The organism is Ruegeria sp. CDSA246 (assembly GCF_059611225.1).
The window spans coordinates 1-57,671 of sequence record NZ_JBXWPD010000004.1; the positions used below are offsets into that span (position 1 = coordinate 1).

The 57,671-nt window shown below is 57.4% G+C and carries 50 protein-coding genes and 1 tRNA gene (1 of these 51 running past the window's edge); 31 read left to right on the forward strand and 20 right to left on the reverse strand.

Annotated elements, in window-relative coordinates:
• On the reverse strand, positions 1-1,046 hold a 1,046-nt coding region (locus tag AC2FI9_RS05925; protein ID WP_496766546.1), incomplete at its 3' end, for a ParB N-terminal domain-containing protein.
• 474 nt (positions 1,047-1,520) lie between these two features.
• Here AC2FI9_RS05925 and AC2FI9_RS05930 point away from each other — a divergent pair.
• Genes AC2FI9_RS05930 through AC2FI9_RS05940 form a run of 3 tightly spaced genes read left to right on the forward strand, consistent with a single transcriptional unit; the run spans position 1,521 to position 3,840 of the window.
• Positions 1,521-1,751: a DUF3489 domain-containing protein gene (locus tag AC2FI9_RS05930; protein ID WP_496677439.1), complete on the forward strand. Its 231-nt coding sequence runs from the start codon at positions 1,521-1,523 to the stop codon at positions 1,749-1,751.
• Complete coding sequence (locus AC2FI9_RS05935) at positions 1,748-2,164, forward strand: DUF2924 domain-containing protein (RefSeq protein ID WP_271950132.1); 417 nt, start codon at positions 1,748-1,750, stop codon at positions 2,162-2,164. The genes AC2FI9_RS05930 and AC2FI9_RS05935 overlap by 4 nt, the downstream gene beginning before the upstream one ends.
• Complete coding sequence (locus AC2FI9_RS05940) at positions 2,116-3,840, forward strand: recombinase family protein (protein WP_496710016.1); 1,725 nt, start codon at positions 2,116-2,118, stop codon at positions 3,838-3,840. Before AC2FI9_RS05935 ends, AC2FI9_RS05940 begins: the two co-directional genes overlap by 49 nt.
• A 374-nt stretch (positions 3,841-4,214) precedes the next feature.
• Here the strand turns inward: AC2FI9_RS05940 and AC2FI9_RS05945 are convergent.
• The 9 genes from AC2FI9_RS05945 to pyrH form a co-directional block, all read right to left on the reverse strand.
• A tRNA-Ser gene (locus tag AC2FI9_RS05945) sits at positions 4,215-4,304 on the reverse strand.
• Between the two features lie 90 nt (positions 4,305-4,394).
• Complete coding sequence (locus AC2FI9_RS05950; protein WP_496766552.1) at positions 4,395-6,824, reverse strand: DUF3772 domain-containing protein; 2,430 nt, start codon at positions 6,822-6,824, stop codon at positions 4,395-4,397.
• Positions 6,824-7,858, reverse strand: coding sequence for a cysteine synthase A (locus AC2FI9_RS05955; RefSeq protein ID WP_496766554.1), 1,035 nt, complete (start codon positions 7,856-7,858; stop codon positions 6,824-6,826). Before AC2FI9_RS05955 ends, AC2FI9_RS05950 begins: the two co-directional genes overlap by 1 nt.
• Positions 7,859-7,927: 69 nt before the next feature.
• On the reverse strand, positions 7,928-9,043 hold the full coding sequence (locus AC2FI9_RS05960; protein ID WP_496766556.1) for an NUDIX domain-containing protein: 1,116 nt from the start codon (positions 9,041-9,043) through the stop codon (positions 7,928-7,930).
• A 32-nt stretch (positions 9,044-9,075) separates the two neighbouring features.
• A complete protein-coding gene (locus tag AC2FI9_RS05965) occupies positions 9,076-9,516 on the reverse strand; it encodes a TrgA family protein (RefSeq protein WP_496722483.1) in 441 nt (146 codons plus the stop codon).
• Positions 9,517-9,532: 16 nt separating this feature from the next.
• Positions 9,533-10,741: a class I SAM-dependent methyltransferase gene (locus AC2FI9_RS05970; RefSeq protein WP_496766558.1), complete on the reverse strand. Its 1,209-nt coding sequence runs from the start codon at positions 10,739-10,741 to the stop codon at positions 9,533-9,535.
• Between the two features lie 69 nt (positions 10,742-10,810).
• Entirely contained in the window at positions 10,811-12,235 is a 1,425-nt protein-coding gene (locus AC2FI9_RS05975) for a cryptochrome/photolyase family protein (protein WP_496766559.1), read from the reverse strand.
• Positions 12,236-12,289: 54 nt separating this feature from the next.
• A complete protein-coding gene (locus AC2FI9_RS05980; protein WP_496766560.1) occupies positions 12,290-13,516 on the reverse strand; it encodes an aminotransferase class V-fold PLP-dependent enzyme in 1,227 nt (408 codons plus the stop codon).
• A gap of 251 nt (positions 13,517-13,767) precedes the next feature.
• A complete protein-coding gene (pyrH, locus tag AC2FI9_RS05985; RefSeq protein ID WP_058273777.1) occupies positions 13,768-14,520 on the reverse strand; it encodes a UMP kinase in 753 nt (250 codons plus the stop codon).
• Positions 14,521-14,617: 97 nt separating this feature from the next.
• Between pyrH and miaA the strand changes: the two genes are divergently transcribed.
• The 5 genes from miaA to AC2FI9_RS06010 all read left to right on the forward strand — a co-directional run bounded on the left by miaA (position 14,618) and on the right by AC2FI9_RS06010 (position 22,343).
• Positions 14,618-15,511 carry a tRNA (adenosine(37)-N6)-dimethylallyltransferase MiaA gene (miaA, locus tag AC2FI9_RS05990; RefSeq protein ID WP_496766561.1) on the forward strand — a complete coding sequence of 298 codons (894 nt, stop codon included), beginning with the start codon at positions 14,618-14,620 and terminating at the stop codon, positions 15,509-15,511.
• A gap of 326 nt (positions 15,512-15,837) precedes the next feature.
• Positions 15,838-17,508 carry an ABC transporter substrate-binding protein gene (locus AC2FI9_RS05995; RefSeq protein WP_496766562.1) on the forward strand — a complete coding sequence of 557 codons (1,671 nt, stop codon included), beginning with the start codon at positions 15,838-15,840 and terminating at the stop codon, positions 17,506-17,508.
• A 134-nt stretch (positions 17,509-17,642) separates the two neighbouring features.
• A complete protein-coding gene (locus AC2FI9_RS06000) occupies positions 17,643-18,689 on the forward strand; it encodes an ABC transporter permease (protein ID WP_496704324.1) in 1,047 nt (348 codons plus the stop codon).
• A gap of 12 nt (positions 18,690-18,701) precedes the next feature.
• Entirely contained in the window at positions 18,702-20,165 is a 1,464-nt protein-coding gene (locus AC2FI9_RS06005) for an ABC transporter permease (RefSeq protein ID WP_496766565.1), read from the forward strand.
• Positions 20,166-20,255: 90 nt separating this feature from the next.
• On the forward strand, positions 20,256-22,343 hold the full coding sequence (locus AC2FI9_RS06010; RefSeq protein WP_496766567.1) for a dipeptide ABC transporter ATP-binding protein: 2,088 nt from the start codon (positions 20,256-20,258) through the stop codon (positions 22,341-22,343).
• A gap of 62 nt (positions 22,344-22,405) precedes the next feature.
• Here AC2FI9_RS06010 and AC2FI9_RS06015 read toward each other — a convergent pair whose 3' ends face one another.
• Entirely contained in the window at positions 22,406-22,987 is a 582-nt protein-coding gene (locus AC2FI9_RS06015) for a lytic transglycosylase domain-containing protein (protein ID WP_496766570.1), read from the reverse strand.
• 207 nt (positions 22,988-23,194) lie between these two features.
• On the opposite strand from AC2FI9_RS06015, the gene ssb reads away from it, so the two are divergent.
• Together ssb and AC2FI9_RS06025 are read left to right on the forward strand one after the other, a co-directional pair.
• Positions 23,195-23,695, forward strand: a complete 501-nt coding sequence (gene ssb, locus AC2FI9_RS06020) for a single-stranded DNA-binding protein (protein WP_496766572.1) — start codon at positions 23,195-23,197, stop codon at positions 23,693-23,695.
• Between the two features lie 18 nt (positions 23,696-23,713).
• The gene (locus AC2FI9_RS06025; protein ID WP_496766574.1) at positions 23,714-24,784 is read left to right on the forward strand and encodes a site-2 protease family protein; all 1,071 of its coding nucleotides are present in this window, start codon (positions 23,714-23,716) and stop codon (positions 24,782-24,784) included.
• Here the strand turns inward: AC2FI9_RS06025 and aroB are convergent, their stop codons facing one another.
• Positions 24,785-25,897, reverse strand: a complete 1,113-nt coding sequence (aroB, locus tag AC2FI9_RS06030; protein WP_496766579.1) for a 3-dehydroquinate synthase — start codon at positions 25,895-25,897, stop codon at positions 24,785-24,787. It lies immediately after the preceding gene.
• Complete coding sequence (locus AC2FI9_RS06035; RefSeq protein ID WP_058277741.1) at positions 25,898-26,485, reverse strand: shikimate kinase; 588 nt, start codon at positions 26,483-26,485, stop codon at positions 25,898-25,900. It lies immediately after the preceding gene.
• A gap of 79 nt (positions 26,486-26,564) precedes the next feature.
• On the opposite strand from AC2FI9_RS06035, the gene AC2FI9_RS06040 reads away from it, so the two are divergent.
• The 9 genes from AC2FI9_RS06040 (at position 26,565) to AC2FI9_RS06080 (ending at position 38,232) form a co-directional block, all read left to right on the forward strand.
• Positions 26,565-26,714, forward strand: coding sequence for a hypothetical protein (locus tag AC2FI9_RS06040; protein WP_496766581.1), 150 nt, complete (start codon positions 26,565-26,567; stop codon positions 26,712-26,714).
• Complete coding sequence (locus tag AC2FI9_RS06045) at positions 26,704-28,227, forward strand: hypothetical protein (protein WP_496766583.1); 1,524 nt, start codon at positions 26,704-26,706, stop codon at positions 28,225-28,227. Before AC2FI9_RS06040 ends, AC2FI9_RS06045 begins: the two co-directional genes overlap by 11 nt.
• A gap of 2 nt (positions 28,228-28,229) precedes the next feature.
• Positions 28,230-29,183, forward strand: a complete 954-nt coding sequence (locus tag AC2FI9_RS06050) for a site-specific tyrosine recombinase XerD (protein WP_496766586.1) — start codon at positions 28,230-28,232, stop codon at positions 29,181-29,183.
• A 63-nt stretch (positions 29,184-29,246) separates the two neighbouring features.
• Entirely contained in the window at positions 29,247-30,557 is a 1,311-nt protein-coding gene (locus AC2FI9_RS06055; protein WP_496722447.1) for an HlyC/CorC family transporter, read from the forward strand.
• 203 nt (positions 30,558-30,760) lie between these two features.
• Positions 30,761-33,178: a GcvT family protein gene (locus AC2FI9_RS06060; RefSeq protein ID WP_496766589.1), complete on the forward strand. Its 2,418-nt coding sequence runs from the start codon at positions 30,761-30,763 to the stop codon at positions 33,176-33,178.
• A 31-nt stretch (positions 33,179-33,209) separates the two neighbouring features.
• The gene (locus tag AC2FI9_RS06065; RefSeq protein ID WP_496766593.1) at positions 33,210-33,809 is read left to right on the forward strand and encodes a nucleotidyltransferase family protein; all 600 of its coding nucleotides are present in this window, start codon (positions 33,210-33,212) and stop codon (positions 33,807-33,809) included.
• Between the two features lie 755 nt (positions 33,810-34,564).
• On the forward strand, positions 34,565-36,007 hold the full coding sequence (locus tag AC2FI9_RS06070) for a Do family serine endopeptidase (RefSeq protein ID WP_496766595.1): 1,443 nt from the start codon (positions 34,565-34,567) through the stop codon (positions 36,005-36,007).
• Between the two features lie 181 nt (positions 36,008-36,188).
• Positions 36,189-36,869 carry a response regulator transcription factor gene (locus AC2FI9_RS06075; protein ID WP_496738663.1) on the forward strand — a complete coding sequence of 227 codons (681 nt, stop codon included), beginning with the start codon at positions 36,189-36,191 and terminating at the stop codon, positions 36,867-36,869.
• 49 nt (positions 36,870-36,918) lie between these two features.
• Positions 36,919-38,232, forward strand: a complete 1,314-nt coding sequence (locus tag AC2FI9_RS06080) for a sensor histidine kinase (protein ID WP_496766597.1) — start codon at positions 36,919-36,921, stop codon at positions 38,230-38,232.
• Here the strand turns inward: AC2FI9_RS06080 and AC2FI9_RS06085 are convergent.
• Genes AC2FI9_RS06085 through AC2FI9_RS06095 form a run of 3 tightly spaced genes read right to left on the reverse strand, consistent with a single transcriptional unit; the run spans position 38,229 to position 40,720 of the window.
• On the reverse strand, positions 38,229-38,696 hold the full coding sequence (locus tag AC2FI9_RS06085) for a CYTH domain-containing protein (protein WP_496766600.1): 468 nt from the start codon (positions 38,694-38,696) through the stop codon (positions 38,229-38,231). The genes AC2FI9_RS06080 and AC2FI9_RS06085 overlap by 4 nt on opposite strands.
• Entirely contained in the window at positions 38,693-39,448 is a 756-nt protein-coding gene (locus AC2FI9_RS06090; RefSeq protein ID WP_496766604.1) for a ParA family protein, read from the reverse strand. The genes AC2FI9_RS06085 and AC2FI9_RS06090 overlap by 4 nt, the downstream gene beginning before the upstream one ends.
• 3 nt (positions 39,449-39,451) lie before the next feature.
• Positions 39,452-40,720, reverse strand: coding sequence for a CHAD domain-containing protein (locus AC2FI9_RS06095; RefSeq protein WP_496766606.1), 1,269 nt, complete (start codon positions 40,718-40,720; stop codon positions 39,452-39,454).
• Between the two features lie 408 nt (positions 40,721-41,128).
• Here AC2FI9_RS06095 and AC2FI9_RS06100 point away from each other — a divergent pair, with 408 nt between their 5' ends.
• Positions 41,129-41,476 carry a TfoX/Sxy family protein gene (locus AC2FI9_RS06100; protein WP_282151034.1) on the forward strand — a complete coding sequence of 116 codons (348 nt, stop codon included), beginning with the start codon at positions 41,129-41,131 and terminating at the stop codon, positions 41,474-41,476.
• A gap of 57 nt (positions 41,477-41,533) precedes the next feature.
• Here AC2FI9_RS06100 and ndk read toward each other — a convergent pair whose 3' ends face one another.
• Both ndk and AC2FI9_RS06110 read right to left on the reverse strand, forming a co-directional pair.
• Entirely contained in the window at positions 41,534-41,956 is a 423-nt protein-coding gene (gene ndk, locus AC2FI9_RS06105) for a nucleoside-diphosphate kinase (RefSeq protein WP_496722426.1), read from the reverse strand.
• A gap of 114 nt (positions 41,957-42,070) precedes the next feature.
• On the reverse strand, positions 42,071-43,273 hold the full coding sequence (locus AC2FI9_RS06110) for a multidrug effflux MFS transporter (protein WP_496766611.1): 1,203 nt from the start codon (positions 43,271-43,273) through the stop codon (positions 42,071-42,073).
• A 108-nt stretch (positions 43,274-43,381) separates the two neighbouring features.
• Between AC2FI9_RS06110 and AC2FI9_RS06115 the strand changes: the two genes are divergently transcribed.
• From AC2FI9_RS06115 to AC2FI9_RS06150, 8 genes are all read left to right on the forward strand, one after another.
• Complete coding sequence (locus AC2FI9_RS06115) at positions 43,382-45,232, forward strand: ABC-F family ATP-binding cassette domain-containing protein (protein ID WP_496766615.1); 1,851 nt, start codon at positions 43,382-43,384, stop codon at positions 45,230-45,232.
• The gene (locus AC2FI9_RS06120; protein ID WP_496766617.1) at positions 45,229-45,621 is read left to right on the forward strand and encodes an ACT domain-containing protein; all 393 of its coding nucleotides are present in this window, start codon (positions 45,229-45,231) and stop codon (positions 45,619-45,621) included. The genes AC2FI9_RS06115 and AC2FI9_RS06120 overlap by 4 nt, the downstream gene beginning before the upstream one ends.
• Positions 45,618-46,241 (forward strand): MarC family protein, encoded by a 624-nt coding sequence (locus AC2FI9_RS06125; RefSeq protein ID WP_058273801.1) that lies wholly within the window; start codon positions 45,618-45,620, stop codon positions 46,239-46,241. Before AC2FI9_RS06120 ends, AC2FI9_RS06125 begins: the two co-directional genes overlap by 4 nt.
• Before the next feature lie 39 nt (positions 46,242-46,280).
• Entirely contained in the window at positions 46,281-46,862 is a 582-nt protein-coding gene (locus AC2FI9_RS06130; protein ID WP_058273802.1) for a retropepsin-like aspartic protease family protein, read from the forward strand.
• 60 nt (positions 46,863-46,922) lie between these two features.
• Positions 46,923-47,543: an ImuA family protein gene (locus AC2FI9_RS06135; protein ID WP_496766619.1), complete on the forward strand. Its 621-nt coding sequence runs from the start codon at positions 46,923-46,925 to the stop codon at positions 47,541-47,543.
• Between the two features lie 62 nt (positions 47,544-47,605).
• On the forward strand, positions 47,606-48,820 hold the full coding sequence (locus AC2FI9_RS06140; RefSeq protein ID WP_496722415.1) for an MFS transporter: 1,215 nt from the start codon (positions 47,606-47,608) through the stop codon (positions 48,818-48,820).
• Positions 48,817-49,413, forward strand: coding sequence for a YceI family protein (locus tag AC2FI9_RS06145; RefSeq protein ID WP_496766622.1), 597 nt, complete (start codon positions 48,817-48,819; stop codon positions 49,411-49,413). The genes AC2FI9_RS06140 and AC2FI9_RS06145 overlap by 4 nt, the downstream gene beginning before the upstream one ends.
• A gap of 80 nt (positions 49,414-49,493) precedes the next feature.
• A complete protein-coding gene (locus AC2FI9_RS06150) occupies positions 49,494-50,717 on the forward strand; it encodes an MFS transporter (protein ID WP_496766625.1) in 1,224 nt (407 codons plus the stop codon).
• A 32-nt stretch (positions 50,718-50,749) separates the two neighbouring features.
• Here the strand turns inward: AC2FI9_RS06150 and AC2FI9_RS06155 are convergent, their stop codons facing one another.
• Both AC2FI9_RS06155 and AC2FI9_RS06160 read right to left on the reverse strand, forming a co-directional pair.
• On the reverse strand, positions 50,750-52,420 hold the full coding sequence (locus AC2FI9_RS06155; protein ID WP_496766627.1) for a flotillin family protein: 1,671 nt from the start codon (positions 52,418-52,420) through the stop codon (positions 50,750-50,752).
• Positions 52,421-52,454: 34 nt separating this feature from the next.
• Positions 52,455-53,210: an OB-fold-containig protein gene (locus AC2FI9_RS06160; protein WP_496766629.1), complete on the reverse strand. Its 756-nt coding sequence runs from the start codon at positions 53,208-53,210 to the stop codon at positions 52,455-52,457.
• Between the two features lie 216 nt (positions 53,211-53,426).
• Here AC2FI9_RS06160 and metG point away from each other — a divergent pair, with 216 nt between their 5' ends.
• The 3 genes from metG to AC2FI9_RS06175 all read left to right on the forward strand — a co-directional run.
• Positions 53,427-55,172 (forward strand): methionine--tRNA ligase, encoded by a 1,746-nt coding sequence (metG, locus tag AC2FI9_RS06165; protein WP_496766631.1) that lies wholly within the window; start codon positions 53,427-53,429, stop codon positions 55,170-55,172.
• Positions 55,173-55,448: 276 nt separating this feature from the next.
• Positions 55,449-56,615 (forward strand): efflux RND transporter periplasmic adaptor subunit, encoded by a 1,167-nt coding sequence (locus AC2FI9_RS06170; protein WP_496722403.1) that lies wholly within the window; start codon positions 55,449-55,451, stop codon positions 56,613-56,615.
• Positions 56,616-56,618: 3 nt separating this feature from the next.
• Positions 56,619-57,671 carry the beginning of an efflux RND transporter permease subunit gene (locus tag AC2FI9_RS06175; protein ID WP_496766635.1) on the forward strand. Its footprint extends 2,085 nt past the window's final position, so the window shows 1,053 of its 3,138 coding nt (coding positions 1-1,053); it begins with the start codon at positions 56,619-56,621; its stop codon lies beyond the right edge, outside the window.

The following is a 57,671-nucleotide window of genomic DNA, read 5'->3' on the forward strand; positions in this document are numbered from 1 at the left end:
CAAACATTGGCTCGATTGCGCCCGTGTTTGCCCAGTTCGACATTGTTGATATGCGGCGCACCGGGCTTCTTAAAGATTGCGACCAGCTCGTGTTTGGAACGATAAAGGCTGCCCATCCCTCCGTTGGTCTTATTCCAGACGCAAAGATTGATGAGATCCAAGCCGCCTGCCTTGCCGGCCGCAATCAGTTCTTCAATGTGACGCCAGTCCATGCAGATCATCGCAATGCTTCCGTCCGGCAAGCAGTCAAACAGCCGGGTGACCACGCCTGAAAGAAAGACGCGGAACTCACTGTTAGACATTTCACCCGACGCCATGGCGAACTCGCGATGTTCGCCACTGATGCCACAGCGGACATGCCCATTGACCGGTACGTTGTATGGAGGATCGGTGAAGACCATCTGCGGGCTCTCGCCCTTCAGCAAAGTGTCGTAGCTCTGGGCTTGCAGGGCATCCCCGCAGAAGATGCGATGATCTCCAAGAACCCAAAGATCGCCCGGCTGAGTGATTACGGGTGCCGCAGGGTCCGGGGCCTCTACAGTCTCCGCTTCCGTCTCCGTGGCCTCGCCCGCGCCGTCGATGATGATGTCGATCTCCGGCGTCTCAAACCCAGTGATATCGAGGCTGAAGTCCAGTTCACCATCAAGGCTGAGATCCATCAACTCGGCAAACTCAATCTGGAGGGCCGCTTCGTTCCAGTCGGACAATTCCGCCAGCTTGTTATCCGCAATGCGCAGAACGCGCACTTCTGCTTCTGACAAGTGATCCGCGACAACTGTCGGCACGGACGTCAACCCCAGAGCCTTGGCGGCCTCATAGCGGCCATGACCCGCGATGATTGTGCCCGAACCATCCAACAGGATCGGGGTGACAAAGCCAAACTGGGCCACCGACGCCATAAGCTTGTCGATGTTCTTGGCTGCATGCACGCGGTTGTTGTTGGCGTATGGCTTGATCTGGCTGATCTGAGATTGGACGACTTTGTCCGCCATCCAGATCGGCGTGTTGGACGCCTTGGCGTCGCTCTGTGTTTTTTTGGCAGACATAGCCGCCTCCTTTCGTTTGACGCTCGTTAGCGTCGACAAGAAAGGATCGTGTTGGGAATTCGGAGAGAGCACGAAAGCAACTCTCCGGACCAATCGATCCGGTTCGTTGCCCCTTCGAATGCTCTCGGTCTTATCCGCTTCAAAAAATGCGGGGCCGAATGCTGCCTGGGAGATGTATTCACCTCCCCGTGGGACCTTGTCCCTTGCAGGGCTGGATAGAATCTATGCACGGGCTTTTTCAATTGCAACCCCCAAAACCAAAAGTAACTAAGTCGTAACCAATTAAGATTGTTGACGAATAATCGGGGGTACGGAAGCAGCGCCCTGCAAAACACACCCCTCCAGTAATCGCTGCAGAAAGAGCTGGACTGTTGCTGTGAACCACGCATCACTGGATCCAAGCCCGAGCCATTCGGGCGCTCCTCGGTACCGGGGTTCGGCATTTCGCCAGCCCCAGATCAGAGGAGACAATACATGTCCAAATCCAAACAAAGCAAAATTGACAAGTTGCAAGCTTTGTTGCGTCGCCCGAGCGGCACCAGCCTTGAGGCGCTCTGCAAAGCAACGGGGTGGCAGCCTCATTCGGTCCGAGCGGCTCTAAGCGGTCTGCGGAAAAAAGGCGTCACAATTGAAAGGCGGGCATCCGACAAACCAAATGGACCATCCACGTATCACCTGACGGTGGGAACAGGAAAAGAGTCATGACGAAGACGAGCGATGTCGCCGATCTCGCCGCCATGGGTCGATTGGATCTGGTTACGATTTGGCAGCAACTGTTTGATCAACCCGCACCCGCCATGCTCAGCCAACCCTTCCTGCGCCGTTTTATCGCCTTTGAGATGCAGTCCCGCCGTCATGGCGGGCTACCCCGCCAGGTCAAAGCCACGCTGGAAAAGGGCTCTGATAAGAAACCCCGGCCTAAATGCCCTGCCCTTAAACCCGGCGGGCGCCTGCTGCGCGAGTGGAACGGCGTGACCCATGTGGTCGATGTCACCAAGGATGGTTTTGTCTGGAGCGGTCGGTCTTATCGCTCACTCTCGGCCATCGCTCGGGAGATTACCGGCGCGCATTGGTCGGGGCCGCGCTTCTTCGGGCTCACCGGAAAGGCGGCAAAATGAGGCCGCGCCGCAAAACCCGATGCGCGATCTACACGCGCAAGTCATCGGAAGATGGGCTGGACCAAGACTTCAATTCACTCGATGCCCAGTACGAGGCCTGCGCGGCCTATGTCGCCAGCCAGCGACATGAAGGCTGGACCCTTTTGTCAGACCGCTACGATGACGGTGGCCTGTCGGGCGGCACACTCGAACGCCCTGCCCTTCAACACTTGCTTGAAGAGATCGATGCCGGGCGTATCGACATGGTGGTGGTCTACAAGATCGACCGGCTGACCCGATCGCTCGCCGACTTCTCGAAGCTGGTCGAACGGCTGGAACAGGCGGATTGTTCGTTTGTGTCCGTCACGCAGGCCTTCAACACCTCTTCCTCCATGGGTCGTCTTACTCTGAACGTGCTTCTGTCCTTTGCCCAATTCGAACGCGAGGTCACTGCTGAACGCATCCGTGACAAAATCGCGGCGTCAAAGAAAAAGGGGCTTTGGATGGGCGGCAATCTGCCCCTTGGCTATGATCGCCACCCCGATCCAAAAGCAAGAACGCTGGTGGTGAATGAGGAGGAGGCCAGAACGGTCCGGCATCTCTTCGGTCTCTATGACGAGTTGGGGTGCCTGCGCAAAGTAGAAGAAGAAGCAACGGCAGAAGGGCTGCGGTCAAAACGGGTTATTCGGACAGATGGCAGCGTGAAGGGGGATTGTCCGCTGTCACGCGGCCAGATCTATTACCTGCTGCGCAACCCGGTTTACCTCGGAAAAATCCGCCACAAGGATAAGACTTGGGACGGACAACACCCGGCGATCATCGACCAGGGCGTCTGGGACCGGGTACAGGAGAAAATGCGACAGGCATCGAACCGCTCCCGGGTACGCGGCGGCTCCGATGCGCGCCAACGCTCCAATGACCCCGGCGCCTGGCTCACCGGTTTGATGCAGGACGAAACTGGTGACAGGTTGACGCCAACCCACACCACGCGCAAAGGCCGACGATTGCGCTACTATATCTCCAATCGGTTGATCTCGGGCGGCAAGGATATCTCCGGCTGGCGACTGCCCGGCCCGGCGCTGGAAAACGCTGTCATTGATGTCATCGTCAGACAATTGCAAGACGCTGCAATCACGCATCGAGTTCTGGCGCTGCCGGAAGCCAGATCAGCCGAGGCGGTGCAGACTTCAGTTGCGGATTTAGTGACCCGGCTTCAAGGCCAAGGCGGTCAGTTCGGCGCTGATATTCTGGCCAGCGGCAGAATTGCACGAGGCCAGATCGACCTCGAATTGAACCGCAAAACCCTGGCAAGCGCACTTGGCATCGCCGCGGACCATCTGCACCCGGATCTCGCCCACGTCACCGCATCCTTCGATCTGCGCCGCCGCGGTGTCGAGGTCAAGGTCATCGCCGGAGACACGGTACCCCAACCCGACCCCCACCTCCGTTCCATGCTGATCCGCGCCCATGGCTGGGCCCGTGATCTGAAAGCAGGAGTTCAACTGATGGAAATCGCGCGCCGGGAAAGCGTTCCCGGCGCTTTCATCCGTACCCGTGCTCAGCTCGCCTTTCTCTCACCGAAGATTCAGGCCGCGATTCTCGACGGCACCCAGCCGCCCGAACTCACACTCAAGCGCCTGGTCAGCGTGACCCACCCACTTGATTGGGCCGAACAGGAATGTCTGTTCGACTTTTGACACCTCAAGAACCGGCCTCCCTGATACAGGGTTCGCCCTCCCTGATCCGTCGGAATAATTCCCTGTTCGCTCAAGAAAATTCCCTGTTCCACCTTTTAGGGAATTTGCAACATAAACCTCTGAAAAAATACAATTTTGACATGCATAATGTCTGAAATCGAAGCCATCTCACGAAAATTCCCTGTAAATCGCAGGTTATCAGGGAAACCCAGCCCAAAGCGACCCCGCCAAAATGCGCCACTGAGACTGAGGCCTGAATTGCGCTCTGAGTGTACGGCCTGCTCCGTCTCTGATTGAAAGCGCATGCGCCAACTCGCGGGAATTGCGGCACAATTCAGGATCAGAAAAAACAATTCAAGTGAGACAGGTATGAGTGGCGGAGAGACAGGGATTCGAACCCTGGAGACGGTCTCCCGCCTACACACTTTCCAGGCGTGCGCCTTCGACCACTCGGCCACCTCTCCGTGCCGGCGTTATTTGAACTATCGCCGAGGGATTTGCAAGGCCCCATTGAGGTGAAATTTCACCTGAAATCGAAAGCCTTGCAAAGGCGTTTAAATCTCGTCGCCGTCACCATCAGCCAAATCGCCCTCGGTCATCTCGACGGGATTTGTGGATGGCTCTGCGGACGGTATTTCGTCGGTGTTCTTGCTGGGTTGGGCTTCGCTGCCCTGCAACACCTCGGGGTTACGCAACCAGAGATCGCGCTGTGCAAACGGGATTTCGATCCCCTCTTCGACAAAGCGCTGGTTGATCTCGTGGTTCATGTCGGATTTGACTGAAAGCACCCAGTTCACATCGCGCAGGATGGCCCGGATTTCAAAGTCCAGCGAATCTGCGCCAAACCCCTGGAACACCACACTGGGCGCTGGATTCGCCAGAACCATCGGGTGTGAATTCGCGATTTCGCCCAGAATCTTCTCCACCATTCGGGTATCAGTACCATAGGCGACGCCGACCGGTACAATCACCCGCCCGATCGTATTGCCGCGTGTATAGTTCGTGACAACGCCGCTGATCAGGTCCGAGTTCGGAACGATCACATCCGTGCGGTCAAACGTCTCGATCCGCGTGGACCGGACGGAAATATCACGGACGTACCCCATCATCCCATTCACGTCGATCCAATCCCCTTTCGAGATTGGGCGTTCGACCAAAAGGATAATGCCCGACACAAAATTCGACACGATGGTCTGCAGACCAAAGCCGATCCCGACTGACAACGCACCGGCAACAATAGCCAGCGATGACAGGTTGAAACCGGCAATCGTTATCGCAACCAGCGCGGCCAGGAAAATACCGACATACCCGGTGCCCGAAACAATCGCGTTTTGTCCGCCGGGATCAATACTGGTCTTTGGCAGCAGCGAATTGCGCAGCCCGCTTTGCAGCATCCGGGTAAGGCCATAACCGACGGCAAAAATGACAAGGAAGGTAAAGAAGTTGCTGGGCGCGATCGTTACGCCGCCGATATCGAACCCCTGCAGCAGGCGCGACCAGACCTCTAGCAGGTCGGTTTTACGCGCGCCCCAATAAAGCGCGAGGACTGGCATGGCCAGAATGGCCATTGCAAAGCCGATGAGAACCGAAAACAGCGAATCCTTGGCCTTTTCGCCATGCCCGCCGAGCCATCCGTAAACAGACGTCAGGAAGCGCTGAACTATGACCAGCGCGGCAATCAGAACCAACGAACGCACAGCGGGGAAAACGATTGCCTCAGCCGCATTCGTATACCCCAGCATTGCCAATATCGGGCTGGCGATCCCCAGGAAGAACAAAGCGCGTCGAATGAACTCGACCAGTTGGCTGAACCCAGCAGCGCGGGCCGTTGCAGACGGCTCATCTGCATCGACCGGGACATCAACACTGCGGACGCGACGGACGCGCAGTAGAATCAAAGCTGTTGCGACGATGACCGGAAAGACGACGACAGCGCGCGTCGCATCCGAAATATTTTCGATCTGATCGAACAGGTTCACCAGTTCATGCAGGATCATGAGCCCCGCAAGAAGGTCGAGGTAGACGCGTAACTCAGTGACTTTCTGGCGGGACAGTTTTCTGAACCCCTGCGCCGCTTGCAGCACATAAACCTGTCGACCAATCCAGTCATAAAACAGGATGATCGCCGCCCAATACGGCACGTTCTCCATCAACAACGTTCCGCGCAGCCCCAGAACGCCTGTCATCACGACCGCCTGAACCAGAAGCCAGACACCGAACCAAGGGAGGATAATGCGCAGCAACGAGGTCAGGAACGTCCATACGCCACTTCCCTGCCCCCCCAGGGCTCGCAAACGCGCACCAGCGGCTTCCGACCACCGCTTGCCGTAAAACAACAGCACGCCGGCGACGAAAACCAACGCCAGAATACCCAGGCCACGGGAACGCAAACGTTCATGAACGACGTCAGTTCTCAGGTTCCGCAGCGCTTCGTTGAACAACGCTTGCGCAGCTTCGTTCACATCAACCCAAGCAGGCCGCCAATGGGTGGGGTTCAGGGGCGACGGTCCGCGCTCTAAAAGTTCTTTCGCCTGACGGTCCCGCAATAGTTTGTCTATCTCGGATATAAGGCCATTGGCCCGGCTGAATGCCTCTTCCGAGATGATCTGCGGGACGCGCAAACTGTTCAGCTGCTCGTCTAGGTGCTTTCGTAGTGTGGCAATGTCTTCCGGTTCGATCGCGTCGCCTTCGGGCGCTGCACCAAGAGCCTTGATCTGATTTTCAAGCGTCTGGATACGTTCGGTGTTTGCACCGCGTGCCCGGTTGAAATCGTCCCGGTATTCGTTGATCTCGGCGCGCAGGTTTTCGAGCGACGCGTTCGACGCGCGATCGGCCTCGATCACCGTCTCGGCACGGTCCGCCGTTTTGACCCAGCCCTGATAATATTCGCTTTGACGATCTGTAAGCTGCGCGGCAGCGGGGCCGCACAGCATCGCAATACATACTGCGACAAGGGTCAGAAACAGGCGAACCTGCCGCAGCATCACACGTCCTCAAAAACGCCGGGGATGCTGCGCGGAGCTTCGGTCATCCAGTCCGGGACAGGCAATTCCTTTTCACGCAGGAAGTCCGGGTTGAACAGCTTGGACTGATAGCGGGTGCCATAGTCACACAGGATGGTCACGACGGTGTGGCCCGGACCCAGATCTTTGGCCAGACGTACCGCACCAGCCATGTTAATGGCGGTTGAACCGCCCATGACCAGGCCTTCATCGCGCAGCAGATCAAAGATGTAAGGCAGCGCCTCGTTGTCCGTCATCTGATAAGCAAAGTCAGGTTTGAACCCCTCAAGGTTCTTGGTGATACGCACCTGACCGATGCCTTCGGCGATCGAGCCGCCCTCCATCGCGATTTCGCCGGTGGTGTAATACGAATACAGCCCAGCCCCCATCGGATCGACCAGACCGATCTTGACGCCTTTGGGCTGCAACGCATCGGCCACGCCCGCCAATGTACCGCCCGACCCCACGGCACAGACGAACCCGTCAACTTTGCCATCGGTCTGTTCCCAGATTTCGGGACCGGTCGTTTCCACATGCGCCTGACGGTTCGCCACATTGTCGAACTGGTTGGCCCAGATCGCGCCATTGGGCTCGGTCTGCGCCAGTTCTTCGGCCAGACGACGGGAATAGTGTACGAAATTGTTGGGGTTGCGATACGGTGCGGCCGGAACCTGAACCAGCTGAGCCCCAGCTAGTCGCAGCATGTCCTTTTTTTCTTCGGACTGCGTTTCCGGGATGACAATGACGGTCTTGAACCCCATCGACGCACCAACAAGCGCCAAACCGATCCCGGTGTTACCCGCCGTACCTTCGACAATGGTGCCGCCTGGTTTCAGGTCGCCACGCGCAATGGCATCGCGGATGATGTAAAGCGCCGCACGATCCTTGACCGACTGGCCGGGGTTCATGAATTCGGCCTTGCCGAGAATCTCGCACCCGGTCTCTTCGCTGATGCGACGCAGGCGGATCAGCGGGGTTTTTCCGACTGCGTCGGCAAGGTCTCGTGCAATGCGCATGGCGCCCTCATTTCATTTCGGATCAACGCAGATTTACCTGTGGTGCGCGACGACCACAAGCGGCGAAAATCATCCGCGCAGGCGCTCACGGTGACGTGCAAGCCAATGGGCCACCGCCAAAAGCGGCAAATCCTTGAACCCATGACTGTCAATCCTGTCCATGAATTCACTGAAAGGCAGAATCTGGGTTCGGATATCCTCACCCTCCGTTGCCAACCCACCATCTTCGATAGTCTTGGTCAGATCAGCCAGCCCGACATAAAGGTTTAGATATTCGGTCGATGACCCGCTGGAGGAATACGCGCCGCCCGCATATTCCAACCTGTTCAACGCAATCTGGGCTTCTTCTTCGGCCTCGCGCAGGGCCGCCTGTTCCGGCGTTTCGCCTGGGTCGATCATTCCAGCAACTGGCTCCCACATCCAGGGTTCAGGATCCTCAGCCAGAAAGATCGGTGCCCTGAATTGTTCGACCAACAGCACCGTGTCCCGCACGGGATCATATGGCAGGACGATCACGGCGCTGCCCTGCATCAGGCTGCTGCGGTTCAGCACTTTGCCCATCGAGCCATCGTACTGGCGATGCTGCAACGCGACTTCTTCCATCCCGAAGTAATTGACATATGCCGGTTTACGGTCGTGCACGATGACGTCATTGGCGGTGTCTCGTGCATCGCCTGTCGTACGTTGACGCGCAGCCAGCTTCGCCCATGCACGCGTCCGGATCGACGGAAAGCTGCGCGCAATCTGTCCCGCATCGACCTTGCCGTAATACGCCATAACCTCTTGCGCGGCGAGCATTGTCATCGCGCCCCACTCATCCAACCAACCCTGCAGGGACCAAAGGCTGCCGCGATTCCAAAGCCCCGGCTCCGGATAGAACACAAGGGCTTGCGCGTTTGATCCGTCGGCCAGATCAACTGTCTGCGCCCGCAGGTCGTAGTCAAAGCCACCCTCGTAGAAGACCAAACGGTTCTGATCTTCCTCACTCAATCCCTGGAGCAATAACCCTTTGGCCAGACTGCCTTCCTCAGGAACAATCATGGGAAAGGCCTGATCCTGCACGCTATGGACTGCATGATCTTTCAGAGTGGCTTGGGCAAATTCAAGTTTGGACGCTGGACGTCCCAAGACAAGCTCCAGCAATGGCAAGTGCCGCAGCGTGCCATAAAAGAACAGATCTGACACTGTTGGGTTCTTTCGTACTTTAAGTTGTTAGCTCACCGCCACCGGCGGGCTGCTTCCTCGGTGACCAGCCCAGTGACCAAAGCCCCAATGACCAAAGTCCACAAGATTTCGGGCACCACAAGTTGCTGACCATATTCAACGCCGATTTTAAAGATAGAGATCAGCGCCTCAAACGGGCCGTCATACCGATGGCGCATTGCCAGGCGGAGCATTTCGTTGACACCCTGAACAAAAAGGCCCCAGAACACCAGCGCTGCCATTCCGGTCAAGCCGTTGTTGATTGCGGCAGTCCAGCCCCGGCCGGCACGCTTTCCCATGATCCACCAACCGCAGATCACGCCCAAAGCCATGTTTACGTAAGTAAACATACCGTAGTTTTTACCTTCATCACCGTTTTCGATGACCATACTCGAAACCAAGAACGCCACGATCAAAAGGCATAAACCGGCAACAAGCTTTGAGGCAGTGGGCATTTCTGAAGTCCGTTCCTTAACTCGGTTTCGCTATAGTGATCTGTGTCACATCGCAATTGCCGGTGTCAAAGGCTGCTCCGCAGGCGGTCAAATAATAATTCCACATGCGGCGAAAACGCTCATCAAAGCCCATTTCCGAGATTTCGTCCCACTTGTCGTTGAACGTGTCATACCAGCGGCGCAGGGTCAGATCATAGCTTTTGCCAAATTCTTTCGAATTGACGACCTTCAAACCCGCGTGAGCAACTTGTTCCTTCAATACGGACGGCGCCGGAAGCATGCCGCCCGGGAAAATATATTTCTGAATGAAATCAATACCGTTTCGATATACATCCCATCTATGATCCGCGACGGTGATAATTTGCAACGTCGCTTGCGCCCCGGGTTTTAACCGCTCACGCACAGTGTCGAAATACACTGGCCAGTACTTTTGACCTACTGCTTCGAACATCTCGATCGATGCGATTCCGTCATACTGGCCACGTTCATCCCGGTAATCCTGCAATTTGAATTCTACCAAATCTGAAAGACCAGCATTTTCAATACGCTGCCTCGCAAACTTCAACTGCTCTTGACTGATCGTCAGACCTGTGACCCGCAGGCCACGCTCTTTCGCAGCGTATTCAGCAAAGCCGCCCCAGCCGCAGCCAATCTCAAGAATATGATCTCCGGGTTTTGCGCCCATTTCATCAACCAGACTGGCATATTTTGCGGTCTGCGCCTTTTCCAGACTTTCCTGCCCTGTTTCGAACAGAGCGCTGGAATAGGTCATCGTGTCGTCAAGCCACAATCCATAGAAATCATTGCCCAGATCATAATGGTACGAGATGTTCTTTTTGGCCTGTGTCCGGTTATTGCGGTGCAACCAGAATCGTAGCCGCTCATACATCAGCACGAGGACTTTGCCGGTGAAATCATCATAGACCGTTTCATTGCCCACATGCACCAAGTCCATAAAGGATCGCAGGTCCGGCGTACTCCAGTCACCTTCCAGATATGCGTCGGAAAAACCAAGTTCACCCTCACGGACCAGGCGGGCGAAAACGTCTGGATTGTGGATATCCACACGCGCAACCGGCCCGGGTTTGGTGCCCTCGGTTCGGAAGACACGACCATCCGGCAGTCCGATGTCCAATCGGCCAGACTGCATCCGGCTAACCATTTTGAATACTTGCGCAAAGTATCTGGGCAGGTCTTTCTGCCCCTCGGTGGTCATCAAAGTCATCCGCTCTCCCCTGTGCGGCCGCGCAAACAGGCTAGGCCGAGTTTGTGTTTGTGGCAAGTTTTCAATTCGTTACTGGTTTTTTCGGCCCTCATAGGCCGCCAATGCACGCGCCCGACCGGCTGCCAAAGTGACAACGGGTTGCGGGTATGGGTCCTGTGGACTGAGGTTCCATGACTTCGGAACCGCATCAAAATACGCCAGTGCTGTTGCCGGTGGATTGCTCTGCCCCTCGGCAATCCATTGCCGAACGAAGTCCGATTGCGGATCGAACTTTTCCTGCTGTGTTTGCGGATTGAAGATGCGAAAGAATGGCGAGGCATCGGGCCCCGACCCCGCAACCCATTGCCAGCCCATCGCGTTTGCCGCCGGGTCCCAGTCGACCAGACAATCCGCGAACCAATCCATGCCAATTCTCCAATGGGTCATCAGATGCTTGGTCAGGTAACTCGCTACGATCATCCGTGCCCGATTGTGCATTCGCCCGGTCACATACATCTGCCGTAACCCGGCATCGACTACTGGGATGCCAGTTTTCGCCTGCTTCCAGGCGAGAACTTCGGGCTGGTCCGCATCAGTGTTCCAGGGAAATCTATCCCACTCCGGCTTCCAATTTCCGCTGACCAAGGATGGAGTATGATACATCAGGTGATAAGCAAATTCGCGCCAGACCAATTGGCGCAAATAGGGTTCGCCCCCCTGAACTCCCGTCATCCCGGCCCGCTGAATTGCGTGCCAGACACTGCGTGGGCCTATTTCACCTAACGACAGATACTCGGACAGGTTAGATGTTCCGTCCAAGTCCATACGATCCCGGTGGTCTGAATAGGCGGCGATGCGGTCCAGAAATTGATGCAACGCCTCAAAAGCTGCGGTTTCACCCGGTCGGACATGAGGTGTGACCACGGATGCTCCGCGGCGCATCTGCGTGCCCAGATGCCAATCTTGGAGATTTTCGGAAACAGGCCACGTCGCAGGCGATCTGAGATGGGCCACAGCATCGCTGGGCATCGGAACGTCGCGGCTGCGCACTGAACGCCACATCGGCGTGAACACGCGGAACGGCTGCCCTGTTTTCGTCGCCACGGTCCAAGGCTCGAACAAAAGATGGCCGGCGAAGGATTTAACGGTGACATTCTGGTCGGTCAGCGCTGTCTTGATCTTCGTATCTCTGGCAATAGCGTCAGGGTCATATGCGCGGGTCCAGTAAACGCTGCTTGCACCGGTTTCGACGACAAGCTGCCGCAGAACGGTCAGCGCATCCCCTTGACGCAAGATCAGGCGGCTGCCAGACAGCTCTAGCGTCCGTGCATAAGCCTTAAGGCCCAATTCAAGCCGCCATTTCGGTGCTGCGCCCAAAGCCTGGACCGAGTGATCCAAAATAAAAACTGGTATGATTGTTCGCCCGCTCTCAACCGCGGCGCTCAGTGCAGGATGGTCCGACAGGCGCAAATCCCGTCGGAACCACATGATAATCGGTGACCGCTGCTGTTCCATGTCCGCCCTGCTCTTTTCTTCTTTGTTCCGTTACGAAGCAGAAGCGGAATTGGATCACAAAACGTCGTCTAGTGCATTCAAAAGCTGATCAATTTCCTGTTGAGACGTATAGTGCGTGAAACTGACCCGCAGCACGCCTTGATCCAGATCGACCCCCATCGCGGTTAACGGACGCACGGCATAGAAATCTCCGCCACCAGCCATGACGCCATATCCAGCCAGATCGGCGGCAACGGCTTCTGCATTGCGGTTCAACGCCAGGGACACAGTCGGCGCGCGGCGGCTGGCATCGGATGTTCCGATCAGGCGAACGGCATTGCGGTCTTTGACCGCATCCAGAACCGGTTGCAGCAATGCGACCTCGTGCGAGCGCATCAGATCATGGGCGAATGAACCACGCTCAGCCGCTTCGCTGGTTGGCCCAGCATGATGGTCGCACAGCAGATCAATATAGTCCGACATCCCCGCGCTGGCCGCGATCTGGGCATGGTCCGGTCCCGCCGGAGTAAACCGTTGGTACAGCACGTCGCCGTTGAAGTAGTGCCCTTGGTTCGGCAACATTTCCCCTAGCGTACGCCGGATGACCATACATCCCTGATGCGGTCCGTATGTTTTGTAGGCCGAAAACAGATAGATGTCCGGCCCCAGATCACCCACATTCGGAAACCCGTGTGGCGCGTAGGACACCCCGTCCACGCACACAAACGCCCCCGCGGCATGAGCAATCGCAGTGATCTCAGTCACCGGGTTGATCTCTCCGATCACGTTCGAGCAATGGGGAAAGCACACCAGACGCACGTTTTCGTCCAGCAGGTTTTCCAGATCCATCGGATTCAACGACCCGGTTTCGGGATCAATCTGCCATTCGCGGATTTCGATCCCCTCGTCCGCTAGCCGCCGCCACGGACCTGAATTTGCCTCATGATCCTGATTGGTGACAACAATGGCCTCGCCCGGTTGCATCCATTGGCGAAATGCCTGCGCCAGGACATAGGTGTTCTGCGTGGTCGAAGGGCCAAAGCTCAGCTCATCCGTCTCAACACCCAAAATGGCCGCCATGCGTGCGCGGGCTGCGTCCATTTCCTCACCCGCCAGACGGCTGGCCTCATAGGGGGCATAGGGTTGAACTTTGCGCTGTGTGTAGTACCGCATCAGGCGATCGAGCACTGGCTTGCAAGTGTATGACCCACCAGCGTTTTCGAAGAATGCCTGCCCTTGCAGGCTGGGCTCGGAAAAGGCCGGAAACTGTGACCGGACAAAATTGATATCCAGAGTGCTCATGGCACGTCTCTCCTTAATCATGCGCGTTCATTCAAGAGGTGTCCGAGCATGATTTCGAAACCCTCAGAAATCATGGCAGGTCTTCCAGCCCAGTCCGCGCGATAGGCGCAGACAGCCCCCGCTACCGGTCCGGCGCGGGAACGCGGTCAAATTGCAAGGACTGACATGGTTCGTCAAGCGTTCAGGTTTGCTAAACGCGCACAAAAAAGCCGGGCATCCAAACCCGGCTTTTAAGCAAAATGTAAAGCGGTTTAGCCCTGAACTTTGGTGTAGGTCCCCTCACCGGCCAAAATGCCCCGGAACCCGCCCGGTTCGTCCAGCCCGAAGACAATCAACGGCAGATTGTTGTCGCGCGCCAGTGCAATGGCCGACGCGTCCATGACCCGCAGGCGTTTGGCCAGAACATCATCATAGCTGACGGTGTCGTACCGCACGGCATCCGCGTGTTCCTTGGGGTCCTTATCATAAACACCATCGACGCCGTTCTTACCCATGAAGATCGCCTGACATGCCATTTCATTGGCGCGCAGGGTCGCGGCAGTGTCGGTGGTAAAATACGGGTTTCCGGTTCCAGCGGCAAAGATGCAGACCCGCTTTTTCTCAAGGTGGCGCACGGCACGGCGGCGAATGTAGGGCTCGCACACCTCGTCCATGCGGATGGCTGAGATTACCCGGGTGAAAACGCCGATTTCTTCCAGCGCGGACTGCATCCCCAGCGCGTTCATGACCGTTGCCAGCATGCCCATGTAATCAGCCGTAGTCCGTTCCATCCCCTGTGCCGATCCGCTGAGACCGCGGAAGATATTCCCGCCGCCAATCACCATGCAGATCTCGACGCCCAGATCGTGCACCGATTTGATCTCTTGCGCGATGCGCTGAACTGTGGGCGGATGCAGGCCGAACCCCTGATCGCCCATAAGCGCCTCGCCCGAGATTTTCAGCATTACGCGATCATACCTTGCCTTTGTGGTTTCGGCGGTGTCGGTGGTCGGGGAAATGGTCATGTTGCGCTCCGGGCTGGCACGGGTTTATTTTCAGGCGCAAAATGAAGCAAAACGGTCGCAGGTTCAATGCGATTGGTAAGGAATGAGGCAGTCCGAGATGACCGAACCCGCGAGATCGCAGATATTGGACCACCTGCCCCCCATTCCTGATGGGAAACCTGTGTTGATTGCAGGCCCCACTGCATCTGGAAAGTCCGCCCTTGCCTTGTTGATCGCCGAGCAGTTCGGCGGCGTTATCGTGAATGCCGATGCCAGCCAGGTCTACGATTGCTGGCGCGTGATTTCCGCCCGCCCGTCTGCTGAAGAGGAAGCCCGCGCGCCGCATCTTCTGTATGGACATATCTCATATGACCAAGACTACTCCACCGGCCATTGGCTGCGCGAAGTGAAACCACTGCTGACCGGCGGCGCACGCCCCATCATTGTTGGGGGCACCGGCCTGTATTTTTCTGCGCTGACCGAAGGTATGGCCGATATTCCACCTACACCGTCCGAAATCCGGGCCGAGGCGGACAGCCTGACCTTGCAGACTCTTATCGCGGGTGTGGATACGCAGACTCTGGCCCGGATCGACACCCAAAACCGCGCCCGTGTTCAGCGGGCATGGGAAGTGTACAATGCCACCGGTCGAAACCTCAGTGACTGGCAAGACTCCACACCACCCCCGGTTTTGGACGTGAAGGAGACAGTGCCCATCGTTTTCGACGTGGATAAACAATGGCTTTTGGACCGCATCACGCGCCGCTTTGACCTGATGTTGGACACTGGTGCATTGACCGAGGTTGAAAGGATGCGGGACCGCTATGATCCGTCGCTTCCGGCATTCAAAGCCATCGGAGTACCCGAGTTGATGGCCTATATCGACGGCACCATGACGTTGGATGAAGCCCGCGAACGCGCCACGATTTCGACCCGCCAATTCGCCAAACGACAGCGCACCTGGTTTCGCGCCCGCATGAAAAGTTGGAATCAGGTTGACTTATCAAAGTGATACCTGATGCGGTTGAAGTCGCACTGATCGCGAACACAGGTTCAAGGAATTCGCGGCGAATCCACTGCCGCGAAACTGAACCTGCCAAGGGATTCCCCTGGGGCTGAAAATGCTGATAGCGATAAACTCAGCCCGTCAATGTCGTTTTTGTACCTCGAATGACGATTTCGAACATTGACCTCACCCAAATTCTGGTGCCGAATGTCGGTCATGGGGATGTCCGAAATCCGAGATCAGAAGACCAATGAACCTGCCGGCCGGAGCATTCCGGCCTGAGCGGTTCGACACTTCATCCAAAAAATACTGTCTCACAGGGAGTAACGTTAATGAATAATCACACAATGACCGGAGCACCGATGCACTGGGCGGCAGAAATGCACGCACAGGAATATCGGGACGGCAAACTGAACCGGCGCGAGTTTTTGACCCGCACCACCGGTCTTGGGGTCACCGCGGCCGCAGCCTATGGCATGATCGGACTGGCCGCCCCGGCACGTGCGGCCGGTGAAGACGCAAAGAAAGAAGGCGGCACCCTGCGCGTTCAGCAGGAAGTGCGCGCCCTGAAGGACCCGCGCACCTATGACTGGTCGCAGATCGCAAACGTCACCCGCGGCACGCTCGAGTATCTGGTTGAGTACAACTCGGACGGTACGTTCCGCGGCATGTTGCTGGAGGGCTGGGAAGTCAACGACGACGCAACAGTTTACACACTGAAAGTCCGCCCGGGCGTCAAATGGAACAACGGTGACGACTTCACCGCAGATGATGTGGCCCGCAATATCGGCCGCTGGTGCGACAAGAGCTCGGAAACCAACTCGATGGCCGGTCGCTTTGCGACACTAATCGATCCAGAATCCGGTCAGGCCATTGAAGGCGCAATCGAAGTTGTCGATGCCAACACCGTCAAACTGAACCTGCCGGCCTCTGATATCTCGTTGATCGCAGGCATGGCGGACTATCCGGCAGCTATCGTACACAGCTCGTTCAGCGAAACCGATCTGCTCAACAATGTGGGCACCGGCGCCTATCTGGTGCAGGAATTGGAAGTCGGCGTGAAAGCCACCCTCGTTCGCAACGAGAACCACACCTGGTGGGGCGAAGAGATCTTTGGTCGCCCGGCGCTGGACAGCATCGTCTACATTGACTACGGCACCGACCCGTCCGCATGGCTGGCCGCTCTGGAATCCGACGAAGTCGACATGTTGTATGAATCGGTTGGTGAATTCATCGACGTGATGGACAGCCTCGGCTATGTGAAGTCCGAAGTTGTGACCATGAACACAATCGTCATCCGCCCGAACCAACTGGCCGAGATCGACGGCAAGAAACCTTACGAAGACAAGCGTGTGCGCCAGGCTCTGCAAATGGCGGTTGATAACTCGATCTGTCTGGAACTGGGCTATGGCGGCCGCGGTTCGCCTGCGGAAAACCACCATGTTGGTCCGATCCACCCGGACTACTACGAACTGCCACCGCAGAAAGTGGACCCGGAAGGCGCACGTGCGCTGATGGAAGAAGCCGGAATGATCGATTTCGAGCACGAGCTGATCTCGATCGATGACGACTGGCGCCGGAACACCACCGACGCGGTTGCAGCGCAGCTGCGTGACGCGGGTATCAAGGTCAAGCGGACCGTTCTGCCGGGTAACACCTTCTGGAACGACTGGGCGAAATACCCCTACAGCTCGACCAACTGGAACCACCGTCCACTGGGCGTGCAAATCTGGGCTCTGGCCTATCGTACCGGTGAAGCCTGGAACGAATTCGGCTGGGCAAATGCCGAGTTTGACGCGCTTCTGACCGAAGCACTGGCCATCGCGGATGCCGACAAGCGCCGTGAAGTGGTCGCCAAGGGCGAGGCGATGATCCAGGAAGAAGGCGTGACCATTCAGCCATACTGGCGTTCGCTGTACCGCCACATGAAAGACGGGCTTGTTGGCACCGACATGCATGTGTCATTCGAGCACCACCACTATAAATGGGGCTGGGCGGCCTAATACCTGCCAGACGTTAATGGGGGCGCCTGAACAGGGCGCCCTTTCCAGCCGCAGACAGGCCGACGCGGGGTCGGATGTCCGAGGCCAGACAATGGTCCAATGATCTGCGGAACACCCGAACAACAGGGGCCATCATGGGACTATTCATCCTCCGACGGTTCGGCGTCATGCTTCTTACTGCATTGTGCCTGACTTTCGTGGTCTTTTTTCTGACCAACCTCTACCCGAACCTGGAAAAGCTTGCGAAAACGCAGGGCAACCAGCGGATGTCCGACGAACAGGTTGAGACCTGGCTGGACAATCGCGGCTATCTGCAACCCACTCTCGTCAAGTACGGTCAATGGCTGGGCGTTCTCCCTGGCTTTTCCAAGACACTTGACGACGGTACGTTCCTTGGGACTTGTACCCGCCCGGGATCGACCGAGGAAACGACTCCCAGATATTGCGGCGTATTGCAGGGTGACTGGGGTTACTCAACCGTTTTCAAGGATGATGTCGGCAAAATCGTTGGTATACGTCTCGGCAATACCGGCTATCTTATGTTCTGGGTTCTGGTTTTGATGGTGCCATCTGCGCTGCTGGTGGGTGTGTTGGCCGGGATGCGCGAAGGATCAGCATTGGACCGGTCCCTGTCCACATTCTCGATCATTACCACGGCGACGCCGGAATATGTGTCGGGCGTGATCTTCATCGCGATCTTCACGTCGTCGACCGTCGGCCTGAAATGGTTCAAGGGCACGGCGACGTCAGCGATGGACAACCCAACCTTCGAGAACTTCTTCCTGCCGGTACTGACCATCTCACTGTACGGGATGGGCTATATCGCCCGGATGACCCGCGCGTCGATGACCGAGGTCATGACGGCGCAGTACATCCGAACCGCGCGGCTTAAAGGTGTTTCCTTTGGCAACATCGTTATGAAGCACGCGCTGCGAAACGCGCTGATCGCGCCCTTTACCGTCATCATGCTGCAGTTCCCATGGCTGCTGAATGGCGTGGTGATTGTTGAAACCCTGTTCAACTACAAAGGTTTCGGTTGGGCACTGGTACAGGCTGCAGGCAACAACGACATTCAGCTCTTGCTGGCGATTTCGGTCGTGTCGGTCTTTGTCGTGCTGGTGACGCAGCTGATCTCCGATATCGGCTATGTCTACCTCAACCCGCGCATCCGTATTTCTTAAGGGAGATAGATCATGGAACCTCTAAGCTGGACCGGCTCTATCGCCATTCTGAACCCTATCCTGATGATCGCGCTGGCTGCGTTGGTTGTATCAATCGTCGTCTGGATCATCGGCAGCATTGTACTGCCCGAATCCCCGTTGAGCTTGAATATCGATGGCACCATAAGCGGCGGCAACGGGCTACGTGGGCTAACACAAAAGGCCCTGAGATACAGCTTTTCTGCCTGTGTCGCGCTTGCCTTGGCCTACATCGTCCTTGGCATCCTGATGGGGACCAGTGCCGGGATAATCGGAGCGATCTCGCAGCAGTTTCTTCCTGTGTGGTTGTCGCTGATCATCCTGTTTGCAATGTCGATTGCCTTCAAACGTCGCCTCGGCCTTTACGGCAAACTGTTCGACAGCCCCATCGGCATGATCGGTTTTGGCCTTGTGATGTTCTGGGTCTTCACCGGCATCTTCGGCGCGCTTGATCTTATCATCACACATGACCCTTTGGTTCAAGTATCGGGCATGAAGAACAAAGTACCGGGAACACCGCTGCCAAGCCCCGAAGAAGGTGAGTATGCCTGGTACCTTCTGGGCGGCGACAACCTTGCCCGCGACGTCTTTAGCCGAATGGTCAAAGGTGCGTGGATCGTAGTTCAGATCGCTCCGCTTGCGACCATGTTTGCTTTCATGGTCGGGATCACTCTGGGCCTGCCGGCCGGGTACTATGGCGGACGTCTGGATACTTTCCTGTCGTTCCTGGCCAATCTGATCCTGGCTTTCCCGGTCATCCTGCTGTTCTACTTGCTGGTCACGCCGGAAATCGTGGCGACAGGTGTGCCGAACTATATGGCGGCCGTTTTGTTCGTGTTCCCGATACTGTTTATCGGCGTTCTGCTAAACTCGCGGTATTATACCCGCCCGAATTTCCGCACTCCGCTATTGATCGGGGTTCTCGGTATCGCGCTGTGGTTGTATCTGTCGCTGATTTCGACCGGTGGTTACGTCATCAACACGGATGACTACAGCATTTGGGGTCTGCCGACCTATCTGGACCTGTTCGATATCCCAGGCGGGATTCTTGTGGTGTTCGTCTCGGTTGTCTTCGTGAACTCGCCTACGGTGTTCCGCATCGTGCGCGGCCTCGCGCTGGACATCAAAACGCGGGATTACGTGGCGGCGGCACAGACCCGTGGCGAAGGCCCGTGGTACATCATGCTGTGGGAAATCCTGCCCAATGCACGAGGTCCGCTGATCGTCGATTTCTGTCTGCGTATCGGCTATACCACGATCCTGTTGGGAACCTTGGGTTTCTTCGGATTGGGATTGCCGCCGGAAAGCCCGGACTGGGGTTCCACGATCAACGAAGGGCGCAAGCTGTTGTCGATCTACCTGCACCCTGCCCTTCCACCTGCCTTTGCCTTGCTGTCGCTGGTTCTTGGTCTGAACCTGCTGGCAGATGGCCTGCGCGAAGAAAGCCTGAAGGACTGATGTGAGAGCGACCGGGGGCTTTGCCCCCGGACCCCAGGATATTTTTAGCCAGATGAAGGGGATCCCCGGACTCTCGCGAGGAGATACAAGATGAACAAATTGGCGGAATATGACGGCCCAATTCTTGAGATCGACAAACTTTCGATTTCTTTCTTCACCCGCCTTCGGGAAATTCCCGCCGTGATGGATTTTTCGGTCAGCGTGCAGCCCGGCGAGGCTGTTGGACTGGTCGGAGAATCCGGTTGCGGAAAGTCCACTGTGGCACTTGGGGTCATGCAGGACCTCGGCAAGAACGGGCGGGTTGTCGGCGGTTCGATCAAGTTCAAAGGGCGCGATCTGGCCGAGATGAGCGCGGATGAATTGCGCGATATCCGCGGCAATGAGATCGCGATGATCTATCAGGAACCGATGGCCTCGCTGAACCCGGCGATGAAGATCGGCAAGCAATTGATGGAAGTCCCGATGATCCACGAGGGAGTCGGCAAGGAAGAGGCCTATGCCCGTGCATTGGAAGTGGTAACGGACGTACGCCTGCCCGACCCCGAGCGGATGCTGAACTCGTTCCCCCATCAGCTTTCAGGTGGGCAGCAGCAGCGTATCGTGATCGCGATGGCGCTGATGTCGAAACCGGCGCTGCTGATTCTGGATGAGCCGACCACCGCACTGGATGTGACGGTTGAGGCCGCCGTAGTCGAACTGGTCAGGGATTTGGGCAAGAAATACGGCACCTCGATGCTGTTCATCTCGCACAACCTTGGTCTGGTTCTGGAAACCTGTGACCGGCTTTGCGTGATGTATTCGGGTGAGGCAGTCGAGCGCGGCTCGATTCACGATGTGTTCGACGAGATGCAGCACCCCTATACGCAGGCGCTGTTCCGCTCGATCCCGCTGCCGGGGGCAGACAAGAACGCCCGCCCACTGGTGGCCATTCCCGGGAACTTTCCCCTGCCCCACGAACGCCCGTCAGGCTGTAACTTTGGCCCACGCTGCGACTATTTCGAAGAAGGCCGTTGCGACGCGCAGAACATTCTGATGGAGCCTGTACCCGGCAATGACCGCCACCACACGCGCTGTTTGAAGTACAAAGAGATTGACTGGAATGCCCCAATCACTTTGGCGGACAAGAAGGAAAAAGGTGAAATCGGCCGTGTTGTCCTGAAAATGGACAACCTCAAAAAATACTATGAAGTAGCCGCCAATGCGTTGTTCGGGGGCGGTGAGAAAAAGGTGGTCAAAGCCAACGAAACACTGAGCTTTGAGGCTCATGAATCCGAGACGCTAGCGATTGTGGGCGAATCTGGGTGTGGTAAATCCACCTTCGCAAAGGTTTTGATGGGGCTTGAAACGGCCACAGATGGGCAAATCCTGCTGGACAACCGCAACATCGAAGATGTGCCGATCGAAGAGCGGGATGCCAAGACCGTGGGCGAAGTTCAAATGGTGTTCCAGAACCCGTTTGACACTCTGAACCCCTCGATGACCGTTGGGCGGCAGATCATCCGCGCGTTGGAAATCTTTGGCGTCGGCAATTCCGAGGCCGAGCGAAAACAGCGCATGCTGGAATTGTTGGACTTGGTGAAGCTACCACGCGCCTTTGCCGAGCGGATGCCGCGTCAGTTGTCCGGTGGACAGAAACAGCGCGTCGGTATCGCGCGCGCCTTTGCCGGCGATGCGCGGATCGTCGTCGCGGACGAACCTGTGTCTGCTTTGGATGTGTCTGTTCAGGCGGCGGTGACCGACCTGCTCATGGAGATTCAGCGCGAACACAAGACCACCTTGCTGTTCATCAGCCATGATCTGTCGATTGTGCGCTATCTCAGCGACCGGGTGATGGTGATGTATCTGGGCCATGTGGTCGAGTTGGGGACCACCGATCAGGTGTTCTCGCCGCCCTATCACCCCTATACCGAGGCTCTGCTGAGTGCTGTTCCCATCGCGGATACGTCGGTTGAAAAAGCGCATATCGTTCTGGATGGTGATATCCCCTCGGCCATGAACCCGCCCCCGGGGTGCCCTTTCCAGACGCGCTGTCGCTGGAAATCCGAAGTGCCTGGAGGGCTGTGCGAGAAAGATGTGCCGCCGGTGAAAACCCTGGCGGACGGACATCAGGTCAAATGCCATCTGTCCGAAGACGTTCTGGCCCGCATGGAGCCGGTCATCAAAATCGCGGCCGAGTAACAACCCAAACGAAAAGAACCGGCCACAGCGCCGGTTCTTTTCTGACATGGGTGGGCTGGTGATCAGCCGCCCCAGATCACTTTCACATAGTTCTGGGTTTCTTTGTAGGGCGGCACGCCACCGTGTTTTTCCACGGCTTTCGGACCGGCGTTATAAGCCGCCAGCGCCAGACGCCAGGATTTGAACTTGCGGTACTGCCACGATAAATAACGGGCGCCGCCTTCCAGGTTTTGCTTCGGATCATGCGGGTTCACACCCAAAAGACGCGCGGTTCCAGGCATCAGCTGCGCCAAACCCAGTGCCCCTTTGTGAGACACCGCGTGCGGGTTCCATCCGCTTTCCTGTTGCACCAGTCGCAAGAACAACTCTTCCGGGACACTGTGTTTCCGGGCTGCTTGCCGCGCCAGCGTCAGGTATTGGCCTCGATATTTACCATTATATCGCTTGATGACTTGAGTCGGCTGCGCGGTCTTTGGCTTCAGCCGTTCAGAATCGCGATATTGAGTGGCTGCGCGCGAGTCCAGAATCTTGGATTGTTTGAGGAAAATATCTTTACGGTTTTTGGTGGACAGGGTGTCAGCTGCAGCCGGACCCGAAACCAGCGCAAGGCACAGAACAGAAAAACAACCAACTTGAAAACGCATTTATGCCAATCCCGCTCGCTCTCGAACCCGAATGATTATAGGTATTTCATGCAAGAATAAAAGCTTGGTAAACAGAACCTGGGTAGTTTCTTGCCAACCGTTGCACACATCAACTGTGTTTTAACCATGACGCAGGCCGTATAGGGTCGCGTAGAAACTTCGCGTCAGATTCGGGCGCGCTCGACACAGACAAGAACGGGGAAATATATGGCAGGTTCAGTCAACAAGGTCATTCTGGTCGGAAATCTTGGCCGCGATCCTGAAGTTAGGAATTTCCAAAACGGGGGCAAAGTATGCAACCTGCGCATCGCAACATCCGAAACCTGGAAAGACCGCAATACCGGCGAGCGTCGTGAGCGCACCGAGTGGCACTCGGTCGCGATCTTCAACGAAGGGCTTGTCCGCGTGGCGGAGCAATATCTGCGCAAAGGCTCGAAGGTCTATCTCGAAGGGCAATTGCAGACCCGCAAATGGCAGGACCAATCTGGGCAGGACCGTTACTCGACTGAGGTTGTTCTTCAGGGGTTCGGCTCGACCCTTGTTATGCTTGATGCACGCGGTGAAGGCGGAGGCGGTTACGGCGGCGGACAGTCAGGCAGCTATGGCGGCGGTCAGGCGGGCGGCGGCTATGGCGATCCTTATGGCGGACAGTCCAGCGCTCCTGCCCCTGCATCCGGCGGAATCGACGACGACGAGATTCCGTTCTAAGGCAAACGGAGACGAAACATGACATGGTCCTTCTCACTCGGCCGGGTACTGGGGTCGGAACTGAGGGTCCATGTCACCTTTTTCCTACTACTGGGCTGGGTCGCCTTTGCCGCCTATTCCAAAGGCGGCGTGCCCGCCGCGATCGACAACCTGATCTTTGTTCTGGCCCTGTTTGCCTGCGTTGTCGCGCATGAGTTTGGCCACGCGCTGATGGCGCGGCGCTATGGCATCAAAACCCCTGACATCACATTGCTGCCCATCGGCGGGCTCGCCCGGCTCGAACGGATGCCCGAGAAGCCTATGGAAGAAGTCTGGGTCGCTCTGGCCGGGCCGGCAGTGAATATTGTGATCTGGATCGTTTTGATGGCCATGGGGGCCGGAATGACACTGGACTCCCTGACCCGGATCGATTCGACCAGTGCCGGACTGTTGAACCGGCTGGCCTATGTGAATTTGTTGCTGGCCGTATTCAACATGATCCCGGCCTTCCCTATGGATGGCGGCCGGGTATTCCGCGCATTTTTGTGTCTGAAGATGGACCGGGTAAAAGCCACACGTATCGCCGCCCTTGCGGGTCAGGTCGTGGCGGTGGCGTTTGGTTTTCTCGGGCTGAGTACAGGTAACCCTCTGCTGGTTTTGATCGCCGTTTTCGTGTTCGTCGCAGCCAATGCCGAAAGTCACGATGTGGCCATGCGCTCGGTCGCGCGGCGGGTGCTGGCCCGCGACGCTATGATTACCGAGTTTCACTCCCTATCGCCCAACGACACGCTTGCAACCGCCGCACAGGCCGTCATTCACACCACGCAACACGAGTTCCCCGTGTTGGGTCCGAATGGAGACTTGCTTGGTTTTATTGCGCGCGGCACGCTGTTTACTGCCATGGCGCAAGAGGCACCTCGGTCCGATCTGGCAACTTCGATCATGGAAACCGAGATTCCGCGTGTTGAATTGACCACCGGCTTGGAAACCGTGCTGGAGAAACTTCACAAGGGTGCTCCCGCCGTCGCAGTTTGCACGCAGGCCGACGCAATGGTTGGCTACATCACCCGCGAAAACATCGGTGAATTGATGGTGATCCGCGGACGCTGATCAGACCGTTGCCAAGGCGTCTTCCAGCACGGACAATACAGCGTCCCTTGGGACGTCCGAAGTGACGAACGCCTGCCCGATCCCGCGCGCCAGAATAAACCGCAGCTGGCCGTCGATGACCTTTTTATCCTGCGCCATCAGGTCAACCAGCGCTTCGGCATCCGGCAGATCTCCGGGAATGTCCGCCAGATCGGTTTTCATTCCCATCGCGCGCAAATGTGCCCGCACACGACTTGGATCCTCTTGCGAGCACAGCCCAAGACGAGAGGACAGCTCAAACGCCAGTGCACAGCCGATGGCAACGCCTTCACCGTGCAGCAATCGATCAGAATACCCGGTGGCCGCTTCAAGCGCGTGACAGAAAGTGTGTCCAAGGTTCAGCAACGCACGGTCGCCCTGCTCAGTCTCGTCGCGGGCTACGATATCGGCCTTCATCTGAACCGAGCGTGTAACCGCACGCACGCGCGCGGCCATATCGCCACCCGAAACGTCGGGACCGTTTCTTTCGAGCCATTCAAAGAACTCTGCATCGCCCAGCAGGCCGTACTTGACCACCTCGCCATAGCCCGACAGGAAATCCCGTTGGGTCATGGTGCCCAGAACCGAGGTGTCCGCCAGAACCAGAGACGGCTGATGGAATGCCCCGATCAGGTTTTTGCCCTGTGGAGCGTTGATGCCGGTTTTTCCGCCAACAGAACTGTCCACCTGCGCCAGCAACGAGGTCGGTATCTGGACGAAACGGACACCGCGACGCAAAACGGCCGCAGCAAATCCCGCAAGATCACCAATGACCCCGCCACCCAAGGCGACAACCACGTCGCGACGTTCTACCTTTTCCGACAACAGCCACTCAACCGCGCGCTCGAAATGCGGCCAGCTTTTGGTGGCTTCTCCTGCGGGCAAGGCCAGCGAGGTCATCTCGATACCAGCTGTTGCCAGGCCATCCCGCAACGCATTCAGATGTAACTCGGCCACGTTCTCGTCCGTCAGAACGGCGACCTTAGGCCGGTGCAACAAGGGTGCAATCATCGTGCCGGATTGTTCCAGCAGGTCAGGCCCGATTTCCACGTCATACGAGCGTTTGCCCAACTCTACATGTACGGTTTGGTGCATTTACTTCCGTTCCAATACGTCAGGGCGCGTCAACATCGACTCCACCACCCGGTCCACCATATTTTCAATCGAGGTTTCGCCATCGGACTCAACTGTCAGCCCTGCCTGCGCATAAACCGGGACGCGGGCCTCATACAAGGCGCGCAAGGTCGCATAAGGGTCAGCCGTGCGCAGCAAAGGCCGTGTGTCCTTATGTTTGACCCTGTTCCACAACACCTTCAAGTCAGCCCGCAGCCAGACCGAAACCCCGCGTTCAGTGATCATCTGGCGGTTCTGATCGGAAAGAAAAGCGCCGCCGCCAGTTGACAGGATGCCTTTTTCCTCGTCCAGCAGACGTCCGATGACCTGACTTTCCTTGGCGCGAAAGAACGGTTCACCATCACGCTCAAATATCTCGGGGATGGTCATATTGGCAGCCGATTCGATCTCGGCGTCGCTGTCGAGGAAGGGAACACCCAGCCTTGCGGCCAAAGCACGGCCCACAGCCGTCTTTCCGGCCCCCATCATGCCAACAAGAACGACGGTTTTGTGCAGTTCAAAGACCGCATCAGTACCTTCTGTGTGGGCGTTATGCTTAATTTCGCTCATTTCAACGTGAATGACGTGATCTTACGAAAAATGCCAGCTATAACTATGGCAAAAGACAAAATTGGGGCAGCGTTGAGCAATGGGCCGTCTGATCAAGTTCTTGATATATATTGTTTGCCTGAGTTTTGTCGGGCTGGTGGGATATGCTTATCTGGGTCCGATATTTGGGGTGGATTTCTCGGCCCCGCAGGACGAAATTCGAGAGCCGGTAATCCTGAATGTTGAATAAAGCCGCACTGGCTGCCTTATTGCTGGCTGGATCAGCGCAGGCGCAACAGGCTCCTCTTTCCGTCATCGATTGGCTGACGGACCCTCCGGAAAACCTGCCAGGGACTGTCCTGTTGGAACCACCGGTCACGGAGACGGGCATTCAGCCGGATATCCAAGTCTCTCCGCTTGAGGCACTGTCACAGCCGTTGGGGCTTGTGTCGTCGTCGGTGACTGGCCTGCCGGTGCACCTTTGGCAGAATAGTGATGCCGACCGGCTGGCCGAGCTGATCACCGATGTGCCGGTTCGCTATAACCCCGCCATGCAGCGGTTGTTGTTTACGCTGATCCTGTCCGAGGCCCGCGCACCTGCCAGTTCCGGCGCCGAGGAAACGCTACTATTGGCCCGCATCGACCGATTGATGCAACTTGGCGCAGCCGACCCGGCGCAATCGCTGGTCCAATTGGCCGGTCCGACCGACACACGCGACAGGTTCCAGCGCTGGTTTGACGCCACTTTACTTACTGGAGACGAGGATCGCAGCTGTACGTCCCTGATCGCGAAGCCACACCTGTCTCAGGACTACGCCGCGCAAATATTCTGCAAGGCGCGGCGTGGAGACTGGCCATCAGCCGCCCTCACACTGGAAGCGGCGCACGCATTGCAGATATTGCCACCAGATGAGCTGGATGTGCTGGATCGCTTTCTCAGCCCCGAGTTGTTTGAAGAAGCCGAATACCTTCCGCAACCAGATGATCCCAGCCCACTGACCTTTCGCCTGTTTGAGGCGATCGGAGAACGCCTGCCATCGGCCCCTCTGCCCCGTGCCTTTGCAAATGCCGATCTGCGGGACGTAGCCGGGTGGAAAGCGCAGATCGAAGCGGCTGAGCGGCTGACCCGCATCGGCGCGCTGACCCCCAACCAATTGCTGGGGCTGTATACCGAGCGCTCTCCAGCCGCGTCCGGCGCAGTTTGGGACAGGGTCGCGGCCGTGCAACGGTTCGAGTCTGCACTGGATTCGCGCAATCCCGACAAAATCGCCCGGGCTTTAAATACTGTGTGGACGCAAATGCGCCTGATCGGATTAGAGGTACCCTTTGCAGAATTGTTCGCAGAACGCCTGTCGCAGATAGAGCTGACGGATCCGTCGGCGGAACAGCTGCGCTGGCGTATCCTGCTGTTGTCCGAACTGTATGAAACAGCGGCCCTTTCTGTGCCCGGTCAATCCGACGAAAATCACTTTCTGGCGGCGTTAGCGCAAGGCGATCCGGGGCGCGCGCGCTCTCCTTCACCTCTGGCGGATGCGGTTGCGCAAGGGTTTGCATGGGCTGCTCCGGTCCCGCCGAATATCGAAACGATGCTAAACAATGATCAATTGGGTGAGGCGGTTTTGGAGGCCATGGGCCGGTTCGCGCATGGGTCGCGCGGCAACCTAGTCGATTTGACAGCAGCCATTGCGACGCTCCGCCGTGTGGGTCTTGAGGACACCGCCCGCCGCGCCGCGCTGAACTTGCTGATCCTGCAGGGCAGTTGATCGTGGTAGCCCCAGCGACGCAGGACTTGTGGATTTCCACCTTTTTACAAGCTCAGGCCGCTGAATTGGGCGCAGCGACCAATACGCTGCTAGCCTATGGCCGCGATCTGAAAGAATTCTCGGCCTGGTTGGAACGTCGAAAAACGGGTTTTCCTGACACACAGAGAGAACAGATTGAGCAATACCTGATTGATTGCGACGCACAGGGCCTGTCCCGTTCCACGCGCGCACGTCGGTTGTCCGCGATCAAGCAACTGTTCCGGTTCGCCTTCGAAGAAGGTTGGCTTGAAGCTAACCCCGCCATTCAGATCAAAGGCCCCGGTCGACAAAAACGCCTGCCCAAAACGCTGGATGTCGCTGAAGTCGATCGTTTGCTTGAGGCCGCGCGCCGCACCGGTCGCAACGATGCAGACCGGGTGCGCAACACCTGCCTGATGGAGGTTCTTTACGCCACGGGAATGCGGGTGACCGAATTGGTTTCGCTGCCAGTCTCCTCGGCCCGAGGTGACCCCCGGATGCTGCTTGTGCTGGGCAAAGGTGGCAAGGAACGGATGGTGCCACTGTCGCCTCCGGCGCGCGATGCGTTGGCGGCGTGGTTGCTTATCAGGGACGAGGCCGAGGACAAGCAGGTTGCAGAAGGTGCTCAGCGTTCCAAGTTCCTGTTTCCGTCTCGCGGCAAATCCGGCTATCTGACCCGGCACAGGTTTTTTCTGCTGGTCAAGGAACTGGCCGTAGAAGGTGGCGTTTCGCCGGAAAAAGTGACACCACACACCCTGCGCCATGCCTTTGCCACGCATCTTCTGGCCAATGGCGCTGATCTGAGGTCGATCCAGACCCTGCTGGGCCATGCCGACGTGGCGACCACGGAAATCTACACCCATGTCCTGGACGAACGCCTGTCAGAGCTTGTGTTGCAACATCACCCGCTGGCGAAAGACGGCGATGACGACGGCTAACCCCTTGATCCACAGCATGCGCACCCCCATAACGGATGCAGTATCACGAACAACTAAGGACCGATGGAACCCTCTTCTGCTTCTCTGATCGACGGCGCATTCTGGTTTACCACAGGCGCCATTCTACTTTTGCTTGTCCTATCGGGCTTTTTCTCGGGTTCTGAAACGGCATTGACCGCCTCGTCGCGCGGAAAACTGCGTGCGCAGGCCGACAAAGGGTCGCGCGGTGCGCAGAAGGCCCTGGACATCACTGACGATAACGAGCGACTGATCGGTTCGGTCCTGTTGGGCAACAACCTTGTCAACATCCTTGCCGCATCGCTTGCGACTGCGCTTTTCACACGGCTGTTCGGTGAAAGCGGCGTTGCGCTGGCAACGCTGGTGATGACCCTTCTAGTCCTGATCTTTGCCGAGGTTCTTCCCAAGACCTACGCGATCACCAATTCGGAAAAGGCGGCCGCTGCCGTAGCACCGATCATCGGTGTCGTCGTGACGGTGTTTTCACCCATCGTTGCAGCCGTGCGCCTGCTGGTACGTGGTGTTCTGCGCCTGTTTGGCGTCCAGATCGACCCGGACAGCAACATTCTCGCCGTGCGCGAGGAAATCGCCGGGGCATTGCAGCTTGGTCATTCCGAAGGCGTGGTCGAAAAGGAAGACCGCGACCGTATCCTTGGCGCGCTTGATCTGGGCGATCGTACGGTTGAAGAGATCATGTTGCACCGCTCGAATATTGAGATGATCGATGCAGACGCTTCGCCCGAGGCCATCCTTCAGCAATGCCTGAAAAGCAGCCACACCCGCCTGCCCGTATTTCGGGATGAACAAGAAAACATCGTGGGTGTCGTACACGCCAAGGATCTGTTCCGCGCAATGTACGCCCATGCCGGCGGCAGTGAGAACGCCGATAACCGACTGAAAGAGTTCGACATCCTCAAGGTCGCGAACGATCCCTATTTTGTTCCGGAAACCACCACTCTGGACGATCAGATGCGCGAATTCCTCCGGATGCACAGCCACTTTGCGCTGGTGGTGGATGAATACGGTTCGCTGCGCGGGCTTATCACGCTTGAGGATATCCTCGAGGAAATCGTGGGCGAGATCGCGGATGAGTTCGACATAGACGAAGACGTTTCTGTAACCCGAACCGAAGATGGGCAGTTTCTGGTCGAAGGAGCCACCACGATCCGCGACGCCAACCGCGCGATGGATTGGTCCCTGCCCGACGATGAGGCAAATACCATTGCCGGTCTGGTCATTCACGAAGCGCAGATGATCCCAACCGTCGGTCAGGTCTTTTCTTTTCACGGCTTTCGCTTTGAGGTGACAAAACGTCAAGGCAACCGGATCACCGAACTGAAAGTTCGCCCTCTCTGAGGACAACCCAAAAAACTGCAAGATTCCACCGGCGTTCTAATCCGAGCGCCGGTTTTCTTTTAGACAACCACCGTATCCTTCCTGTTTGGGTTAGCCAGCAGGCGCCGAACCCGGATCGCCTTCCGCGACACTTTCTGTCGCTGAAGCTATTGCAAAGGCAGCTTTCCTATTGAGACTGACGGCATAGCCATCAGGAGACGTGCATGAAACTCACAACCCAAGTTGCAGTCATCGGCGGCGGAGTCGTTGGATGTTCCGTACTCTATCACCTGACCAAGCTGGGGTGGACTGACGTGATGCTGTTGGAACGCTCCGAGCTGACCAGCGGGTCGACCTGGCACGCGGCGGGCGGGTTTCACACCCTGAACGGCGACACCAACATGGCGGCGCTCCAGGGATATACGATCCGGCTGTATAAAGAGCTGGAAGAGATTACCGGCATGTCCTGCGGTCTGCATCATGTGGGCGGAGTGACGCTGGCAGATAATCAGGATCGGTTCGACATGTTGCTGGCGGAACGCGCCAAGCATCGGTTCATGGGGTTGGAGACGGAAATCGTTGGTCCGGAGGAGATCAAAAAGATGGCTCCTATCACCAACACCGACGGGATCATCGGCGCGCTTTATGATCCGCTGGACGGTCATCTTGATCCGTCGGGGACCACCCATGCCTACGCCAAAGCGGCCCGGATGCGAGGCGCTACGATCGAAACGCACTGCATGGTGCGCGAAACCATCCAGCGCACCGATGGAACATGGGATGTGGTCACCGACAAGGGTACGATCCATGCCGAACACATCGTCAATGCCGGTGGCCTTTGGGCGCGCGAGGTTGGCGCGATGGCGGGCGTCTATTTCCCCCTACACCCGATGGAACACCAGTATCTGGTGACAGACTCGATCCCTCAGATCGAGGCGATCATCGACGCTGGCGGCGAGCATCCGCATGTAATGGACCCTGCTGGCGAAAGCTATCTGCGGCAGGAAGGGCGCGGGTTGTGTATTGGGTTCTATGAACAGCCCTGCAAACCCTGGGCTGTCGATGGCACACCGTGGCAGTTCGGCCACGAACTGCTGCCCGACGATTATGACAAGATCACCGACAGTATCGAATTTGCCTACAAACGCTTCCCCGTTCTGGCCGAGGCTGGCGTCAAATCGGTGATCCATGGACCGTTTACCTTTGCGCCTGATGGCAACCCACTCGTCGGGCCGGTGCCGGGCATGCGCAACTATTGGTCCGCCTGTGGCGTGATGGCCGGGTTCAGTCAGGGCGGCGGTGTTGGCCTGACGTTGGCGCAATGGATGATCGAAGGAGAGCCTGAGCGCGATGTGTTCGCCATGGATGTCGCCCGCTTCGGCGACTGGGTCGGGCCTGGCTATACGCGCCCGAAGGTGATCGAGAACTATCAGAAACGCTTTAGCGTCGCCTACCCCAACGAAGAACTGCCGGCCGCGCGTCCGAACCGGACCACCCCGATGTACGATATCTTCAGCGATCTGGGCGCGGTTTGGGGTCAGCAATACGGGCTGGAGGTTGCGAACTATTTTGCGCAGGGTGACGAACCGGGCTACGAAACGCCCTCATTCCGCCGCTCGGATGCATTCGAGGCGACCGGGCGCGAGGTGCGCGCTGTGCGCAATGGTGTCGGCATCAACGAAGTCCATAATTTCGGCAAGTATCGCATCACCGGCCCGGGTGCGCGCGACTGGCTGGACAGGGTCATGGCGGGGCGCATCCCAAAGCCGGGGCGGCTTTCGCTGACACCGATGCTGTCGCACAAGAGCAAGCTGATCGGGGATTTCACCGTTTCCTGTTTGGCCGAAACCGAATTCCAACTAACGGCGTCATATGGCAGCCAGGCCTTCCATATGCGGTGGTTCCTGCAGCATCAGGATGACGGCGTTACAATTGAAAACATCAGCGATTGTCTGAACGGCTTTCAGATCGCTGGACCAACGGCGGCAACGGTTTTGGCTGCCTGTACCCGTACGGACATCTCGGACCTCAGGTTCCTTGATGTTCGCCGCATGACCATCGGTATGACCGATTGCACCGTTCAAAGGGTCAGCTACACGGGCGATCTGGGGTACGAAATCTACTGTGATCCGATGGCCCAACGGCAATTGTGGTGGACCCTTTGGCAGGCTGGCCAGCCCCACGGCATGGTGCCCTTTGGCATGCGCGCGATGATGAGCCTGCGGTTGGACAAGTTCTTTGGGTCTTGGATGAGCGAGTTCTCACCCGACTACTCTGCCGCGGAAACCGGGCTGGATCGCTTTATTGCCTTCACGAAGAACACCGACTTTATCGGTCGCGCCAAAGCCGAGCTTGAACGCTCCGAGGGGACCGCGCGCAAGCTGGTCTCGTTCGAAGTGGATGCAGACGACGCTGACGTGAATGCGTATGAGCCGATCTGGCTGGATGGTGCGGTCGTCGGATTCTGCACCTCGGGCGGGTATTCCCATTATGCCGGCAAATCCATCGCAATAGGTTTCCTGCCCTCGGATCGCATACGTGACGGCTTGGAGGTCGAGATTGAGATACTGGGCCAGATGCGCAAGGCGCGTGTGATCTCAACCCCACTGTTCGACGCGGACGGTGAACGTATGCGGGGATGACAAAAGACGGCTACGGCGGCTATGTGAAGGTATGACAGACATTCCCATTATCCTTCTGGCCGCCGGACAATCCCGCCGCATGGCTGGCACGGACAAGCTGATGCAAAGCGTCGATGGCATGCCCCTGCTACGGCGATCTGCACAAACAGCGTTGCAGGTAGGCCCGGTGATCGTTGCGCTTCCGCCTGCTCCGAATCCTCGCCAGGACGCCTTGAAAGGTATGGATGTTGTTGCAGTTGAAATACCCGACGCTGATGAGGGCATGAACGCCAGTTTGCGCGGTGCTCTTGCGCATGTGCCCGCCGATGCCGGGGCTGTCATGGTTTTACTGGCAGATTTGCCGGAAATCACAGTTGGTGACCTGAAGCAAGTCGCAGAGTCTGTCCAAGGATATCCAAATTGCTTGATCTGGCGTGGGGCGACAGCCACAGGAAAGCCCGGCCATCCGGTTGTGTTTGCCCGTCCGCTGTTCAGAGAGCTCAGGCAACTTACAGGCGATGAGGGTGCTCAGTCCGTTGTGCAGGCGCATAAGAATGCAGTGCATCTTCAACCACTACCCGGTCAAAACGCCCTGTTGGATCTGGACACTCCCGAGGATTGGGCACGCTGGCGGGCCGGGAAGGCCACATAACCGGCCTGCCAAAATAGAAACGGCCCGGTCGATACCGACCAGGCCGCTTGCCCAAAACAGGACTACCACTTTTCACCAATCCTGAAAACGCTGCCAAAAATGCCTATGGCACCCTGGCTATTCCGCCGCTGAACCTAAACAAGACCCCCTCGTTAACATGCCGCTTAGCGTTTCCAGTGACTGTGACAAGCCGTTGGCACCCCCTAGTGCCGTCGGCTCCCCCTTCGCTTGGGCAAGATCATCGTCACCCAAACGGTGCTTCCAAACAATGTAAAATTGGAAAGAACGGTTAATTTTTGGCGTCTCGGAATGGTTTTTGCGCAACATCCCGCCGAGGCGAAATCTACCTATAGAAGATCAATGAACTGCCCATTTTAGTCCAAACCTGACGTTATGCATATTCTTTATTAGTTATATATAAAAGTTATAGGGCGCATATGCACTTGATTTGACCAGGCTGCAGAAACACACCACAACCAAGAGATGAGCGAATTTTCGCCAAGGCCTTCCAGCGATCCTTTGTTACCAAAACTGAATCAATTCAGGTTAAATCAGGGTTTGACTTTTAAATTGGCAACAATGGCCGATTCGTGACAAGCGATTCGCTATTATCTCGGCGGAACGTCGGCATACGACGACCTGTTTGTGGCGAAATTAAGATTTCTTAATCCTCAGCACAGGAAACTCACAGGTTGATGCCTCATCTCCTCGGTTAACGCGCGGCTGCAATCGCGTGAAATAAACAGGAGACAAAAATGAGCATCCGTAAATCCTCGCTGCTTTTGCCACGTGCAACAGGCCTCGTTGGCGCATCCGCGCTTGGCGCCGCGCTGCTGGCCACGACCGCCCTGCCCTCGCTGGCAGACGAAGCCCTGGCTGATCTGGTTGAAAGCGTGTCCCCCTCGGTGGTGACCATCATCGCCGAACAGGACATTGTGCCCGTGCAAGCACCGGGACAGGGACAGAATTTTGATTTAGAAGACCACCCCTTTGGTGAATTCTTCAAACGCTTCGGAGCGCCTGAGGGCTTTCAGGCACCGCAGCGTGGACCATCGCAAGGCTTGGGATCGGGGTTTGTACTCGACGAAGCCGGGTACATCATCACGAACCACCATGTTGTCGACAATGCCTCGACCGTGACCGTCCGTCTGAGCAACGACCGTAGTTTCAAAGCCGAAATCGTGGGCACCGACCCGCTGACCGATATCGCCGTCCTTAAGATCGACGCCGGCGAAGCGCTGCAAGCCGTTGAGATCGGGGACAGTGACGTTATCCGCGTGGGTGAGGACGTCGTGGCCATCGGCAACCCGTTTGGCCTGCATTCGACCGTGACCACGGGCATCGTTTCAGCCAAAGGCCGCAATATCTCGGCCGGGCCCTACGCTGAATTCATTCAGACCGATGCGGCCATCAACAAGGGCAACTCGGGCGGTCCACTGTTCAACATGGAAGGCGAAGTGATTGGCGTGAACTCGGCCATCTACTCGCCCACCGGCGGGTCGGTTGGTCTGGGCTTTGCCGTGACCTCGAACATCGTTGAACATATCGCCGCGGATCTGCGCGATGATGGTCAGGTCAGCCGTGGCTGGCTGGGTGTTTCAATCCAGAATGTCAGCCCAGAGATCGCGGCGGCTATGGGGATCGATGCCTCGACCGGCGCACTTGTGTCAGATGTCGTCGCGGGCAGCCCCGCAGAGGGCGTGTTGGAGCAAGGTGACGTTATCCTGACCTTCAACGATGAAGCCGTCGATTCCAGCAGCGACCTGCCGATCCTTGTCGGCACGACCAAAGTCGGTACCGACAGTGTCATGACCGTTCTGCGTGATGGAAAAGAGCAACAGATCGAGTTGACAATCGGACAGCATCAAAGCGCCTCGGCCGAGATCGACAAATCGGTGGACGAAGGTATCTCGGGCACCGCGTTGGGCGTGACCGTCGCACCGCTGACCGACAGCAACCGCGCACAAATGGGCGTAGCTGAGAATGTCGATGGTGTCGTTGTGACTGATCTGAAGCCCGACAGCCCTGCTGCCAAGGCTGGTCTGCAACGCGGCGACGTGATCGTAAAACTGGGCGGTCAAAAGACCGCCTCACCCGACGCGCTGAAGGCTGCGCTGGACAGCGAAAAGACTGACCCCGCGCTGGTGCTGATCAACCGGGGCGGAAACCAGATCTTCGTGGCGGTGGAAATCGCCTGACCCGAAGTCCGCGTGCGCCATTTGATGGGGATTTCTGGCGTGCGCCTCCTCGGCGGATTGAATTGTCCGCATTCCGCCGGGACTGCCGGGTGCGCTGCAACGCACCCGGCACGTAATTTACGCAAATCATGTGCTTTTCCAGAAATTTGTGTTTAAATCCCGATAGAAAGGAACCCGAAACATGAGCCGCCGCCTGCTGATCGTCGAAGATGACGAGGACACTCGTGAGTTCATCGCCAAGGGCTTTGGCGAAGAAGGCTATGTGGTCGAGCAGGCCGCAGATGGCCGCGAGGGTCTGTACCACGCCACCGATGGCGGGTTTGACGCCATTGTGCTGGACCGGATGCTTCCCGGTCTTGATGGCCTTTCGCTGATCCGATCCTTAAGGGCGGCTGGGGTCAAGACCCCTACCCTGATGCTGACCGCAATGAGCGCGGTTGACGAAAGGGTTAAGGGGTTGCGGTCGGGTGCGGATGATTATCTGGTCAAACCGTTTTCGTTTCAGGAACTCCACGCGCGGATCGAAGCCCTATTGCGGCGCCCGCAGGAATCTGAGGAAACCGCGACGCTGACCTGCCGCGACCTGGAAATGGATCTGTTAACGCGCAAGGTCACCCGCGACGGGCACGAAATATCCCTGACCCCGCGTGAGTTCCAGATCCTTGAATTCTTCCTGCGCCGCAAGAACCGCGTCGTATCGCGCACCATGCTGCTGGAAGGTGTCTGGGATTACCATTTTGACCCAAATACCAACGTGGTCGACGTCCATATTTCAAAACTGCGCCGCCAGTTGGATGAAGGCGACAGGCCGCCGTTGATTGAAACGGTTCGAGGTGCGGGTTACATGATATCCGATGGATAACCTGCGACTTTCGTTCAATAATTCTCGCACCCGCCTCGTTCTAGCCAGCATGGTTCTCAGCACATTGCTGACGGCCATCGTGCTGGGGCTTGTATACTTCACCGCCAATCGCAGTATCGAGGGCGAGACCCGTTCAGTGGTATCCGCCGAATTAACCGGTCTGGCCGATGAATATGAACGGCGCGGCCTATTCGGGCTGTTGCAAGCCATTGAACGCAGGATTCCAACTGCGTCCGAACGGGATGCTTTGTATCTTTTGACTGACCGGTTCGGTGTAAAGCTGGCCGGAAACCTCAAGCACTGGCCTGCGGACGTCACAGCAGGCAGTGGCTGGGTTGATTTGGAACTTCGCCGCGCCGATAACGACCAGTTGGTCCCGATCTCGGCCGCCTCGGTCCGCTTGCCGGGCGGCGAACGCCTGCTAGTAGGTCGTGATGCCCTTGCACGGCAGCAATTTGACAGGGCGCTGTTGCGCGCGGTTGGCTTGGCGCTTGCAATTGCACTGGCGCTAAGCCTTTTGACCGGCTGGCTTTTCACGCGGCTGGTGTTCACTCGCCTGTCCGAGTTTGCGGGAACAGCGGAAAACATCGTGTCAGGTGATCTGTCCCGCCGCATGCCTTTGCGCGGAACCGGGGACGAGCTGGATCAAGTGGCCGGAACCCTGAACAGCATGTTGGACCGGATTGAGGAACTGATCAGCAATCTGCGCACAACCTCGAATTCAATCGCCCATGACCTGCGATCCCCGCTGTCCCGCCTGCGTCAAAGGGTCGAGTCACTGTCTGACCCATCCAAAAGCGATCTGGACCGCGACGTCGACGTGGCACGCGCGACAGCGGAAATCGACCACGTGCTGCGCGTTCTTGGGCAGTTGACCGAAATTTCTCGCGCCGAGGCCGGTGTCGGGCGGGAACAGTTCGAACCCGTGGACTTGCAGCAACTGATCGGTGACGTCGTCGAGTTGTACGAACCAGTTGCCGCCGATCAGGGCATCTCGCTTGAGGTCGTCGGCACCGCCCACACTGTTCAGGGGCACCGCCCGCTTCTGTCTCAAGCGCTGTCAAATCTTCTGGAAAATGCCATGCGTTATGCCCCGGAAAAGACGGCAATCACGATCACCCTGTCAGAAAGCGGTCCCTACACCTGCCTGAGCGTGCGTGACCGGGGCCCTGGTGTCCCTGAAGAGGATTTGCCACGTTTGCAGGTGCCGTTTGTGACGCTCGATCCCGCAAGGACCGAGCGCAACTCAGGGCTGGGCCTGGCGCTGGTCGCGGCGATTTCTCACATGCATCAAGGCGCTTTCGAGGCGCGCAACTGCGACCCTGGACTTGAGGCCACGATCAAACTGGCGCGCAAGCCCTAGATTGGCGCACCTTTGATCGCCATCATCTTGTTTTTATAACGTTTGTCTGCCGTCACATCTGTTCCGAACCAGTCGGGCGGCGTGTATGCCTGCGCCTCGGCCTCTGTGTCGAATTCCACTTCGACCAGCCGCAGCGGCGCGAGGTTTCCCAGAAAGATGTCCAGCTCAAACACGCGCCCATCCGGCATTTTTCCGGTATAACGCTCTTTCTCAACCCGACGTGCTTCGGTTTCCGGCCAGAAGGTTTCGAATTGCTCGGCCGTGATCTCGGCTTCGCGTTCCACCCGCACCAAGGAGCCCGCTCCTTTGAGCGTCAAAAAATACCTGTCATTCTTTTGCCGCAGACGCAATTCCGTGGAATCGTCCGGTGCAGTCAGATAGCCTTGGCGGATGACGGCCTTATCCGCGCCGCTCAGGTCGGGCAATTCCGCCACCAGAAACTTGCGTTCAATTTCGGTGCTCATCGCTTTGAAACCACTCCGTTTTCCATCTCGTCGTACAGCTTTTGATATGCCAAGCTGGCGGCGCTGCGCGGGGCGAATTCACTGACTGGCGCACGGTTCTGCCCCATCCTTTCGATATCCGCCGCAAACGGGATTGAGCTGTGCAGGAACCGTTTGCGATAGTGCTTTCGCATCGCATCCATAGTCTCAAGGTGCAGGGTCTTGCGCTGTTGCACCATGGAAAAGAATGCCGTCAGCTTATTCTTCGACAACTTGTTGGCATCGAAAAAACCGACCAACTGATCGAAAGACCGCTCAGACAGAGTCGTCGGGATGACCGGAACCACGATCTGATCGGCCGCTTTGAAGATGTTTTCCGACAGGGTCGAAAAGTTGGGCGGGCAATCCAGAATGATCACCTCATAATCGCTGCCCGCCGAGATCAGCGCTTTTTTCAGCCGCGACCGCGTGTTCCGCATCCGTGACAGGAAGACGTCAAAATCCCGAAAGGTCATGTTTGCTGGCAGCACGTCCAGCCCCTCGAAGTCACTGGCGCGAATGGATTTAGTAAAGCGCGCGACATCCTCAAAGAACCTTGCATCCGTCAGCTTTTTGGATGGTTTGACGCGCAGATAAAACCCAGACGCCCCTTGCGGATCCAGGTCGCATAGCAAAACACTGTGCCCCGCTGCCGCGTAAGCATGGGCCAGATTGACCGAGGTGGCGGTTTTACCCACACCGCCCTTGTTGCTGTAACAGGCAATGATCTTCACTTCTCAGCCCTCCTTTTGATGAAACAAACTGCGGAACAGGTGCCGGATGTCCGGGCTGTCGAAATGCTTGAAACTTGCGATGACACGGTCACGTTCCGCCAATTGGCGCTGATCCAGAACAGAAATCAGCCCTCCCACGGACAAGGCCAACTGCGCATCAGCGCGGCCTTGCATATTGGTGTGCAGTTTCACAAAATTCAGAAGCGCCTCTTGTTGGACTGAGAAATCATTGAACAGGCCCAGATTATCCTGCAGCTTTTTCAATGGCTTGATGATCGTTTTGAATGCCTTTGCGTCGAACAAAGGGGCAAAGAACTCTATAAGATAACGCAGTTTTTTGCAGTCGATCCGCAATTTATGAACATCTTCATCAGGCGTGTCCGAAGTGATACGTTGCGCCAGTTTGCAGGTTTTCCGGTATCGCTTCCAGATTAGGGCGCGCGCGTATTCATAGGCAGGTCGATCTGCATTTGGGCCAGACTGCAGGTTTGTCGGATCAGCGAATAGTTCGGTCAACTTTTTCATCTGATTGTCATAGTTTTGCGTCCGAAAACGCCGGGACAGACGGCCAAGTGCCTGACTGCGTTCCTTTTCGAATTGCGCAAACATGGCCACGGCACCTTCATGAAGGTTCGGCGGTATAAAATTGAAGTAACTGTCTTTTTCCAACAGATAGACGTCCAAATCCCGCGCTCGTCCAGTGGGTTCCATCAGACCGGAAAACTCGCGCTTTAACGCAGCGGTTTGTTCAGGCGAGAGCACCCCCTTGAACAGGCTGATCACAGATCGCACGCGGCGCAGGGAAACGCGGTAGTCATGCAGAAATTCAGTATCGATATCATCGATCACGCCCGCCTCATTCTGGCGCGCGACCGCCAGATAGGTGCGAATGATGTCGGTGGCGACCTCGATTGATGGTTCTTGTTTACTAACGCGGATTTCGGGCTTGGCCCTGTATATGGTCGCGTCGGGAAACAACCAGTCGAACAATGGCTTCGCCTTGCTTTTGCCAGCCTCCAACTTAGGCAGCTTTTCACAAACAGTCCTATACGCCCGGTCATATCCGCGCATGTGTTGAACGGTTACAACTGTTACCTGCCCCTGATCCGAGGACATCAACATCATCGTGCCGCGCACTTGCGTCTTTTGCAGGTCACCCAGAATGGCAAACGAGCGGTGTTTGGCCCTGCCCGCCCCGACGCTCATCAACGCGCGCAACTTGGGAAAGCCCGCTAGACCTGCCTTGACGGGTCCGACAGGTAATTCCTGCACGAACTTGCCGTGACCCTGACACCGCTGGGTTTCAATTCTACCGCAGCGCAACAAAAACAATGACCCATCAGTTTGGATCAAAACCTTAGCAGATGCCCTGAGGGATTGGTCATGGCAATCAAGAATATCAAAATTTCCAGCAGGTTGAGCGGCCTCGAACCGCAATGCCAATTCTTTCAAAGATTTAGTAAAACCCGCCTCATCGAATGTGCCCGGGATAACAAAACAGTTTTTGACCCGAGCCATTAAGAGCGTCCCTTTCACCGAGGATCCAGTACGTGATCATGAATTCATATTCCTGCGATCCGATCAACGACTAACTCCGTTGATCAACAGCAATGACCAAAACATCTGATTTTGCTCGAACAACCGAATGACTCTGTCCGGGCATTTGGCTAAGACGGGGGTATGTCTGATCCTGTTTCATCGATCCGCAATCTCGGCCCGGCATTTGAACAATCCTGCGCACGCGCAGGCATTCATTCTGCGCAGGAATTGCGCGATTTGGGAGCGGATGAAGCCTATGCGCGGCTATTGCAGGCGGGCACCCGACCGCATTTCATCGGATACTACGTGCTGGTGATGGGATTGCAGGGGCGCCCCTGGAACGACTGCAAGGGTGAGGAAAAGAAGGCGCTACGCGTAAAGTTCGACGCAATAAAATCCAGCGTCAGCACCGCCCCCGAAACCCAGATGATTTCTGATCTGGATGCAATTGGCATACGGGTCGCGCCGAAAGATCTAAAACAGGTCTGAAACGAAAAAGGCCGCACCTCCAATGGGATACGGCCCTGAACTTCGTCTGACGGCGGATTAGCCGACCAGTTCGATGCCCGAGAAGAAGTATGCGATTTCAACCGCAGCAGTTTCAGGCGCGTCCGAACCGTGGACCGAGTTTTCGCCAACCGATTCAGCGAACTCCGCGCGGATGGTGCCGGGTGCTGCGTCTGCGGGGTTGGTTGCGCCCATGACTTCGCGGTTCTTTGCAATGGCGCCTTCGCCTTCCAGAACCTGAACGACAACCGGCTCGGAGGACATGAATTCGCACAGTTCGTCATAGAACGGGCGCTCGGCGTGTACGTCGTAGAACTTGCCAGCCTGAGCTTTGGTCATGTGAATGCGCTTTTGCGCAACGATGCGCAGGCCAGCGTCTTCGAACTTGGCGTTGATCTTGCCAGTCAGGTTGCGACGGGTTGCATCAGGTTTGATGATCGAGAATGTGCGTTCCAGTGCCATATCGGCCTCTCCTTACTATATGGCGCGAGGTACGCGCCGAAATCCATCGCGCGCCGCCTAACACGGTATGTGCCTCATGAAAAGTGGAATGATTGCGCCAGTGGGTCTTGGCGATCAGATTGTGTCCGGCAAGGGCTCTGACGCGTCGATCCGGCGAACGTAAAGCACAGCAAGCAATCCGACAAAGCTGCTGGCGAACATCATGCCCAATACCAAATAGGGCCCATTTTCGGGGCTAACAAACGCGCCGGTCATCAAGGTCAGAACTGCGCCCAACGCCACGATTAGTGCCCCGGAAAGCCCCGCGGCGCTGCCTGCCAGATTGGGTCTCACGGACATTACGCCGGCCGAGGCGTTGGCATTCGTCAGCCCGTTACCGAAGCCCACGCAAATGGCCGAGCCGAAGAATACCCAGACTGAACCCAGACCTGCTGTGAACAACAGCAACCCGCAGAAAGGCCCAATAGAGGCAACGACCCGACCGATCAGGATCATCGTCGTCAGCTTCGTGTGTGCTGCGATACGCCCGGTGATGAAATTGCCCACCATGAAGCCGCCGGTAATAATTCCGATCCCCAGACCCAGCATGGCAGGGCTCAGGTCGAACCAGACCGCGGCGACCAGTGGCGCACCGGTGATAAAGCTGAAGAACCCGCCGATCGAGAATGCCGCGCACAGCGCGTAACCCCAGAACCGACGCGCGCGAAACAGGTGTGGGTATTCCTTTAACTGAGCCGAGAATGTTGCGGATCGGTTCGCATTTGTCTCACCCATGTCCGCCCACAAGAGCACCAGCATCCCCGCCCCCAGGACCGAGTACAAAATGAACCCGGCTCGCCAACCGAACAGCATATCCAGTGCGCCGCCCAGCATTGGGCCAAGCATCGGTGCCAAAGCCATTGCCATCGCAACATAGCCCAGTTTGCTGGCGGCCTCGTTCGGGGCATAGAGATCCCGGATTGAGGCGCTGGACAGCACGGGTCCGGCCACCACCGCTGCTTGAAGCAGACGGAAACCGAGGAATATCCAGATCGACTCGGCCAATACGCAGCCAACGGAGGCCACTGTGAAAAATACCATACAAATCAACAGGATCGGTCTGCGACCATATCGGTCGGACAACGGCCCCATGATCAATTGCAACACGGCCGACACCGCCAGATACCCGGCGACTGACAAGTTAATCAGTCCGTAGTCGACCTGAAAGCCCTCGGCCATCCTCGCAAGCGACGGCAGGAACATGTTCAACGACAGCACCGACAACGCCGTAGCGAAGATCAAAGTGACCAAAGAAGGAGGCGTCTGAGCCGCGCGCATAATGAAAACCGTCGAGTAATGCCAACCGGATCAGCGCTAACACATTGCCTGGATATTGAACATATCAAGCTGCTGGCGGCGGCAACAAGGCTCTGCTAAGAGCGCGTCATGCTACGGATTCAAGACATAACCTACGCGGTTGAAGGCCGCCCCCTATTCGATGGGGCCAATGCGACTATTCCCGACGGGCACAAGGTTGGTCTTGTGGGACGGAACGGTACGGGGAAGACAACCCTGTTCCGACTGATCCGGGGCGAATTGGCGCTGGAGTCAGGCAATATCAATGTCCCGAAGCGCGCCCGGATTGGCGGAGTGGCGCAAGAGGTGCCCTCCTCGGATGTGTCGCTGATCAACACGGTTCTGGCCGCCGATACCGAGCGCAGCGCGCTGATGGACGAGGCCGACACCGCGACCGATCCCACACGTATCGCTGAAATCCAGACCCGTCTGGTAGATATCGACGCCTGGTCTGCCGAGGCGCGCGCGGCCTCGATCCTCAAAGGTCTTGGGTTTGATGATGACGACCAGTTGCGCCCCTGCTCCGACTTCTCGGGCGGCTGGCGGATGCGCGTGGCGTTGGCGGCGGTACTGTTTTCACAGCCCGATCTGCTGCTGCTGGACGAGCCTACGAACTATCTGGACCTCGAAGGTGCGTTGTGGCTGGAGAGCTATTTGGCCAAATATCCGCATACCGTCATTATCATCAGCCACGACCGCGGGCTGCTGAACCGCGCGGTGGGGTCGATCCTGCATTTGGAAGACCGCAAGCTGACCTATTACGCGGTTCCTTATGACAAATTCGCCGAACGCCGCGCGGAACGACTGGCACAGGCGGAATCCGAGAACGTGAAAGCCAAGGCCCGGATCGCCCATCTGCAAAGCTTCGTGGACCGCTTTCGCGCCAAAGCTTCGAAAGCCGTGCAGGCCCAGTCGCGCCTGAAGATGATTGAGCGCATTCAACTGGTCGCGACCCCGCAAGAGGCCGCTTTGCGTGCCTTTAGTTTTCCGGAACCCGAAGAGCTGTCTCCGCCGATTGTCAATCTGGAGGGCGGCGTGACGGGCTATGGCGAAACCGAGGTGCTGCGCCGCCTGAACCTGCGTATTGATCAGGATGACCGGATCGCATTGCTGGGCAAGAACGGTCAGGGCAAGTCGACTCTGTCCAAGCTTCTGTCCGACCGCCTGCCCCTGATGGCGGGCAAGATGACCCGCAGCAACAAGCTGCGGATTGGTTATTTTGCGCAGCATCAGGTGGATGAGCTTTACGTGGATGAAACGCCGCTGGACCATCTGCGACGCCTCCGCCCGAACGAGGCTCCGGGCAAGTGGCGGTCGCGTCTGGCGGGATTCGGGTTGAACGCGGATCAGGCTGAAACCAAGGTTGGTCGTCTATCGGGCGGCCAAAAGGCACGCCTGTCGCTGCTGATCGCCACCATCGACGCGCCGCATATGTTGATCCTGGACGAGCCGACCAACCACCTGGATATCGAAAGCCGTGAAGCGCTGGTCGAAGCGTTGACCGCCTATTCCGGTGCGGTGGTTCTGGTCAGCCACGATATGCACCTATTGTCGTTGGTCGCGGACCATCTGTGGCTGGTCTCGGACGGAACGGTCAAACCTTTCGAGGGAGATCTCGAGACCTATCGCACCATGCTGCTGGGACGCGACAAACCGGCCAAAGAGAAACCGCCGGTGATCAAGCCCAAGCGCCCTTCGCGCGAGGCAGTGCTGAACCTGCGGGCGGACCTTCGCAAATGCGAGGACCGGATCGAGAAGCTAACGGATATGCACGATAAATTGTCGACCAAACTGGCAGATCCTGCGCTTTACGAGGACGACAGGAAAAACGATCTTGCAACGTGGAACCGGAAATTTGCCGAAGTAGTCGAAGCCATGCAAAAGGCCGAGGCGCTTTGGGTCGTCGCAGCCGAACGCCTGGAAAAGGCCGAAGCGACATGACGAAACCCGTAATCGAAACGACTGCCATGATCGCAGGCATGCGCCCTGAACTTCAGGACGGGGAATTTGCCTTTGTCGTTTGGCCGCATGACAAAGCCTGGCCCGAAGGAACGCGGGCCAGTTGCATGGAGGCCGAAGGCCTGTCCCTCGTCGTGCCGATCGACGCGGCACCCGCTGGCGCCATCAGTATGAAGTGCATCACCCTGCGGGTTCATTCCTCACTGGAAGGCGTTGGCTTGACTGCCGCTGTGTCCGATGCTCTTGCCCAAAGTGACATTCCGGCAAACATGGTCGCGGGGTATCACCACGACCACGTCTATGTTCCAAGCAATCTGGCGGAAAAAGCTGTGGCCGTTCTGTTAGACCTCCAACAAGGTGCCGGCAAATGATCGACCTCGCCTTTTTCATCACTGCCTTCACCACTCTGTTCGTGGTGATTGACCCCTTTGGCACCGCGCCGATTTTTGTGGCTTTAACTCAGGACATGGACGCCCGCGCCCGTCGCCGGACCGCCTATCGCACCTGTGCCGTGGCCTCTGGCATACTCATTGCCTTTGCCGCCTTTGGCGAAGCGGTGCTGGGTTTTGTCGGTATCTCGATGGAGGCCTTCAAGGTCGCCGGGGGCGCGTTGTTGTTCCTTACAGCATTGGACATGCTGTTCGAACGACGCACCAAACGCCGTGAAGACCGAGTCGAGGAAGAAGAGGAACACCACGACCCGTCCGTGTTCCCGCTGGCCATTCCGCTGGTCGCCGGTCCCGGATCAATTGCGACGATTATCCTGCTGGCCGGACAGCACCCGGGTATTCTTGGCATTGTCGAGGCCTGTATCGTCATGCTGGCCGTCATGGCCGTGGTTTTGACCTTCTTCCTGTCCGGCGGCCTGATTGCGCGCTTGCTGGGCAAAACCGGCCTGAACGTATTGACGCGGCTGTTGGGGATGCTGCTGGCGGCGTTGTCGGTTCAATTCATCCTGGACGGCCTCAAGGCCTTTGGATTTGCGTCGTAAAACCCCATATATCTTTCAGTGAATATGGTGAGGAGCGCTATGGACGGCGACAACATTGGACGTTTGGTATATCTGGCCGTGCTTGGTACGGCCGTTGTGGCGTGGTTTGTCGCGCAAAACCGCCAGTCTTTGAACAAAACGCTGCAACAGGCTTTGGCGTGGGTCTTTATCTTTATCGGTGTCATTGCCGTTGTCGGCCTGTGGGAAGACATCCGCACCACTGTTGGCCCTGCCCCGCAAATGACTGTCACCGGCCAGACCATAGAGGTTCCGCGCGCCTCCGACGGACACTATTATCTGCCCATTGATGTGAACGGAGAACCGATCACCTTTCTGGTGGACACTGGCGCAAGCCAGATTGTTCTAAGCTCGCGGGATGCCGAACGTGTTGGGATTGATCCCGATCAGTTGAATTATTTCGGCCGGGCAAATACGGCCAATGGCGTTGTGCGTACCGCGCCGGTGCGCCTGGACACGCTGGCATTGGGGCCGATCACGGACCAGAATATCTCGGCCTGGGTAAACGAAGGGGAATTGGACAAATCCTTGCTGGGTATGGATTACCTGCATCGGTTCTCGAATATCCAGTTCGCCAATGGCCGCCTGCTTTTGTCGCGTTAAGACGTCCGTTGTCGCAATTCCACAATTGAGAACAAAACAAGAACATGCTAACCTGACAGCATGTCTACACATCTTCTTAGCCGCAAACCCGCACGTGAGGTGCCGGGGATAGATCTTCATCCGCAGATCAGACTGCAACTGGCCCGCGTGCACGAGGCTTGCGGCCCCGCCCGGCGCAGCTTTGCCATGTGGCTGGCGGGGCAGATGCAGGGGCCGGTGCTGTGGATCGCGCCCGCATGGGAGCCCGGCCAGCTTAATCCCGATGGCATGATGGCCTTTGCCGACCCCGCCCGGTTCATCTTTGTGCGCCCGACCCGGTCCGAAGACCTGCTGTGGTGCGTAGAAGAGGCGCTGCGCAGCGCGGCCATGCCTCTGGTTGTCGGTGATCTGCCGGGCGCGCCGGGGCTGACGCCAGTGCGGCGCATGCATCTGGCCGCAGAACAGGGTGGTGCGATGGGGCGGGCTCCGCTTGGGATGCTGCTGACCCCTGGTGACGGTGGTGCACAGGGGGTAGAGACGCGCTGGCACATGGCCGCAAACCATCAGGCAGAGGCCCGGCGCTGGACCCTAACCCGCCGCCGCGCCCGCGCCCTGCCCCCGGTCAGCTGGCATGCCACGCAGACCAAACCGCGAGCCGGTTTGCACCTGCAACAGATCGCCACAGAAGACACACCCGTGTGATCACGCCCCCCTCACGGGGTTTGTGACTGGCCAAAGCAAGGGCCGAGCCCTAGCGTTTCAGGATGAGCCACGCGATCCACGATAGCCGATACTCCTGGCTGCGACTTGCGATCACTTTGATCATCGCAACCGTGGCCAATGTGGGAATGTGGGCCGTCATCGTTGTGATGCCCGCCATCGAAACCCAATTCAACGCCGGACGTGCCGAGGCCGCGATGCCTTACACATTGGCCATGATCGGATTCGCCCTTGGCAATTTTTGGATGGGGCAGTTGGTGGATCGGCTGGGCGTGACCAAGGCCCTGATCGGGGCCGCAATCCTCAGCGCCACCAGCTATCTGCTGGCGACACTGGCGCCCAATATTGTGATGTTGTCCGTCGCACATCTTCTATTGGGCCTCGGCGCATCCATCGGCTTTGGACCATTGATCGCTGACATCTCGCACTGGTTCATGAAACGCCGCGGGATCGCCGTGGGTCTGGTGGCAAGCGGAAACTATCTGTCCGGGGCCATCTGGCCGACCTTGCTGTCCGGCATACTCACACGCGATGGCTGGCAACAGGTCTACCTGACGCTGGCTGTCATAACGTTGCTGGTCGTTATCCCCCTGTCCCTACTGTTGCGTCGACAGGTCCCGGCCGAGGCGCACAGCACCGCAGCATCTGCCGCACAAATCAAGGCGCGCAGCGTTGGTATTTCCCCCCGGGCACTTCAATACATCCTCGGTCTGGCCGGTATTTCGTGCTGTGTCGCGATGTCGATGCCTCAGGTGCATATCGTGTCCTATTGCGTCGGGCTGGGTTACGGACCCACAGTCGGCGCCGAGATGTTGTCCCTGATGCTGTTCGGAGGTGTGATCAGCCGAGTAATATCAGGCATGGCCGCCGATCAACTTGGCGGCGTTCTGACGGTTCTGATCGGCTCGGTTCTTCAATGCCTCGCACTGTTCCTGTTCTTGCCTTATGACGGGATGGTCTCACTCTACCTGATCAGCCTGCTTTTTGGCCTGTCACAAGGCGGCATCGTTCCCGGCTATGCCCTTATCGTGCGCGAATATATGCCCCCGCGAGAGGCCGGCGCGCGCGTGGGGTTTGTCATGATGATGACGATCATGGGCATGGCGCTGGGGGGATGGATGTCCGGCTGGATTTATGACGTTACCGGCAATTACCAACTGGCTTTCGTAAACGGCATTCTATGGAACGGCCTGAACATCGGAATTCTGCTGTTTCTGCTCAGCCGCTCGCGCGCCCACAGACAAGAGGTTTTGGCATGAGATCATTGACGCGGCGCTTTCTGATTGCGGGTCTGGCGAGCCTTCCGTTGGCACGGCCAACTCATGCTGCGTTGGTCCAATATGAATTGTCTCGAGCCGGAACGTCCGTCGGATTTTCCTTCATGCTTTCGGGGGTTGCGCAGTCAGGCACGATGCCGATCCAATCAGCAGATATTCGGGTCGACACGGATCAGTTACAAAACAGCCGTGTCACCGTCGTGCTGAATGTAGCCGCGGCGCGCACCGGCTTGCCCTTTGCCCGCGGCCCGATGCTAAGCAAAAGCGTTCTGAACGCGCAGGAATTTCCGACCATAACGTTCAAATCCACCCGAATTCAGCTTGGCCCAACAGGCCGCATTTCCGAAGGCGCAACTATCACCGGAGACCTGACTGTGCGCGGAGTCACACGCCCGGTGACCCTGCAAGCCAATCTGTACCGTCAACCCGGATCCGAGGCTGATGATCTGAACGCATTGTCAATTCGACTGTCGGGCGCGTTGAACCGTCACGAATTCGGCGCCTCTGGTTATCCCGATCTGGTCGCCGATACCGTGTCTTTGAACATCCGGGCCGAGTTGACCCGCAAGGCCTGACACCCAAAGGACAAAAAACGACGCGCAGAGGTCGAATTATCACGCGCAACGCTCGCTGATGGGGTAATGCTGGGCGCACTATGCGCACGATCATTTCTTTTGCCGCCCTGTTTCTTTCTGTCATTCTTCTGCAGCTCTCGACGGGCGGCGTTGGTCCTTTGGATGCGATATCCGGCATCACGCTTGGGTTCACGACCGGACAAATCGGTATGTTGGGTTCGGCCCATTTTGTTGGCTTCTTCATTGGCTGCTGGTGGTCCCCCCGCCTAATGGGCAGTGTCGGACATTCGCGCGCTTTTGCGGTCTGCACGGCCTTGGGTGCGATGGGTCTTATTGGGCATACGTTGACCGAAAACCCGTACATCTGGGCAGCCCTTCGAGTCGCATCCGGAACCTGTGTCGCCGGGGCCTATACGGTGATCGAAGCATGGCTGAACGCCAAGGTCACAAACGAAACGCGCGGCCGCGCCATGGGGACTTATCGCATCGCGGATATGGGCGCGTCTCTGTGCGCACAGTTGATCATCGCGGTTCTGCCGCCTGCGTCTTATGTGTCGTACAACTTGCTGGCTATTTTGTGCTGCGCGTCCCTGTTGCCGCTGACGTTGACACGGGCCAGCCAGCCGAAAACACCCGACGCCCCTCGGCTAAAGCCCAAACTGGCCTGGCGCAGCTCGCCCTTGGCTGTTGCAGGAGTGATCGTTGCGGCGCTCAGCTCTGCGTCGTTTCGGATGGTTGGTCCGGTCTACGGTCAGGAAGTTGGGCTGGACGTGGACCAGATCGCATTCTTCCTGGCGTCATTCGTATTGGGTGGCGCACTGGCGCAGTACCCGGTTGGCTGGCTGGCCGACAAATATGACAGACGCTGGGTGCTGATCTGGCTGTCCGTTGCTGCGGTCGTCAGCAGCGGTGTCACAATGGCGGCCAGCGGAACAGGAACGGTAGGCGTCATGCTGGCTGCCGTATTCTTTGGCCTGACAACCTTCCCGATCTTCTCGGTCTCTTCCGCTCATGCGAATGACTTTGCAACGGCAGAAGAACGGGTCGAGCTTTCCGCGGCACTCATGTTCTGGTTCGCTTTGGGTGCGATAGCCTCGCCCTATATCTCATCGACACTGATTCAGCAGTTCGGACCCGGAGCGCTATTTGCATTTGTGGCCATCGGCCATGTTTTCCTGATCATCTTTGGCCTGGCCCGAATGCGCTCACGCCCGACGCCCGAAGAGCGGACAAACTATGTCTACGCGCCACGCACATCTTTCACGATTGGTCGTCTGCTGAAACGGTCGCGTGAAAGGAAATAAAAAAGGGCCGGGAAAACCCCGGCCCCTTTCGATTAGTGTTCAGTCCGCGATCCTTCTTCGATCACGCCGCCCTCTTCGGCAGGTTCGACCGTTGATTCAAGCGCACCGTTGACGACACCGCCGACACCGTTTTCCATCGACAAGCCAAGCTCTTCACCCAGCTTCTTGAGCGCCGGCATCTGCACCGCCATTCCCATGATCGAGTCCAGCGCCTGATTGACGACCGGCTTGTCACCGTTCGATGCGCCGCCGCCATTGGCGCCACCGATACCGCCGACCTGATGGATCTTGATCGAGTCGATCTTCTCAGCCGGTTTGACCATCTCCGCAATAATCGACGGCATGGTTTCAATGCGTGCCAGATCAACCTTCATGCGGATCTGATCCACTGACAGCACGTTGTCTGCCTCGACGATCGCACGCTTACCTTCGGCTTCGGCCAGCATGTCGTTCTTCTTGGCCTCGGCACGGATGTTCAGTGCATCTGCTTCGGCCTGGGCCTCTTCACGGCGGGCTTCGGCGCGGTCAGCAGCGGCTTCTTTGTCAGCTTGCGCAGCCAGTCGGATCGCCGTCGCCTGACGTTCAGCTTCACGCGTGGCTTCAATCAGAGCGATCTGCTTGATACGCTCGGCCTCGGCAACCTTTTGCGCGGTAGCCACGGCTTCGGTCGCCTTGGTCGCCTCAGCGCGGGCCAGATCGGCTGATGCACGCGCGCGGCTTTCCTCTTCGGATTTCTGCGCGATGATGATCTGACGCTCTTGTTCAGCCACTTCCAGTTCACGCTCTTTCGAGATCTCGGCCTCGCGGATTTTACGCTCACGCTCGATGTCTGCGGCGCGAATGGCTTCTTCACGGGCGATCCGTGCCCGTTCCGTTTCGCGTACCGAGTCTTCGGTCCGGGCTGCAACCTCGGCCTCTTGCGCCACACGCAGCGTTTCGATCTGTTGCGTCTGCTCGATGCGCGCCTGCTCTTCGTCCTTTTCGATCAACAGCTTCTGACGCTGAGCTTCCATCGCTGCCCGACGTACCTCGACCTCGGCATCGGCATCAATCTGCGCGCGCTCTTTCTTTGAGGTCGCAATCACCTCGGCCAATTTGCGCATACCCACAGCGTTAAAGGCGTTGTTTTCGTCCAGAGCCTCAAACGGCGTCTGGTCCAACGCGGTCAACGAGACAGATTCCAAAGACAAACCGTTCTTCAGCAGGTCTTCGGACACCGCATTCTGCACTTCTTGCACAAAGTCAGCGCGGTTTTCGTGCAGACCGTCCATCGTCATCTGGGCCGCAACAGCGCGCAGACCGTCGATCAATTTGCCTTCGATCATTTCCCGCAGCTGTTCGACGTCGAATGTACGGTCGCCCAGTGTTTGGGCTGCGCGTGCGATGCCCTCTTCTGTCGCCATGACCGAGACGTAGAACTCGACGCCCACGTCGACACGCATCCGGTCTTTGGTGATCAGAGCGGCCTCGCCGCTGCGCTGAACCTCAAGGCGTAGGGTTTTCATGTTGACTGGGCTGACTTCGTGCAGCAACGGCACGACGATAACGCCACCATCCATGATGACTTTCTTACCGCCAGCACCGGTTTTCACCAGGCTGATCTCTCGGGTCGCGCGTTTATAGAGACGGCCAAGCACAAGGCCGATAAACAAAACTACTGCCAGAATGGTCACAACTATGACGGCTAGGAATTCAAGTTCCATGCAAAATCCTCCGTGATGGGGTTAGAAATTTTGGTTATTCAGACATGCCGACCAGAACGAACCGGTCGCGCCGTCGGTCGCGCAGCACCAGCACATCGGTGCCTTGCTTCAGCGCGTCTTTGTCCTGCAGCGGCTCAGCGCGCAGGTAGTGGGCGTTGCCAAAGCGGTCCATGACACGCACCTCAGCCGGGCGTCCGCGCGAAGCGGTGCCTTGGGTGATTACGCCCCGGCGGCGAGCAAGCATCCGTTCGGACATTGCCTCGGTCTCGGTTTTGGGCAGCAAGCGGGCAAAGACCCCGCCAAAGCCACGTGCAAACCAAAGACCAAAGGCACCGGCAGGGATCGCGGCCATCCAGGCAGGCAGGTCGAAGCCAAGCAGATCGCGCAGCGCCAACTGCAGGCCCATACCGGACAGGCCAAAACCCGCCAGCAGAACAACCAGCCAGATCATGAACGGCACTTTGCCGATCCCAAGCCACGCCAAGGGTCCCGAAGGGGCCGCGCCAGGCGCGTCCGCTTCGACCTCGGCCAGCTCAAAGTCACCTAGGTCGACATCGGCATCGATATCCAGATCGAAATCACCAACATCGAGATCCGGGGCGTCAACAACGTCCAGATCAACCTCGCCCTCGCCCGCCATAAGGCTTCCACCCAGGACCAATGCGATCAGTTCCAGCACAAGCAGGCCGAACAGAAGCGCAAGCGCCAAAGTGAAGGGCGCAAATGCACCCTCGAGCAGAAAGTCGAACATCAGTTGTTTGCCCTCGTTATTGTATACTGTGGTATACATGATAGATGGGAACTCATTGTGAAAATTCAAGAGTTTGTGATTCCAATTTACAACTCTGGGGTATTGCATGCGATGAAGGCGACGCAATCCAAGGCTGCAACTCAGTCCGATTTTTCCGGCGACCCGTGCCTAAAATGACGTCCGAACCAAAGCCGGGGTTTTGCTGGCCGGTAACATAATGTAGACGGGCGCGCAGACAGTACGCGGAAACGGAACATGGCTCGAATTCTCATCACCTCAGCGATCCCTTACATCAACGGGATCAAGCACCTCGGTAACCTGATCGGCTCGCAATTGCCGGCTGATCTGTACGCGCGCTACCTGCGTGGCCGGGGGAACGAGGTCATGTTCCTGTGCGCCACCGACGAACACGGCACACCCGCCGAGCTGGCCGCAGCGAAAGCGGGCAAGCCAGTGGCTGAATACTGCGCGGACATGTACGAAGTTCAGGCCGATATCGCCAAGCGTTTTGGCATGAGCTTCGATCATTTTGGCCGCTCGTCCAGCGAGCAGAACAAGACGCTGACCCAGCATTTTGCCGGGAAGCTGGACGATGCTGGGCTGATCCGCGAAGTCGGCGAAAAACAGGTCTATTCCAACGCCGATGGCCGCTTTCTTCCTGACCGCTATATCGAAGGCACCTGCCCCAATTGCGGATATGAGCGCGCGCGGGGCGACCAGTGTGAAAACTGTACCAAACAGTTGGACCCGACCGATCTGATCGAGCCGCGCTCGGCCATTTCCGGTTCAACTGATCTGGAGGTGCGCGAGACCAAACACCTGTACCTGCGTCAATCAGCGATGAAAGATCAGCTGGATGCATGGATCGACAGCAAAAGCGACTGGCCAATCCTGACAACCTCGATTGCCAAGAAATGGCTGCATGACGGCGACGGTCTTCAGGATCGCGGCATCACCCGCGATCTGGACTGGGGTGTACCGGTCAAGAAGGGCGATCAGGACTGGCCCGGCATGGAGGGCAAAGTCTTCTACGTCTGGTTCGACGCGCCGATCGAATACATCGCCTGCGCCAAAGAATGGGCCGACGCCAGCGGCAGGACAGAGGCTGACTGGGAGCGCTGGTGGCGTACCGACAAAGGTGCGGATGATGTCCGTTATGTCCAGTTCATGGGCAAGGATAATGTGCCCTTCCACACCCTTTCCTTCCCGGCAACAATTTTGGGCACCAACACATACAACGAAGAATCTGGGTCATCCGAACGTTGGAAGCTTGTCGACTACATCAAGTCGTTCAATTACCTGAACTACGATGGTGGTCAGTTCTCGACCAGCCAGGGCCGTGGTGTGTTCATGGATCAGGCGCTGGAAATCCTGCCAGCCGATTATTGGCGCTGGTGGCTGCTGAGCCATGCGCCCGAAAGCAGCGACAGCGAATTCACATGGGAGAACTTCCAGCAGTCGGTGAACAAGGACCTGGCGGATGTTCTGGGTAACTTTGTCAGCCGCATCACCAAGTTCTGCCGTTCGAAGTTTGGTGAGGCAGTTCCTGAAGGCGGCGCTTATGGCGACCGCGAACAGGCGCTGATTGATGAGCTGACCAAACGAGTCCGCGCCTATGAAACGCATATGGAGGCGATGGAGGTTCGCAAATCCGCGCAGGAACTGCGTGCGATCTGGGTTGCGGGCAACGAATACCTGCAAGCTGCTGCCCCGTGGTCGACCTTCAAGGAAGACCCTGAACAGGCCGCCGCTCAGGTACGTCTGGGCCTGAATCTGATCCGCCTCTACGCCGTACTCAGCGCACCGTTCATCCCTGAAGCCTCGGCCAAGATGCTGAGCGCAATGAACACATTGGACACCAGTTGGCCTGACGATGTCGCAGCTGCGCTGGACGCCCTGCCCGCTGGTCACGCGTTCACCGTACCGGATGTACTGTTCGCCAAGATCACCGACGAACAGCGCGAAGAATGGCAATCCAGGTTCGCTGGACAGCGCGACTGATGTTTTGGATCACAACACCATTGTTACGGAGGCCATTTGGCCTCCGTTTTCATTTGAAATGGGGCAAAAACCGGGATTGGGCGCCAAAACTCCATAGGATCTTGGCGTAAGTCCGCCTGAAACCGGAATAATTTCCGGGCACACCACCCAGCTGACGCATTCAAGAAGCTTGAGATAAAGTTCCAAAACGGCCATCCTGCCAAGAAATCAGCACGACTCGTCGAGGCAACAGAGCTGCCCCGGCGCAATATCCTTAGGTCTAATGAGGCGCCCGCCATGTCCCTTGCATTAAAGAATTCATTTTTTCGACACAGAGGTCCGGTCTTGGCCATCGCGGCACTGACCAGTTTGGGCGCCTCGTTCACGGCGCTGGCCCAGGATCAAAGCGACGCGCCGCCGCCGAAAGTGTCTATTGCAGCGGCCTATACTGAAGAAATTACCGATGAGGCCGTGTTCATCGGGCGCGCCGAGGCCATTAACAAGGTGGATATTGTCGCCCGCGTGAACGGCTTTCTTGAAACTCAGGATGTGGAAGACGGTGCGCTTGTCAAAAAAGACGACCTGTTGTTCACCATCGAACCCGATCTTTATGAGGCGACCCTGGAAGCCCGGAAAGCGGATCTGGACCGGGCCGAGGCCAATCTGGAGCTTGCCAAAGTCGATCTGGCCCGAAAGGAAGAGCTGTACAAACGCGATGCCACCCCGGAGTCCGAGCGTGACATCGCCCGCGCCAATGAACTGGTCGCCGAGGCCGAGGTCAAGGCCGCTCACGCTGCCATCCAACAAGCAGAGTTGGACCTGAGCTATACCGAAATCCACGCGCCGTTTGACGGGCGGATTGGGCGCGTAGAAACCAGCGTAGGTGACGTTGTCGGACCAACAAACCCCCCGCTCGTCAACCTGGTAAGCGAAGCCCCTATCTATGTAAATTTCTCGCTGAACGAAAAGCAGTTCACTTCGGTTCTCGAACAGGTTGGAGAGAGCGCGGCTTCGCTGGCTGAAAGCAACAAAAGCCCGAATGTGCACCTCACCTTGCCCAACGGAACCAAGCTGGACGAAACAGGCGAGATCGTTTTTGTAGATAACCGCATCGACCCGCTGACGGGCGCAATTACAATGCGTGCCGAGTTCCCCAACGCGGACCGGTTCATCATCGACGGACAATTTCTGAGCGTTCAGATCGAAGCACTTGAGCCCACCCTTCAGGTGCTGGTCCCTCAGGCCGCATTGCAACGCGATCAGCGCGGTGAGTTCGTGCTGGTGGTGAATGACAAGCAGATGGTGGAACAGCGCTATATCACGACTGGCGACGTGGTTGGGACCGCGATTATTGTGACAGATGGTCTGCGCGAAGGTGAAAGCGTGATCGTTGAGGGCCTGCAGCGGGTTCGCCCGGGCGTTGCGGTGGATGCCGTCGTCGCCTCTGAACAGCCGGGAGAATAACGGATGTTCTCAGCCCTGTTCATTAGCCGGCCCAAGCTGGCGCTTGTTATTTCGCTTGTCCTGACGATCATGGGCGGCATCGGCTATTTGGTTCTGCCAGTCGCTCAGTTCCCGGACATTACGCCACCGGTGGTCAGCGTGACGACCACCTACACTGGCGCCAACGCCGAAACCGTGGAAAACACCGTCGCCGCCCCGATCGAGGCGCAGGTCAACGGTGTAGACGACATGATCTACATGACGTCGACTTCGGCAGACAACGGATCCTATTCGCTGAACGTCACATTCGAAGTAGGCACTGACCCGGATATCGCCTCAGTCAACGTGCAGAACCGAGTGGCTCAGGCCATGTCATCCCTGCCCTCCGAGGTAACCTCGTCAGGTGTGGTCACACAAAAAGCATCCACCAACATGCTGTTGCTGGTGACGCTGACCTCACCGAATGAGACGTATGACAGTGTCTTTCTATCAAACTATGCTTCGATCAACCTGAAAGACGCGCTGGCGCGTGTTCAGGGTGTGGGTAAAGCCGACGTTCTGACCAATCTTGAATACGCCATGCGGATCTGGATGGACCCGGATCAGATGGCTGCTTTGTCCATCACACCCGGTGACGTGATCAATGCAATTCGGGAACAAAACGTCGAAGTTTCGGCCGGTTCTATCGGCGCTCCTCCGGTCCCGGAAGGGCAGACCTTTCAATACACGATCAAAACCAAGGGCCGCCTAACCTCGGCCGCAGAGTTCGGCGACATTGTCATCCGGACTGGGGATGCCGGTTCAATCGTACGGGTCAAGGACATCGCGCGGGTCGAGCTGGGCGCGGAGTACTATGCGGCCTCGGGCTATTTTGACAGTGTCCCGGCGACGGTAATCGGTATCTACCAGGCCCCTGGCGCGAACGCGCTGGCCGTGTCGGACCGAGTAGAGGCCGAGCTTGAGCGGTTGTCACGTACCTTCCCGACGGATGTGGAATACGCTGTTCCATTCAACACGACGGACTTTGTAAATCAGTCGCTGAATGACGTGGTCACGACCCTGATCTTGACCTTCATC

Excerpts from the sequence above, each read along its gene's own strand:
- AC2FI9_RS06155 (WP_496766627.1), bottom strand. The coding sequence starts at position 52,420 with ATGGAACTTGAATTCCTAGCCGTCATAGTTGTGACCATTCTGGCAGTA.
- AC2FI9_RS05950 (WP_496766552.1), bottom strand. The coding sequence starts at position 6,824 with ATGCTGCGGCAGGTTCGCCTGTTTCTGACCCTTGTCGCAGTATGTATT.
- pyrH (WP_058273777.1), bottom strand. The coding sequence starts at position 14,520 with ATGACCATTTCCCCGACCACCGACACCGCCGAAACCACAAAGGCAAGG.
- AC2FI9_RS05980 (WP_496766560.1), bottom strand. The coding sequence starts at position 13,516 with ATGAGCACTCTGGATATCAATTTTGTCCGGTCACAGTTTCCGGCCTTT.
- AC2FI9_RS06125 (WP_058273801.1), top strand. The coding sequence starts at position 45,618 with ATGATCGACCTCGCCTTTTTCATCACTGCCTTCACCACTCTGTTCGTG.
- AC2FI9_RS05935 (WP_271950132.1), top strand. The coding sequence starts at position 1,748 with ATGACGAAGACGAGCGATGTCGCCGATCTCGCCGCCATGGGTCGATTG.
- AC2FI9_RS06035 (WP_058277741.1), bottom strand. The coding sequence starts at position 26,485 with ATGAGCGAAATTAAGCATAACGCCCACACAGAAGGTACTGATGCGGTC.
- AC2FI9_RS06075 (WP_496738663.1), top strand. The coding sequence starts at position 36,189 with ATGAGCCGCCGCCTGCTGATCGTCGAAGATGACGAGGACACTCGTGAG.
- AC2FI9_RS06120 (WP_496766617.1), top strand. The coding sequence starts at position 45,229 with ATGACGAAACCCGTAATCGAAACGACTGCCATGATCGCAGGCATGCGC.
- AC2FI9_RS05955 (WP_496766554.1), bottom strand. The coding sequence starts at position 7,858 with ATGCGCATTGCACGAGACCTTGCCGACGCAGTCGGAAAAACCCCGCTG.
- metG (WP_496766631.1), top strand. The coding sequence starts at position 53,427 with ATGGCTCGAATTCTCATCACCTCAGCGATCCCTTACATCAACGGGATC.
- AC2FI9_RS06100 (WP_282151034.1), top strand. The coding sequence starts at position 41,129 with ATGTCTGATCCTGTTTCATCGATCCGCAATCTCGGCCCGGCATTTGAA.
- AC2FI9_RS05970 (WP_496766558.1), bottom strand. The coding sequence starts at position 10,741 with ATGACTTTGATGACCACCGAGGGGCAGAAAGACCTGCCCAGATACTTT.
- miaA (WP_496766561.1), top strand. The coding sequence starts at position 14,618 with ATGACCGAACCCGCGAGATCGCAGATATTGGACCACCTGCCCCCCATT.
- AC2FI9_RS06115 (WP_496766615.1), top strand. The coding sequence starts at position 43,382 with ATGCTACGGATTCAAGACATAACCTACGCGGTTGAAGGCCGCCCCCTA.
- AC2FI9_RS06110 (WP_496766611.1), bottom strand. The coding sequence starts at position 43,273 with ATGCGCGCGGCTCAGACGCCTCCTTCTTTGGTCACTTTGATCTTCGCT.
- AC2FI9_RS06060 (WP_496766589.1), top strand. The coding sequence starts at position 30,761 with ATGAAACTCACAACCCAAGTTGCAGTCATCGGCGGCGGAGTCGTTGGA.
- AC2FI9_RS06135 (WP_496766619.1), top strand. The coding sequence starts at position 46,923 with ATGTCTACACATCTTCTTAGCCGCAAACCCGCACGTGAGGTGCCGGGG.
- AC2FI9_RS06055 (WP_496722447.1), top strand. The coding sequence starts at position 29,247 with ATGGAACCCTCTTCTGCTTCTCTGATCGACGGCGCATTCTGGTTTACC.
- AC2FI9_RS06085 (WP_496766600.1), bottom strand. The coding sequence starts at position 38,696 with ATGAGCACCGAAATTGAACGCAAGTTTCTGGTGGCGGAATTGCCCGAC.
- AC2FI9_RS06040 (WP_496766581.1), top strand. The coding sequence starts at position 26,565 with ATGGGCCGTCTGATCAAGTTCTTGATATATATTGTTTGCCTGAGTTTT.
- AC2FI9_RS06145 (WP_496766622.1), top strand. The coding sequence starts at position 48,817 with ATGAGATCATTGACGCGGCGCTTTCTGATTGCGGGTCTGGCGAGCCTT.
- aroB (WP_496766579.1), bottom strand. The coding sequence starts at position 25,897 with ATGCACCAAACCGTACATGTAGAGTTGGGCAAACGCTCGTATGACGTG.
- AC2FI9_RS05965 (WP_496722483.1), bottom strand. The coding sequence starts at position 9,516 with ATGCCCACTGCCTCAAAGCTTGTTGCCGGTTTATGCCTTTTGATCGTG.
- ndk (WP_496722426.1), bottom strand. The coding sequence starts at position 41,956 with ATGGCACTGGAACGCACATTCTCGATCATCAAACCTGATGCAACCCGT.
- AC2FI9_RS06010 (WP_496766567.1), top strand. The coding sequence starts at position 20,256 with ATGAACAAATTGGCGGAATATGACGGCCCAATTCTTGAGATCGACAAA.
- AC2FI9_RS06065 (WP_496766593.1), top strand. The coding sequence starts at position 33,210 with ATGACAGACATTCCCATTATCCTTCTGGCCGCCGGACAATCCCGCCGC.
- AC2FI9_RS06045 (WP_496766583.1), top strand. The coding sequence starts at position 26,704 with ATGTTGAATAAAGCCGCACTGGCTGCCTTATTGCTGGCTGGATCAGCG.
- AC2FI9_RS06170 (WP_496722403.1), top strand. The coding sequence starts at position 55,449 with ATGTCCCTTGCATTAAAGAATTCATTTTTTCGACACAGAGGTCCGGTC.
- AC2FI9_RS06000 (WP_496704324.1), top strand. The coding sequence starts at position 17,643 with ATGGGACTATTCATCCTCCGACGGTTCGGCGTCATGCTTCTTACTGCA.
- AC2FI9_RS05975 (WP_496766559.1), bottom strand. The coding sequence starts at position 12,235 with ATGGAACAGCAGCGGTCACCGATTATCATGTGGTTCCGACGGGATTTG.
- AC2FI9_RS06025 (WP_496766574.1), top strand. The coding sequence starts at position 23,714 with ATGACATGGTCCTTCTCACTCGGCCGGGTACTGGGGTCGGAACTGAGG.
- AC2FI9_RS06080 (WP_496766597.1), top strand. The coding sequence starts at position 36,919 with ATGGTTCTCAGCACATTGCTGACGGCCATCGTGCTGGGGCTTGTATAC.
- AC2FI9_RS06070 (WP_496766595.1), top strand. The coding sequence starts at position 34,565 with ATGAGCATCCGTAAATCCTCGCTGCTTTTGCCACGTGCAACAGGCCTC.
- ssb (WP_496766572.1), top strand. The coding sequence starts at position 23,195 with ATGGCAGGTTCAGTCAACAAGGTCATTCTGGTCGGAAATCTTGGCCGC.
- AC2FI9_RS05930 (WP_496677439.1), top strand. The coding sequence starts at position 1,521 with ATGTCCAAATCCAAACAAAGCAAAATTGACAAGTTGCAAGCTTTGTTG.
- AC2FI9_RS06150 (WP_496766625.1), top strand. The coding sequence starts at position 49,494 with ATGCGCACGATCATTTCTTTTGCCGCCCTGTTTCTTTCTGTCATTCTT.
- AC2FI9_RS06005 (WP_496766565.1), top strand. The coding sequence starts at position 18,702 with ATGGAACCTCTAAGCTGGACCGGCTCTATCGCCATTCTGAACCCTATC.
- AC2FI9_RS05995 (WP_496766562.1), top strand. The coding sequence starts at position 15,838 with ATGAATAATCACACAATGACCGGAGCACCGATGCACTGGGCGGCAGAA.
- AC2FI9_RS06015 (WP_496766570.1), bottom strand. The coding sequence starts at position 22,987 with ATGCGTTTTCAAGTTGGTTGTTTTTCTGTTCTGTGCCTTGCGCTGGTT.
- AC2FI9_RS06130 (WP_058273802.1), top strand. The coding sequence starts at position 46,281 with ATGGACGGCGACAACATTGGACGTTTGGTATATCTGGCCGTGCTTGGT.
- AC2FI9_RS06140 (WP_496722415.1), top strand. The coding sequence starts at position 47,606 with ATGAGCCACGCGATCCACGATAGCCGATACTCCTGGCTGCGACTTGCG.
- AC2FI9_RS06160 (WP_496766629.1), bottom strand. The coding sequence starts at position 53,210 with ATGTATACCACAGTATACAATAACGAGGGCAAACAACTGATGTTCGAC.